The sequence below is a fragment of the Bartonella sp. WD16.2 genome, from assembly GCF_002022505.1.
Taxonomy (GTDB): Bacteria; Pseudomonadota; Alphaproteobacteria; order Rhizobiales; family Rhizobiaceae; genus Bartonella.
Genome location: NZ_CP019781.1, coordinates 1 through 57,671, shown reverse-complemented (window position 1 = coordinate 57,671; position 57,671 = coordinate 1). Strand labels below are relative to the sequence as shown.

Below are 57,671 nucleotides of genomic sequence, written 5' to 3'. Positions count from 1 at the left end.
TAAACCAGAACCAATAAATTGTAGTTTCTTAGAAGAAAAATACCATGATCGTGCTACCTTCAACGCATAACCTGGTGCCTCCATAAGCAAACCAAATTTTTTCGGCAATTGCTCCTGTATATCTGCGTAAGAAATTGTCATCAAATCCCCCTCAAAATGATGAATAATTTTAACCAAATCACGAATTATTTCTAAAATAATGTCATGATTTTCTATTCCTATCCCATGTATTATAGACATCTTAACTGCCTGCGAAGCGCTATATTCCAAATAAACTGCACTTCCAACATTCCAAAAAACTAAAAAAATAAAAGCTGGGATAACAGTCAGCAACAATGTCCACCAACCGTAATAATACGGGCGAGAGTGCATCTTGAATCTCATACATTCAAGAAAACGAGCTCGCACATAAGAAATACAAAAGCCGACAAAACCAAAAATCAATAAGAGAAAAATAACAAAAGAAATGAGCATCTTGTCTTTCAATTTTTATAAAAAAGCAGCACAGAAGAATCCTATATCATTATTTTAGAAAATTATTTTAAAGTTATCACTGTACCAGCATAAAAAGAAGCACGCTGCATTTGCCGTTCTTCTTCAGAAGCAGCAACTAAACCATAATCCGCTAATGGTCCATCTGGACCAATCATTTGATCGGAAAGAAAAAAGTCAACATATTCCCACAAACCTGAAACAATACTGAAATGTGCTTTTTTAACATAGAAGAAAAGTGGACGCGAAAGTGAATATTCACCATTAGAAATTGTTTTACTATTTGGAGAAACACCATTAATATGCGCAACCTTAAGTTTGTCAGCATTATTCTCATAAAAAGACAAACTCAAAACACCAACACCTGTTTTATTGGACATAAGGTGAGCAAATGTTTCAGAATAATCACCATCAATATCAATGGCCTTCCCATCCTTACGTACAGCAATACAAGCAGCATTAATCTCCTTCTCATTCATTCCCAAAGCTTCCATTGCTTCAACTGCCCCACTAGCCTTACAGCCTGCGGCTAATAATTTTTCTTCAAAAACTTCACGTGTTCCATGTTTTTCACCAGGAATATAAACTGTAATTGCCCAATCAGGAAGAGTGCTATTGACTGTATTCCACTTTGTAACTTTATTTAATTGTAATTTCCCATCAACCACAACTTGAGCAGCTAATGCCCTATATACATCTACAGAGTGTAATTCCCAGTCAGGTCCACTGATATTTGTTGCAAAAACAATGCCATCATACCCAATGCGCATTTCCTCAACATCTTTCACACCAGCATCAAAACAGGACTGTAATTCACTTGATTTCATTGGCCGTGAAGTATTAACAATATCGATCGCCTTATCTCCAATACCACGGCAAAACTCTTTAATACCAGCACCTGAACCACCAGACTCGATAACGGGAATTTTAAAATTAGGATAAATTTCTCCAAATACCTCAGAAACGATTTTTTCATAAGGTAAAACTGTTGATGAACCCGTAATCTTAATTTGATCACGAGCATTACCAATATCAACTAGCAATGCAGTAATGCACATCAGTCCCACTCCAACTGATAACAACTTACTCATTCATACACTCCCTACAATCCGAATTCTAGTTTACATTTGCAGAATCACAAAATAAATTTAGCAATCTTGTTAAATAAATTAACTTGAACGCTTACGTTCAATAATGTCCCAAAAAAGAGAAGCGATATCCGCACCACCAAAGCGTTTAATTTCCCGAATTCCAGTGGGAGATGTAACATTGATCTCTGTTATATAGTCTCCAATTATATCAATTCCCACAAAAAGAAAACCTCGTTTTTGCAAAGTAGAACCAATGCATGCGCAAATCTCATAATCACGTTCAGTCAAACCAATACTTTCTGCTCGACCTCCAACATGCATATTAGAACGAGCGTCCATTTCCGCGGGAATACGATTAATTGCCCCCACAGGTGTACCATCAAGCAAAATAACCCGCTTATCCCCTTTTCGAACGATATCCAAATAACGCTGAATAATAAAAGGTTCACGATAATTGTGTTTAAACATTTCCACAAGTGATGTTAGATTGCGATCATCCTGTTTCAAATGAAAAACACCCGCGCCCCCACTGCCATAGAGTGGTTTAATAATAACGTCACCAATCTTATTTCTAAATGTTTTTATCTCTTCAATGTCTTTTGTAATTAATGTTTCTGGCATCAAATCAGAAAATTCAGTGACAAAAATCTTTTCTGGACTATTACGTACCCATGTTGGATCATTTACGACAAGCGTTTTAGGGTGAATGCGCTCTAACAAATAAGTTGTGGTGATATAATGCATATCAAAAGGTGGATCTTGACGTAAAAGAACTACATCCATATCCATCAACGGCGTATACGCAGACTCTCCCAATTTATAATGACTCCCCTCTTCGTCATATACGATTAATGGCTCTAACCGTGCAATCACGCAATCACCACGCATAGATAAACAATCGGGTGTATAATGAAAAAGAGAGTGTCCACGTTCTTGCGCTGCTAAAGCAAGCGCAAATGTAGTATCTCCTTGAATTTGGAGCGTTGAAATATGATCCATCTGAATAGCAATTTTCATAAATAAAACCTCCTATCACTAAAAACAGACTGGTTAATGAGCCATAAATTTATTAAATCATAAAAAAACTATGACAAGAGAAAATCTATGAGACAAGAAGGTGATAAAAAGTTAAGCAAAGAAGAAATCGAACGTTACGCACGTCATATTGTTTTACCCGAAATTGGTGGTGCGGGACAGCAAAAGCTTAAAACTGCTCGTGTTCTTGTCATAGGTGCAGGTGGTCTTGGCTCCCCTGTTCTTACTTATCTTGCTGCAGCAGGTGTTGGAACGCTTGGAATTGTTGATGATGATATTGTTTCACTTTCCAATTTACAACGCCAAATCATTCATAACACAAATACAATTAATCAATGCAAAACCATTAGCGCTGAAGCCACTATAAAAGCGATAAACCCTCATGTTATAGTTGAAAAACATAGTCTACATTTAGATGAAAGTAATGTGGATAAACTACTCAATGCTTACCATATTATTATCGATGGAAGCGATAATTTTGCAACACGTTATTTACTTGCTGACCACGCTGCTCAATGTGCTAAACCTTTAATAAGTGGCGCTATAAACCGATTTAATGGCTCACTGACAGTATTGATGCCTTATAAAGACAACAATCCCCACTATCGCGATTTGTTTCCTAACCCACCTGCAACTGGCGTCATACCTACATGTTCTGAAGTCGGAATTATCAGTGCTTTACCTGGAGTTATCGGGACATTACAAGCAATGGAAGCTATTAAACTAATCACAAATATTGGTGAACCTTTAGTCGGAAAAATCCTTCTCTATAATGGATTGTCAGCACAATTTGATGTGATTATTTATAAACGGCCAGATTCTAATGCAAATGCTGCAGCCATTAAAGTTTGCGTATAAGAATTTTGGGGACAAGAAAAAATACGGTCAGCACAATCATATTCAACTACTTTCCCTTTATGCATTACGAGTACTTCATGAGCAAGCGCTTTAACGACTTTTAAATCATGACTAATGAATAAATAACCTAAATGATATTTTTTTGTAAACGATGTAAAAGATCAACAATTTGTGCTTGCATACTCATATCAAGAGCAGATGTTGGTTCATCAAGCATAATAAAGCGAGGCTTAAGAATAATTGCACGTGCAAAAGCAATTCGCTGTCTTTGTCCACCGGAAAACTCATGGGGATAACGATGACGCACAGAAGGATCAAGATCAACCTCATGCAATGCTTCAATTACGCGATCATTGCGTTCACAATCAGAAAGATATGGTTCATGAATCGATAACCCTTCAGTGATAATTTCACTCACAGACATACGTGGTGAAAGCGAACCAAAAGGATCTTGAAAAACAATTTGAATATGGCGGCGTAAAGAACGCATCTGATTGAAAGTAAAATTGCCAATATCAACACCATCAAAGTAAATCTGACCTTTGGAAGAAATCATTCGTGTCAGTGCAAGCCCCAATGTTGTTTTTCCTGAACCTGATTCACCAACCACACCAAGTGTCTGACCGGTACGAATTGTAATATCAACATCTTGAACAGCTTTTACATAATCAACTGTTCGCCGCAATAAACCTTTTTTAATTGGAAACCAAACATGTATTTTCTTACCTTGCATCAAAACGGGCGCATTATCATTAGCCTGTAGGGGATAACCTTGAAACTCTGCCGCTAATAATTTCTTTGTATAGGAATGTTGGGGATTGTTAAAAATTTCATTCGTGGCACCATTTTCAATAATTTTTCCCTCTTTCATAACATAAACGCGCTCTGCAACACGACGCACAATAGCCAAATCGTGGGTAATTAAAAGCATTGACATATTACAGCTTTTTTTAAACTGCACTAGGAGCTCAAGAATTTGCGCTTGAACTGTCACATCAAGTGCAGTTGTTGGTTCATCGGCAATCAATAATTGTGGCTTATTTGCAAGCGCCATTGCAATCATCACGCGCTGCCGTTGACCACCCGATAATTGATGTGGGAAAGAGCCCAAACGTTTTTCCGGTTCATCAATTCCCATTTGAGTCAACAAATCAATAATACGTGTGCGTAATAATTTACCAGATATGTTTGAATGTATTTTAAGAACTTCACCTATTTGCTGTTCCACAGTATGCAAAGGATTAAGAGAAATCATTGGTTCCTGAAAAATCATAGCAATATCTTTGCCACGAACTTTACGCAAATCTTCTTCTTTTTGCTTCATTAAATCTTGGTTATTAAAAAGAACTTCGCCTGATTGATAAAGTGTTTTTACAAAAGGTAAAAGTTGCAAAATAGACAGTGCTGTTACCGACTTTCCAGAACCAGACTCCCCTACTAGAGCAACTATCTCTCCCTTTCCAATATCGAAAGAAATTTGGTCAACAACACATTTTTTTCTTCCATTTGGCAAAATGCGACAGACAAATTACGTACTGAAAGCATCTTTGTCATTGTAGTGTCTTTCGTGGATCAAAAGCATCCCGCACTGCCTCACCAATAAAAGCCAACAAAGCCAACAAAGTAGCAATAACAACAAAACCTGTAATGCCAATCCAAGGAGCGTTTAAGTTAGAAGTAGCCTGCCGCATTACCTCACCCAAAGAAGGATAACCAGGCGGAAGACCAAACCCTAAATAGTCAAGTGATGTCAGTAAAGAAATACCTGATGTTAATAAAAATGGCATATAAGTTAAGGAAGCAACCATAGCATTTGGTAGTAAATGACGTATTATAATAATGCGATTAGGTACCCCTAAAGCGCGTGCAGCAGTAATGTAGGTAAAATTGCGCGCACGTAAAAATTCTGCACGCACAACACCGACCAACGCCACCCACTGAAAAAGAAGCATAACCCCTAATAATACCCAAAAACCCTGCGCCAAAACAGCAGCCATAATAATAATTAAATAAAGCGATGGTACAGAAGACCATATTTCAATCAAACGTTGAAAAATTAAATCAACCCAACCACCAAAATACCCCTGAACTGCCCCTGCTATAACACCAATAATAGTTGAAATAGCTGTCAAAAGAATACTAAAAATTATCGATAATCGAAAGCCATATAAAACCCGTGCAAAAACATCACGTGTCAGATCATCTGTCCCAAGCCAATTCCATCGACTTATCGTGCATTCTGGATCAGCGCTTCCTCGTGTATAATTGATACAACGCTCTTCTTTACTTTGAAGCCAAAAAGGAGGTGATAATGCTACAGTTTTATTACCCATTACTGTATTATAGGAATAACGAACTAGCGGCCACACTGCCCAACCATGTTTTGTGATTTCATTTTGAATTAAAGAATCTCGAAAGTCCGCTACAGCTAAGTTCCCACCAAACTTTTCATCGGAATAATCAAAAAAAATAGGAAAAAGTAACTCTCCCTTATAAGAAGCAATAATAGGGCGATCATTGGCAATAAATTCTGCTGAAAAAGAACAAAAACATAAAAATAAAAAGAGCCACAATGACCACCAACCACGACGATTTCGTTTAAAATTATGCCAACGACGCGCATTCAATGGAGAAAGAAAAGATCGTTTTTGTAACTTGGAGTCACAGAATTGATCATATTTTATTTTTTCCATTATAAATCTTTTCTATCAAAATCAATACGTGGATCAACCACCATATAAATGATATCAGAAATGAGACTCACAACAAGACCAATCAGCGAAAAAATATAAAGACAAGCAAATACAACAGCATAATCACGATTAACAATAGATGTATAACTTAAAAGCCCCATACCGTTTAATGAATACAGCATTTCAATCAATAAAGATCCACTAAAAAATGAACCCATAAAAACTGCAGGAAAACTAGCAATTATAATCAATATCGCATTGCGAAAAACATGACCGTAAAGAATTGAGCGTTCACTTAAACCTTTCGCACGAGCTGTAATGACGTATTGTTGGCGAATTTCTTCCAGAAAACAATTTTTCGTTAATAAGGTTGTTGTAGCAAAAGAAGAAATAACCATCGCTGTTAATGGTAAAATCAAATGGTATAGATAATCTAATATTTTGCCCCCAAGGGATAATTTATCAAAATTATCCGAAGTCAAATGACCTAATGGGAACCAGTCAAAAAAAGATCCCCCAGCAAAAAAAACCATTAAAAAAATTCCAAAGAGAAAATTAGGAATTGCATAGCCAATAACAATAATAGCACTCGTCCATACATCAAAAGCAGACCCCTCTTTAAGAGCTTTACGGATTCCTAACGGTATGGAAATAGCATAAGAAATCAGCAAGTTCCAAAAACCAAAAGAAAGAGAAACAGGTAGAGCACTCTTAATCAGCTCAATAACTGAACGCCCTTGTATATAAGACTCCCCAAAATCAAAACGTATATAATTGCCAAGCATCGTTAAATAACGTTCCAAAGGTGGCTTATCAAAACCAAATTGCCGTTCAAGTTTGGCTATAAATTCCGGATCCAACCCTTGTGCACCACGGTATTTAGAACTCCCATAAGAAGATAAGTCAGCACGCGCACCATCAAAAACACTATCAGAAGAAAGGCTAAGATCGCTACCACCAGCCACCCGTCCTACAGCATCACCACCCATTCCTTGTAATTGAGCAATAATATTCTCAATAGGTCCACCCGGCGTAAACTGTACAATGATAAATGTTACCGTCAAAATACCAATCAGTGTCGGTATAATTAGTAAGAGACGCCATAGAATATAGACCACCATTTTTTATTTTACCTTCTGACCAAATCACTTAAAATAATACATTGATCACAACTCTTCTGATAGCTCGATAAAACCCAAATCACAAATAAAACTCACTACACACAGTGCTAAAGTTAGAACTTCTGACACAAATTAATTTTGTTTAGTATCTTCATTATCCAGTGGTAAAGGAATGGGGTGATCAGATAGACTACGTAAATAGAGTAAAAGATCAGCACGATCTTGATCATTTTTTATCCCACGAAACGACATAGTTGTCCCTGGAAATGTTTTACGAGGTGATTGAAGATAGCGATCTAAAGTGAAAAAATCCCATTTTTTATTAGAATTTTCACGTAGCACTCTTGAATAAGTAAAATCTTTTGCATCCGCAAAAGGGCGATTTACTATCTCCCAAAGTGTCGGGCCAAGAACACGGTTAGAATTATCACGCCCAGAAGTGTGACATAGAGCACACTGACGAAAAATTTTACGCCCATTTTCAAGATTACCTTGTTGAAGACGCTCATTTAACGATAGATAATTGTGAGATAAATCCTGCTTTTCTTTAAACTCATCATTATCTGCAGTATAAGAATGTTGAACCGATGCAAAGTAATCATAAATTACACCACTAAAAATGAAAATCCCCCCTGCAATAATTAGCAAAAATAGAGAAGCACAAATAAAATAGGCAAATCTAAATCGTTTCATTAAAATTCAAACGTTCATATTTTCATTATTTTCAGTTTAAGATTTTTCCTTATAATATATCATTATAAATATATCAAATATACAACATTTGGAACTCTAGTGATGGCTTTTGAATCACTCATTCTTATTCCCGCTCGCATGGGTTCATCTCGTCTTCCAGGAAAACCTCTTGCTGAAATTGCTGGAAAGCCTATGATTATTCATGTAGCTGAACAGGCAAAAAAAGCTGCATTAGGACGTATCATTGTTGCAACGGATCATAATACCATCGCTCAAGCTGTTACAGCTTATGGACACGAATGCATCATAACACGTACCGATCATCAATCGGGATCTGATCGCATTTATGAAGCTTTAACCATTATTGATCCTGAGCGACACTACAATACCATTATAAATGTACAAGGTGACTTACCAACAATAACCGCCCACGAAATTATTAGTGCCTTACGGCCTTTAGAAAATGATTTAACTGATATTGCAACCTTGGGCGCTAAACTTGTTGAAGAAGATGAAAAAACAAATCCCAATGTAGTCAAAATTATTGGCACACCACTTTCTCAAAATCGTTTGCGTGCTCTTTATTTTACCCGTGCAACTGCACCTTACGGAAACGGCCCTTTTTACCATCATATTGGATTATATGCTTATCGACGTGAAGTACTTGAACGATTTGTAACTCTTGCACCATCTACACTCGAACAACGTGAAAAGCTTGAACAATTACGCGCATTAGAAAATAATATGCGTATCGATGTAGAAATAATTGATACGATTCCCTTAAGTGTTGACACACAGTATGACCTTGATAAAGTACGCAAAATTTTAATGTGAAAAAATCAACTCTTTGCAACCATATCAATACTCTTGTGTAATGCTGTAAAATTATCACCAATACTAGCCAGTAGGTTTATGATTTTTCACATTGCCGCATAAAAAAGATATTATTTTCAAAAACGTCCAATCCCTAAGTATAAGCTTCTTTTTATGGAAATAGTGTAGTTTTTAAATACCACAAGTAAAAGGAGTATAAAGATAGACTGCATTATAGAAGATCACGCTTGGTGGTACAGCATTTATAAGAGCTCCAAACATGTAGAACTTACCCAGAGTCATTTGGAAAAATGCTTCTTCAAAATTGGTTTTTAAAACATTCGCAACCCAGTTTGAGTAATTTTGTACCCATATATATCTAATGAAATTCGAATATTGTATTAGATTTTCCAACATTTTGGATAACCAAACTTTTTCAAAAGTAAAATCAATTTTCACATTAATTAGCGGTGTTCACTTTTATGGTCAAACCGCCCGGTGAATTATAAGCCATATTGCGAACAAATACAAAAATAAGAGAAAACTTTGATCAGGAATTACCTATAACAAAGCCAATATCTTATCTACTTCAAACAAAAATATAGACTGTCTCTGTCATAAAAGTTGACAAATTTCTTGCATATTCAGCAACCCGCCGTACAAAAAATAAAATAATTCAAAAACCGTAAATCACAAAGTGTTAAAGAAAAACCCAAAATATTTCTTATGCTAAACATTAATAAAATTCAAAAGGAAGCTTTTTAGTTATTCTTTCTATGTTTTTTGTTTCAAAGCTTGATTTTCCGTTTTAAATCGACAATATAAAATTGGGAGGTTGGTGATGGACGAACTACTCGCCAACCGGGTCAGGTCTGGAAAGAAGCAGCCCTAACGAGCTTTGGTACGGGTCATCGTACCGACCTTCCACTTTTATTAATGGAATCACGCCTTTGTTATTTTACAAGTTTTCGTGATAGGATAAGTACTCTACATCTAAAAAACAAAGAAATCTTGAGCATTTTAAACAAATGATTTTATTTCTTTAAAATAAATTGATTGAGAAAAAATCCTTTTATAGTAGAGTATATTTTTAATCTGTGTTTTCATGTCATTGTAATATATTTACAAGAGCTTTAAAATTGGAATCATTGATGGAAAATCTGCCTGCAGTAACGACTTATCGTGTTCTCGCTCGCAAATATCGACCTCAGAATTTCTCTGACCTTATTGGTCAAGAAGCAATGGTACGCACCCTTACTAACGCCTTTGAGACAGGGCGTATTGCACAAGCGTGGATGTTAACAGGAATTCGCGGAGTAGGAAAAACCACAACAGCACGTATTTTAGCGCGCGCGCTCAACTACAAAACAAAAGACATTGACCAACCCACTATCGCACTTAATACACTTGGTGAACACTGTACACAAATTATTGAAGGCCGCCATATCGACGTTATAGAAATGGATGCAGCTTCGCACACTGGTATTGACGATATTCGTGAAATTATTGAACAAATACGTTACCGCCCTGTTTCTGCGCGTTATAAAATTTACATTATTGACGAAATTCATATGCTTTCAACACAAGCATTTAATGGCCTATTAAAAACGCTTGAAGAACCACCCCCACATATAAAATTTATTTTTGCAACAACAGAAATTCGTAAAGTCCCTATTACAATTCTTTCACGCTGCCAGCGTTTTGATTTACGGCGTATTGAATCAGCAGTTTTAGTAGAACACTTACGTAAAATTGCTAAACATGAAAAATTAAAGTAGAAGATCAAGCTTTATCTCTAATCGTTCGTGCTGCAGAAGGGTCTGCACGCGATGCTTTGTCTATTTTTGATCAAGCTATTGCTTATAGCAATGGTAAAGTCAGTACTGTTTCAGTACGCACAATGTTAGGACTAGCTGATCAAGCGCGTATTATTGATCTGTTTGAATTTGTTATGAAAGGAAATATTGTCAGTGCATTGAGCGAATTACGTAGCCAGTATGACGCAGGTGCTGACCCTTTTATGATATTAACAGAATTATCTGACTTCAACCATTTGGTCACACGGTTGCGTTTGACACCAGAAATAGCTGGAGATCTCTTCTTAACAGAAGAGGAACGTTTACGAGGTTTAGACTTTTCACAAAAACTTTCTATTCCCGTTCTTTCCAGAAACTGGCAAATTCTGCTCAAAGGCTTACAAGAAGTCAATAAAGCTGCACGCCCTATTCAAGCTGCTGAAATGATATTGATTCGTCTTACCCATACTGCTGACCTGCCAACTCTTGATGAAGCTTTGAAAAAGCTCACACAAGAAAAAAATCTCTTACAATTACCGAAAATAATCCCCATCAAGAAACCAACAATGTAAATCATACCGTAAAAGCCGATGATGCGCATATTCATTCTTTCTCACAAATTTCCAACTCACAGCAAAACCAACATAATTTTAAAACAGCTTTAGCTAATCAACTCAACCTTTCTGTTCAACCAATAGAATCATTAAGAATTCAAACTCCTAAAAATACAAACTCTTTTGAAATACAAGAAAGTCTTGATAATATCCAAACTACCGAATCTTCTAACAATGTCGTTCACTTACCGTACGCTTCTTCTCCACCAGAAACGGAAACGACAGAACAAAAGTCCCTAAATATAAATTCTCTACATGATATCGTTAATTTAGCTGAACAACACTGCGAAACACATTTCAAATTACTTGTCAAAGAATTTATTCATCCTGTTTCTTTTGAACCAGAGCATATAACATTAAGACTTGCTGAAAATGCTCCTCGTTCATTAGCCCGTGATATAAAAAAATGTTATATCAATGGACTAAAAAACATTGGACAATAACTTTTGTCACTGAAGGGGGAGGACCAACTTTACAAGAAGAAAGTGTAGCCACTCAAAAGGCTCTTTTTTCTGATGTGGAAACAGATCCTGATATCGCAACAATTCTCAATCATTTCCCAGGAGCAAAAATTGTCGATATTCGTCTGAATAAACAAGAAAATGATCTTGATTTAACTCCTCATATCTTCGAAAATGAAAATAATGATCATACAAATGATGAATAAGGAAACTAATTGCTATGCGTGATATGATGGGCATGATGAAAAAAGCCAAAGAAATGCAAGAGAAAATGCAGCAAATGCAAGATGATTTGGCTAATTTGCATATAACAGGTACAGCCGGCGGCGGGCTCGTCAGCATCACCTTAAATGGTAAAAATACTATATCAGCAATCAAAATTGACCCGTCATTAATCAATCCTGAAGAGATTGAAATACTTGAAGATCTCATTATGGCAGCTCATAATGAAGCCAAAGCAAAAATTGAAACGGCTATAGCAGAAAAAACACAAAGTATAACAGCAGGTTTACCGATTCCACCAGGTTTCAAGCTTCCGTTTTAATAAAGTGGCTTTAATTTAATCTTTTGGAATAATAGTATGTCTCAACATATTGCAGGCCCTGAAATTGAGCGCCTCATTCAACTTTTAGCGCGAATACCAGGCCTTGGACCACGTTCAGCACGTCGTGCTGCCCTTCATCTTATTAAGAAAAAAGAAATACTATTGGAACCATTAGGAGCTGCAATACAAGAAGCTGTAAACAAAGTAAGCATTTGTTCTGTTTGTGGCAATGTAGATACAACTGATCCTTGTTTGATTTGTACAGATCCTCGTCGTGATAATACAACGATTATCGTTGTTGAAGATATTTCTGATCTTTGGGCTCTTGAACGAGCCGGAATTTTACCAGCGCACTACCATGTACTAGGTGGACGGCTATCCCCATTGGATGGAATAGGTCCAGATGAACTCAACATCACTTCTTTAATAAACCGCGTTATCAATGACTCAATTACAGAAGTTATTCTAGCTGTTAATGCAACTGTTGAAGGGCAAACAACAGCACATTATATCACCGATCAACTCTCTAATTTTTCAGTTAAAATTACCCGACTTGCCCATGGAGTACCTGTCGGTGGTGAACTAGATTATCTCGATGATGGAACTTTAGCTGCAGCTTTACGGGCGAGAACCAATCTTTAAAATATATCCTTTTTACTTTTATCTTTTTATTTCTACCATTACATTTTAAGGGAAAAATACCAAAATGTTAAATAAGAAATTACCTTTTTTCATCAATTTTGGTCCCGGCATTTTAATATGCATACTCGTATCAGCTTTAGCTTATAGTTTAGAAATCATAGAAAAACAGCTTTTTACAGAACCGTGGTTTGAAAGTCTTGTTTTGGCGATTTTATTAGGATCTATTATTCGTAGTTGTTTTATTCTCCCAAAATATTTGCAAAAAGGTATAACCTTTTGCTCAAAAACACTTCTCGAAATTGCTATTGTACTCCTAGGTGCAAACATTAGCATTCATACTGTTTTTTCAGCCGGTTGGAATTTACTTGTCGGCATCTTATTCGTCATATTCATAACCATTCTTATCAGTTTTGCCATTGGGCGTCTTTTGGGGCTTTCTTCACATTTAGCAATGCTCATTGCATGTGGTAATGCTATTTGTGGTAACTCAGCTATTGTAGCAACTGCCTCTACTATTAAAGCTAAAAACACAGATGTAGCCGCATCCATTGCTTTTACTGCTCTTTTAGGGGTTATTGTTATTTTTACCTTGCCCTTTCTGCAACCACTTTTGAATTTATCATTTAATCAATATGGTGTTCTTGCGGGCATGACTGTTTATGCTGTACCACAGGTTTTTGCAGCAACAGCACCCATATCCTTTGTAAGTGTTCAAATTGCAACAATTGTAAAATTAGTACGAGTTTTAATGCTAGGTCCTCTTATTTTTATCCTATCAATCATCTATCGCCAACCAGGACAAACACACTTACGCTTACATACTCTTATTCCATGGTTTATCATTGGTTTTATTATGATGATGCTTATACGCTCAGCTAAACTGATCCCTACAATAGCTTTCAACCTTATTAATTTTACTGCTCAAATATTCACTGTTATTTCAATGGCAGCAGTAGGATTGGATGTTGATATTCGTTCATTAAAAAAAGCAGGATGGAGTGTTATTTCTACTTCAACCTTCTCTATATTCATCCTCGCTATTCTTAGTTTTCTTATGATAAGACTCATTAATCTCAATCATATAATATTTTAAAAATTGACCAATATTTACAAATTATCGCACATTTCAAATTGATAGCCGCCTTCTATAAACCCTAAAATTGGAACAATCTTAGATCTTCTATACTGTCCATGTTTTTTCTGATGTCACATATAAACTTTAAGGTTTTCTTCCTATTACCTCTCTTTACAGAGCTGCAATATTTTTAGTGATACCCTTGCGTGCACTTCTGCCATGCTATATTAAAAAACATATTAAACACTAGTCTAGTCTGATAAAATATTCCCAAAAAGGTAATGTTTATTAATATTGCAATTGTTTTCAAACATTGCAAAATATACAAAATAAAAATACTCAAAAAGCTATAATTAACTCTTTATCTGTTGTTATATCCAGTTAAAATGCGTTCATGTTTATTCTTGCCATAGACACTGCCTCAATTTATTGCGCTGTTGCACTTACCCATCATCAAGCTGTTATTGCGCGTATCAGCGAACGCATTTTCAAAGGCCACGCTGAAAAGCTCATTGGTCAGATTGCACAAATAACTAATCAAACCGGCATCACACTTGATCAAATGAATCGGATTGCCATTAATATCGGGCCTGGATCGTTTACAGGTGTACGTACAGGTGTTTCGACTGCAAGAGCTTTAGCATTAGCACTAGAAATACCGGCCATTGGGGTGAACACACTTGAAGCATTAGCAAAACAAGCGTACAATAAAAATACTATGTCAACAATCACTGCTATCATTGAAGCTGGTAGAGGAATGTTCTATTATCAGAGTTTTAACAAAGACCTTACAGCTTTATATGCGCCTGGCTTACAAACACTTGAAAACATCGTCGCAGATTTACCACAACAAACAATATTAACTGGCCCAGCTGCCGATATTATTGCTGCGCACATCAAAAACAATAAGATAAACACCGCAACTATATCAGATCTTATCTCATGTGAAGCAGCTGACGTTTTAACTTATGCTCACCTTGCGGCAAACAAACAGCCACAAGCTGCACCTCCTCGTCCACTTTATTTACGCGATGCCGATGCAAAACAACACGCTAGTTTTGTCTTACCACGAAAAAATAATGGCTAAACTTTCATTGACAAAAAAGCATTTTGAAATTGCATTACTACAAACTGATGATAGCGCTCCTCTTCATCAAATTCACAAAAATTGTTTTATTCCGGCTTGGGAAGAACAAACATTTGATACCTTTTTAAAAGATCATTCTATTTTCGGTTACAAAGTCTACCTTATTAATCAGCCCAATCAAATTTTAGGGTTTTGTCTATGCCGTCTTATTCTTGATGAAGCAGAAATTATTACGATTGCTGTTCGACCTCATTACCAAAGGCAAGGAATTGGTTCTTTGCTCGTCGATAGTATACTTTGTTATCTTCAACATGCACATGCCACAAAACTATTTTTAGAAGTTGAAGAAACTAATCTTTCTGCCTTAGCCCTTTATCAGCATTTTGAATTCAAAAAGATTGCCAAACGTCTTGCTTACTATCAATCACCAAATGTCCACAAAAATGCAATCATCATGCAAAAAACTTTTAAGCAAACAGATTGAGATTTGTGCAAAAAGCGTTTAGGAATGCATCATGAAGCAGTCGCATCTTAAGAATACACTTTCTATTTCTCCCCAAAAGGTTTTTATCAAAACCTATGGATGTCAAATGAATACTTATGACAGCCAACGAATGAACGATAATCTTAGTGCCGAAGGTTATGTAACCACACAAACACCAAATGATGCCGACCTTATTCTTGTTAACACTTGCCATATTCGTGAAAAAGCAGCAGAAAAACTTTATTCTGATCTTGGTCGCTTGCGGATGATACGTCAAAAACGTGCACCTGATAAACCTTTAATAATCGGTGTAACGGGCTGTGTTGCACAAGCCGAAGGAGATGAAATCTTGCGTCGTGCACCAACAGTAGATCTCGTTGTTGGGCCGCAAATGTATCATCGCTTGCCAGAGTTGTTAAAACAGGCCAAACAAGGAAAAAAAGTCGTTGAAACGAACTATGCTGTTGAAGATAAATTTACTCATTTACCACCTCATAATAAACATGCTGTGCAAAAACGAGGTGTTAGTGCATTTTTAACAATACAGGAAGGATGTGACAAATTTTGCACCTTTTGTGTTGTTCCTTATACACGGGGTGCTGAAACATCACGACCTGTTGAACAAATTACTCATGAAGCCATCCAACTCATTGAAGCTGGTGTCAAAGAAATTACGCTTTTGGGACAAAATGTAAATGGCTGGCATGGACAAAGTGCTAATGGCAAAACTTGGCGCCTTGGTGACCTTCTCTATCATCTTGCTAAACTTGATGGTTTAAAGCGCTTGCGTTATACAACCAGCCATCCACGTGATATGGATGATAGCCTTATTGCTGCACATCGCGATCTTGATATGCTTATGCCTTATCTGCACCTTCCTGTCCAATCTGGTTCAGATCGTATCTTAAAAGCAATGAATCGCCAGCACAAAAGTATCCATTATCTTCGACTCATTGAAAAAATTCGTACCGCACGACCAGATATTGCTTTTTCAGGCGATTTTATTGTGGGATTTCCAGGTGAAACTGATGAAGATTTTGAAGAAACCATTAAACTCATTAAACAAGTAGGTTACAGTTCAGCTTATTCTTTTAAATATTCCCCTCGTCCTGGAACGCCTGGTGCAACAATGAAAAACCATGTCGATGAAACTGTGAAAAATTCTCGTCTTCAACGTTTACAAGCACTTCTTCTTGATCAGCAACATACATTTTTACGTTCTAAAATTGGTCAAACAACCAATATCCTTATCGAAAAATCCGGTCGCCATCTTGGGCAAATGGTAGGTCGCTCTCCTTGGCTGTTACCTGTTGTCGTAGATATACAAGTCTCTACAGGTACTATTATGGAGATTTATATTAAAAATGCGAGCTCAAATAGTTTCGTCGGAGAAAAAGTGAATATTTAAAAATACTCCTAAAGCTTTGTTCAAAGTATTAACTCAAAAAACTCTTTTATTTTTAAAGAAAAAAATTATATCTTGAATGTACCATACTTAAACAACACAGGAGAATAGGTTGAAAGTATCAACCGAAAAACCAAAACACATTAAAAAGGCAATAAATGCCTCCCCCAAAAACATTAATATCTTTGAAAAAACGAGCTTGTCGGAAACTGATCATATTGTTTTAACTTTTGAAAATAACAACTATGCAAAAATGGTTTTTGGAAAATTCGATGAAAATCTTTCTTATATTGAACAAAAACTCGGACTTAACATTTACCCGCGCGGTAACAAAGTTTCAATCCGTGGAAGTGCTGCTGCTACAAAACACGCGCAATATGCATTAGGCCAGCTCTATAAACTAGCAAAAACACGTCAAGAGCTTACTTTATCAGATACAGAAAGTGCACTCGCTATGGCAAATTTGCCAAATGAAAAGCAAAAGTCTCCAAAAACAATTCAATCTACGACAAAACATGTACCAATACAGTTGAGCACTCATAAAAAAACAATCTATCCCCGCACCCCAACACAAGAGGCTTATCTACGAGCAATGGAGTGTTCTGAACTTGTTTTTGGTATAGGTCCAGCAGGAACCGGCAAAACATATCTTGCTGTTGTTCACGCTGTAACGCTCTTAGAGCGCGGTATTATTGAACGAATTATCCTCTCACGTCCTGCAGTTGAAACTGGGGAACGTCTTGGTTTTCTTCCTGGTGACCTCAAAGAAAAAGTTGATCCCTATTTACGCCCGCTTTATGATGCCCTTTACGATATGATGTCTGCTGAAAAGGTAGAACGCATTTTAGCTTCTGGAGTCATAGAAATTGCTCCTCTCGCTTTTATGCGCGGACGAACACTTGTTCATTCAGCTATCATCCTTGATGAAGCACAAAATACTACGCCCATGCAGATGAAAATGTTCCTCACACGTCTTGGAGAAGGAGCACGTGTTGTTGTTACAGGTGATATAAGCCAAATTGATCTTCCTGCAGGACAAAAGTCAGGCTTAATGGAAGCAATTCGCATTCTCTCAGATATAGAAAATATTTCGATCATTCGTTTTGACGAAAAAGATATTGTACGCCATCCTCTTGTTGCTGCTATTGTGCGTGCTTATGATCGCGATTCTGGCAAACAAACAAAAAAGTATCATTCTAATGATCTTGATTAAAAAATGAATTAAATCCATCATGATTACTATTGATATAACCATTGAAGATGCTGAATGGGATAATGAGGATGTACTTTATAATATCACCACAAAAGCATTAACAACCACAATGCACCATTTATCATTAAACAAAGTAACAAGTGAACTCAGCTTGCTTTTTACAAATGACGATCACATAGCACAAATCAATGCACAATGGCGCTCTCAAAATAAACCTACAAATGTTTTATCCTTTCCTGCTTTTCCTCTTAAAGTTGGACAAAGCCCTAAACTTATGCTCGGTGATATTATCATTGCGAGAGAAACTATTATACGAGAAGCAAAAGAAGAAGGGAAATCATTTCAAGATCACCTGACACATATAATTGTTCATGGACTCCTCCATCTTCTTGGTTACAATCATGAAACAAATGATGAAGCTAATCAAATGGAAAAACTAGAAAGAGAAATCCTCCAAAAACTTTCCATAAAAAATCCCTATACTGAGTTGCTTTAAAATGATAAAAATCGAACTTTAGAAACCGATATTACACAATAAAACTTAAAGCATCTTATGCATTATTATAAAAAGTAAGGCCTAGAAAATCTTAGAACCATGGTGGATAAAATTAATACACACAATAATAACCAAATATCTTCTCATATTGAAGGAGCCTCTTCTCAACGAACAAATCATATAGAAAAACATTCATTTCTAAGCCATTTGTTTTCATTCTTACGTGGACGTAATTCCACATCACTGCGTGATGATTTAACTGATGCCCTTGCTGCCCACAATGAAGATGACGCTACACTCTTTTCGCCTGAAGAGCGTATTATGTTGTATAATATCTTACGTTTGCGTGAAACACGCATTGATGATGTGATGATTCCACGCTCTGAAATTGAAGCATTAGAAATAAATACCCCTCTTGGGGAAGCTCTCGAATATTTCGAAAAAATTGGCTATTCCCGTATGCCTGTTTATGCTGAAACTTTAGATGATCCACGAGGTATAATCCATATTCGCGATATCCTTAGTCACATAACCCGCTTTATTACCAGTTCAGCTTCTAACAAAAATGGACAAAAATCTGTTCCACTTCAATTAAGCTATACGGAGGATTTACGTACCCCAATTGGTAAACTAGATCTCATTCGAACAGTTCTATTTGTTCCAAGTTCCATGCTTGCTAGTAAATTATTAACGCGTATGCAAGCCACACGAACACAAATGGCTTTGGTTATTGATGAATATGGTGGCACAGATGGTTTAGTTTCTATGGAAGATATTGTTGAACTCATCGTTGGTGATATTGAAGATGAACACGACAATATTAATCATGTTATTGTACGTGAACCCGATAATAAATGGCTTATTGATGCAAGAACTGAATTAGAAGATGTGGAAAAGGCTCTCGGTCCTGATTTCATTGTAGGAGAATACGGTGATGAAGTCGATACTATTGGTGGTTTGATTGTTTCCATTCTTGATCGTATTCCTTCAAAAGGTGAAATCATTGAAGCTATACCTGGTTACAGATTCCGTATTTTAGAAGCTGATAAACGCCGGATTAAGCGATTACGCATTATTCGTACCCTAGAAAATGAGCATTTAGAAGAAGCTACTTCAAAAGGGTGATGGTCAAGTGCTTTTTAATAAGCTCACAGCTCTCTTACTTTCTATTACTGGTTGGAAACAACAAATATGTGTTTTTTTATGCGGTGCACTCACATCCTTTGCACTCCCACCTTTTTATCTAACACCTGTTAGTTTTTTAACTTTTCCTGTCTTCGTTATCTTACTTGATGCAATCAATGCTACTCAAAATCTCAAAAAACGCCTTTTGATAAGTGCACTAACTTGCGGAAATTTCGGTTTTGGTTATTTCGTTTGCAGCCTTTGGTGGACAAGCAATGCTTTATTGATAGATCCGATTGCTTATGCCTGGGGAGTACCATTTGTTATTTTGGGCCTTCCCGCTTATCTTGCTCTCTATTGGGTTTTTGCTGGTCTTATTGTTGGTTGGTTATGGACTAAAGGGATAGCGCGCTTCTTCGTTCTTGCTTTTGCATTGGGGCTAGCAGAATGGTTGCGCGCTATTTTGTTTACAGGATTTCCATGGAACGCTCTTGGTTATACGGCTATGCCAACCCCGATACTCATGCAATCAGATGTAATTGTAGGACTTTACGGAATGAATATTCTTGCTGTTTTAGTCTATAGTTTACCTACAGTTTTATTCACAAATGAAAAAAAGAAATTCGCGCTTGTTCTTTGTTTTTTACTTATATTAGCACATAGTGTCTTTGGATTTTATCGACTGAATACAGCACCTAATATCGTCGATTATCAAAAAAGCAATTATTGGGTACGCATTGTTCAACCTTCCATTCAACAAAACAAAAAATTAGACAATGTTACACCTGAAGATATATTCACAGCTCATCTAAACTTAAGTATAATGTCAGGAACTGATCAAACCTTAAAGCCTGACTTTATTGTATGGCCTGAAACATCCGTTCCTTACATTCTCACAGGCACTTCTGCTATCATAATGCGCATCGCCTCACTTCTTAAGCCACAACAATGGGCTATCATTGGTGCTGTACGAGCCAATACTGATTTCCATAATACCCAAACACAATATTTTAACACAATTGAAGTCATTGACGCCAAAGGCAAGATTCTTAATGCTTCCGATAAACTTCATCTGGTCCCCTTTGGTGAATATCTTCCCTATCAAAATTTATTAAATAAAATTGGATTAAACGCCATTGCTGATAAAATTGGTGGATATAGTTCTGCTAGAGTGCGTCAAACTGTCATGATGCCAAATGGATTTTCTTATCTTCCTCTTATTTGCTATGAAGCCATATTTCCTCATGAAATGACTTTTAAAGGCCCTCCTCCTCAGGCAATTATCAATGTTACAAATGATGCGTGGTTTGGTATAACGCCTGGCCCATATCAACATTTTCAGCAAGCACGGCTGCGTGCAGTTGAACTAGGAATACCTCTTATACGAGCAGCCAACAATGGAATATCAGCTGTGATCGACCCTTATGGACGAATCGTTGATGCTCTTGAACAAAATGCTATTGGTTTTCTTGATTCTCCGGTTCCATCGCCAATTATTCCAATATGGAACAATGAATACAGAATATTCTCTACTTTCATCTTATTTATTCTTATGCTATTGTGCCGTATTAGTTTTGGCTTTACAAGACGACCTTAATGATTGAGTGCTTATGTACAATATCATGTTATACGTACCAGTAACGTTGGGGAAAAGTATTACATATTATCCTAATTTATGATAAACTAACTTTACGTGCATCTAATATTGATTTGGAAACAAAGCGCTGGAAATAAAGAGTTGTAGTATGACCGAAACTAGAAAAAAGCCCGATCCAATAGATGTTTATGTTGGCACTCGTATTCGTTTACGTCGTAATATGTTAGGTCTTACCCAAGAAAAACTAGGTGAGCAATTAGGTATTACTTTTCAGCAAATCCAGAAATATGAAAAAGGTACAAACCGTGTTGGTGCAAGTCGCCTTCAAGCAATTGCAGAAATTATGGATGTTCCTGTTTCTTATTTTTTTGATAAAGGCATTACTCAATCCGTAGAAGGCTTTGCTGAAAGCGAAAGTAATTTTATGGATTTTTGCTCTAGCAGCGAAGGAATCCAATTAATGCGTGCTTTTACTAATATACTTGATGCTAAAGTACGTCGAAAAATCATTGATTTAGCAAAAGCTCTTTCTGAAGAAGATCAAAAAAATAAATTATAAGAATAAAAATTATATTTTTCCTTTAATATCGCCTCATAAATTAGCATTGAGGATTTGCCGTAGAATTGGCAAATAGAGAAAACTTTAAATAAATAATAAGAAAATGCCGGTTTTCTTTTTTTGAGAGAGTTTCTATGCTGCATCAAAATTATTTTTTCACTAGTGAATCAGTATCCGAAGGACATCCTGACAAAATCTGTGATCGTATTTCGGATGAAATCGTGGATATGATTTATAAAGAAGCGGAGAAAACTGGAACTGATCCATGGTTAATGCGAATCGCTTGTGAAACTTTAGTAAGCATAAATCGCGTGGTTATTGCTGGTGAGGTACGTGTTCCTGATACACTCTTAAAAAGAGATAAAAATGGGGAATTTATTTACGATAAAATCGGTTCTCCTATCATCAACCCTACTCATTTTCGTGCAGTTGCGCGTCAAGCTATTCGTGCAATTGGTTATGAACAGACAGGTTTTCATTGGAAAACGGTTAAAATTGATGTTCTTTTGCGTCAACAATCAGCTGATATTGCACAAGCAGTTGATAATGCAACTGATTGTCAAGGCCAAGAGGGAGCAGGCGATCAAGGTATTATGTTTGGATATGCTTGCCGTGAAACACCAGCCCTTATGCCTGCACCAATTTATTATGCGCACAAAATCTTAGAGCTTCTTGCTATAGCGCGCCATAAAAAAGAGGGAGAAGCAGGAAAGCTAGGGCCTGACGCTAAAAGCCAAATAACAATACGATATAAAAATGGAAAACCTATAGAGGTAACATCTATCGTTCTTTCAACACAACATTTAGATGAAAACTGGAATTCAAATAAAGTACAAGCAGTGGTTGAGCCTTATATTCGTCAAGCTTTACGTGATATTCCTATTTCTGATGAATGCAGTTGGTATATTAACCCAACAGGCAAATTTGTTATTGGTGGCCCTCAAAGTGATGCAGGGCTAACAGGACGCAAAATCATTGTTGATACGTATGGTGGCGCAGCACCCCATGGTGGAGGGGCGTTTTCAGGTAAAGACACAACAAAAGTTGATCGTTCTGCAGCATATGCTGCACGCTATTTAGCTAAGAATATTGTTGCAGCTGATTTAGCAGAACGGTGCACTATTCAACTTTCTTATGCAATTGGTGTTGCACAACCCTTATCTATTTACCTTAACCTTCACGGAACAGGAAAAGTAGACGAAAATACTATTGAAACCACAATCCGCAAAATAATGGATCTTTCACCAACAGGCATCCGAAAACACCTTGGTCTTAATAAACCTATTTATGCTAAAACAGCTGCTTATGGCCATTTTGGACGCAAACCAGAACATGATGGTTCATTTTCATGGGAAAAAACTGATCTGATTGCAACACTTAAATCAATGATTAAAGTACCATGATTGCAGATAAAACACGTATAAGCGAAGCTTTTTTTGGTCGCCGACAAGGAAAGCGACTACGAAACAATCAACTTGCGTGTATAAAAACGCTACTCCCTACTCTTAACATTGATTTAAATAAACCCGCACCCTTAGAGTTAACATCTTTATTTGTTAATCAAGTAAAGGAAGTCCGACTTGAAATTGGTTTTGGTGGAGGTGAAAATTTGATTTATGAAATGGAACGTTTTCCACAAACTGGTTTTATTGGCGTAGAACCCTTTATTAATGGTATGGCAAAAATATTGGTCCATATTGAAAAACACACACATTATCAAAATCATCTTCGCCTTTATGATAATGATGCCATACAACTTCTTGATTGGCTGCCAATAGCATCGCTTGATGGAATAGACCTTTTTTATCCTGATCCATGGCCTAAAAAAAAGCATTGGAAACGACGATTTATCAATGTAAAAAACCTTAATCGTTTTGCTCGAGTGCTTAAAACAGGTAAAAAATTTCGTTTTGCCAGCGATATAGATACTTACGTCAATTGGACCCTATATCACTGCACACATCATAATAGTTTTGAATGGCAAGTAGAAAGTCCTCAAGATTGGAAAGCCCCCTACCCATCATGGCAAAGCACCCGTTATGAAGCAAAAGCTTTGCGCGAAGGTAGAACTCCTGCTTATCTTACTTTTATTAGAAAATAGGTAATGAAACACTTTACATGGATAACTTGAAAAACTTTAAATTTAAGAATATAATAAGGTAGATTCTTAATCTTAGGATAAGGAGTGGGTTATTTGGACCCACTCTTTTTTAATATCAGTGGGGTAGAACAACTTGAATGATATAAACGAAACTGAAAGAATGAATAACATCGATGAGCCTCGTTTGTTTGAAGAAGATGGCATCGAAGGGCGTGTGGCTACTCTTGTCTCACCATTACTCCAACCTTTAAGTTATCGTTTAATTCGCGTAAAACTCTCTGGTTTAAATGGTCTAACTCTTCAGATTATGGCTGAGCGCACTGATGGTACCATGACAATAGAAGATTGCGAAATTATTAGCCGCACTATTTCGCCTTTTCTTGATGTGCAAAATGTTATTGAACGAAAATATCATTTGGAAATTTCATCTCCTGGTATTGATCGCCCATTGGTAAGAAAATCTGATTTTTTCAAGTGGCAAGGACATATTGTGAAAATTGAAACTAGTGTTGTTATTAATGGACGCCAGAAATTTCGTGGCATACTAACCAACATTACACAAAATAGCTTTACCTTAAATATCGATAAAGCTTCTCACGGAGAAATAACGGATGTTTTGATTCCCTTCGCTGATGTTACGAATGCACGTCTAGTACTCACTGATGAACTTATTCGTGATGCACTGAAAAAAGATAAAAATTTACGTCAACAGCTAGTCCCTGAAGACAATCTCAGCACTTTAATCGAAAAAACAAACTGTTAAAATTAATATTAATTAGGATCATTCCGCTTGGATGGTATAAAAAGGAGAAAATCTATGGCTATAAGCGCTAACAGGCTTGAACTTCTGCAAATCGCAGATGCTGTTGCACGCGAAAAGTCAATTGACCGTGAAATTGTCATTTCTGCAATGGCCGATGCTATACAGAAAGCAGCGCGTTCACGCTATGGTCAAGAAACCAATATCCGTGCTGAGATTAATTCTAAAACAGGTGAAATCAAATTACAGCGTTTGCTTCAAGTTGTTGACATCGTCGAAGATTATACAACTGAAATTGCTTTATCCGACGCCCTAAAACACCAAGACGATATAAAAGTGGGTGATTTTTTTTGTGACCCTTTACCTCCTATGGATTTCGGACGCATTGCAGCACAATCTGCTAAACAGGTTATTGTACAAAAAATACGTGATGCAGAACGTGATCAACAATTTGAAGAATTCAAAAATAAAGTTGGTGAAATAATCTCTGGTACAGTTAAACGTGTAGAATATGGTAATGTCATTGTCGATCTAGGACGTGGAGAAGCTATAATACGACGTGATGAACTAATTCCTCGTGAGTCCTTTCACTATGGAGATCGGATTCGTGCTTTTGTCAATGACGTACATCGTGAACCGCGAGGACCGCAAATTTTCCTTTCGCGTACACACCCTCAATTTATGGCAAAACTTTTTACCATGGAAGTACCAGAAATTTACGATGGTATTATAGAAATTAAATCTGTTGCACGTGATCCAGGTTCGCGTGCTAAAATTGCTGTCGTTTCACGTGATGGCTCAATTGATCCTGTTGGAGCATGCGTTGGCATGCGGGGAAGTCGGGTTCAAGCTGTTGTTGCAGAATTGCAAGGAGAAAAAATTGATATTATTCCTTGGTCACCTGATGCTGCAACATTTATTGTCAATGCACTACAGCCTGCTGAAGTTTCAAAAGTCGTCCTCGATGAAGAGGCAGAACGTATTGAGGTTGTTGTCCCTGATGACCAACTCAGTCTCGCTATTGGGCGACGTGGGCAAAATGTTCGTTTAGCTTCGCAATTAACAGGGTGGAGCATTGATATCTTAACAGAACAAGAAGAATCCGAAAATCGCCAAAAAGAATTTAATGAACGCAGTAAGCTTTTCATGGAATCCTTAGATGTTGATGAAATGGTCGGACAAGTTATGGCATCAGAAGGCTTTGCTTCAATTGAAGAAATTGCCTATGTTGATCTTGAAGAAATTGCTTCTATTGATGGTTTTGATCGTGAAACTGCTTCAGAAATTCAAAGCCGTGCACGTGAATACCTAGAACACAAAGAAAAAGAATTAGATGAAAAACGTAAAAAACTCGGTGTTGCTGATGAATTGCGAGAACTTCCTGGTATGACAAGTGCGATGTTGGTCGCTATTGGTGAAGATGGTATTAAAACAATAGACGATTTTGCAGGTTATGCAGTTGACGATTTAATTGGTTGGCGAGAACGCAAAGGAGGTCAAGTTCAGAACTTCTCTGGTATCTTAACCCCATTTGATATTACACGTACTGATGCAGAAGCTATGATTTTAGCTGCACGTGTGCAAGCAGGTTGGATATGTCAAACTGATTGTGTCGCAGAAAATTCTACAGAAAATGAGAAAATAAATACCGTGGATGAAGACACACTTTAAATGATGGGAAACACACTTTAAATGAATGAGCGAACCTGCATTGTGACAAAGAAGAGTGCTTCAGCGACAGCGTTGATCCGCTTTGTCGTTGGTCCAAACAATCAAATTATCCCCGATCTTAAAGCTAATTTGCCTGGGCGTGGTATTTGGGTCTCTGCTCATTATAATATTATTGAAGAAGCAATTAAACGTAAAGCTTTTAGCAAAAATCTTAAAACAGATGTGGAGGTTGCTTCAAATCTTGCTAATATTGTGGATAAACTTCTCCTAAAATCTGCCCTTGGAAGCCTTTCTATGGCGCGAAAAGCAGGTGCTGTTGTTACAGGTTTAACCAAAGTTGATTCCGCTATCCGCTCTGGTCAGGTTGCTCTCATACTTCATGCAAAAGAAGCTACGGAAGATAGTAAACGGAAAATTTTACAAGCAATCTATGCAATACAACAGAAAACGAATCAGGATATAAAAGTTTTATCTTTATTTACAAGCAATGAAATGAGTGTGGCTTTTGGAACTAATCTTGTGATACATGCAGCCTTATTGAATACAAAATCTGCAGAGGGTTTTAGCAAAACGATAAATAAATTGATTGCCTATCGTGATGAGAAACACAATAAGCCTTGTGAGATGACGGCAAAAGCCGTGAAGGAAATACAATGAGTGAAAACAATAATGACAAGATAACAGCTAAAAAGACGCTGACTCTCAAACGAACAGGGCTGGAAACTAGTATGGTCAAACAAAATTTTAGTCATGGCCGTACAAAAGCTGTAGTTGTCGAAACTAAACGACGTAAAATTACACGCCCTGATGAAAAAGCTGAAACACCATTGTCAATTACTAAACCGCATGTGGCTCAACAACGCTCCAAGCCGCGGTTTGAAGAAAAAGTAACTAGTAAACCTACAACCCAAAAATCTGTGGCTCAAAGTAATCTTTCATCAACTGAAATAGAAGCAAGGTTTCGTGCTTTAGAAGAAGCAAAAATCCAAGAACAGATAACACGTCAACAAGCTGAAGAAAAAGAAAAGCACACCAAAGAACGTGAAAATTTACGTTTACAAGCTGCTCAAGAAACAACAAGACAACAAGACAATCAACGCACTGTAGTACAGCCTCAACCTTTCTCTCCTGCTGTCTCTTTAATAGAACCAACAGAATCAACAAAGGTAGCTGCCCCATTTAAAAATACAGCTTCAATCGAAAAACGCACCATAGACGACAATGAAGATGAAGAAAAACGTAACCGTCGCACTAATCTTTCCAAATCAGAAATACGTGCACCTAAAGCTATGAAAGGTGCCGATGAGCGTCGCCGTGGAAAACTCACCCTTAATAGTGCATTAGATGAAGAAGGCAGTGCACGTGGTCGTTCAATGGCCGCAATGCGCCGTAGACAAGAAAAATTTAAACGCGCACAAAATCAAGAACCACGGGAAAAAATTTCTCGTGAAGTTATTCTTCCTGAAACTATTACCATCCAAGAACTTGCGCAACGTATGGCTGAACGCTCTGTTGATGTTATTAAATTTCTGATGAAACAGGGTCAAATGATGAAGCCCGGTGATGTTATTGATGTAGATACTGCCGAGCTTATCGCAATTGAATTTGGTCATACAGTTAAATGTGTCTCGGAATCGGATGTAGAAGAAGGTATCTTTAATATAGCTGATGATCCTCAAAAAATGCGGCAACGTCCACCAGTGGTAACAATTATGGGCCATGTCGATCACGGAAAAACGTCTTTGCTCGATGCTATTCGCAAAGCTAATGTTGTATCTAATGAAGCAGGTAGTATTACACAACATATTGGTGCTTATCAAATTGAACAGAATGGTCAGAAGATTACCTTTATCGATACACCCGGACACTCTGCCTTTACAGCCATGCGTGCTCGAGGTGCTCAAATCACTGATATTGCCATTCTGGTAATAGCTGCAGATGATAGTATTATGCCGCAAACAATTGAATCAATCAATCATGCAAAAGCTGCTGGTGTGCCTATTATTGTTGCCATAAATAAAACTGATAAACCAACTGCTGATGCACAAAAAGTACGCACAGAACTTATGCAACACGAAGTTTTCGTGGAATCCATGGGCGGGGAAACCTTAGAAGTTGAGGTTTCTGCTAAAACTGGTCAAAATCTTGATAAACTTCTAGAAGCTATTCTCCTTCAAGCTGAAATTCTTGACCTGAAAGCAGATCCAGAACGAACTGCAGAGGGTATTGTTATTGAAGCAAAACTTGATCGAGGACGTGGATCCATTGCAACTGTTCTTATTCAAAAAGGTACATTGCATCTTTCCAATATTATCGTAGCAGGTAATGAATGGGGTCGTGTTCGTGCCTTGATTGACGATCATGGTAACCATATTAAAGAAGCAAGCCCTTCTACACCGGTCGAAATTTTAGGTATGCAAGGTACACCGCAAGCTGGTGATCGTTTTGCTGTTGTAGTGAATGAAGAAAAAGCGCGTGAAATTTCTGAATATCGTCAACGATTAGCACGTGACAAAGCTGTAGCACGAAAAGCTGGTTCTCGGGGTTCTCTTGAACAAATGATGACAAAACTGCAAACTGCTGGTATAAAAGAATTTCCGCTTATTATTAAAGGAGATGTGCGGGGATCTATTGAAGCGATTGCATCAGTATTAGAAAAGCTAGGAAATGAGGAAGTACGTGCGTGTATTGTTCATTCTGGTACTGGGGGAATTACTGAAAGTGATATTTCTCTTGCTGTAGCATCTAATTCTGCTGTTATTGGCTTTAATATTCGAGCTAATAAACAAGTGCGTGATCTTGCTGTAGCTCAAGGAATCGAAATTCGTTATTATAACATCATTTACGATCTTGTTGACGATGTCAAAGCGGCCATGTCAGGATTACTTTCACCAGAAAAACGTGAAACGTTTCTTGGTAATGCTGAAATTTTGGAAGTCTTTAACATTACAAAAATTGGAAAAGTTGCTGGTTGTCGAGTTACAGAAGGTAAAATAGAACGAGGAGCAAATGTTCGTCTCATTCGAGATAATATTGTTATTCATGAAGGAAAACTTAAAACGCTTAAACGTTTCAAAGATGAAGTCAATGAAGTACAAGTTAGCCAAGAATGTGGGATAGCATTTGAAAATTATGAAGATACGCGTATAGGCGATATTATTGAAATTTTCCGAGTAGAACACATTAATCGCACATTATAAAATTACTTGATAACTTTTCTTTTTATCAAATGAGAGAAGTTATTGAATTTACAGATGGTATCTCTTTTCTTTTTAATTTTTTAAAAAGTAAAGAGAAGAGAAATTATAATAAAGGTTATGAGTTCAATGAAAAACACAGGCCCATCACAACGGCAATTAAGAGTGGGAGAACAAGTTCGCCACGTGTTAGCTCATATACTGCAACGAGATATTCTACTTGATGATGTCTTAAAAGGTGTTGTTATTTCTATCTCTGAAGTACGTATGTCAGCAGATCTGAAAATTGCCATATGCTTTATTTCTCTGCTCAGTACTGTTCACAATATTTCTCATACTGCTATTATAGAAGTCCTGAATAAACATAGTCGTTTTATCCGTAAAGAAATTAGCCATCAATTGCGACAAATGAAATACATGCCTGAATTACATTTTCGGTTTGATAGCAGTTTTGATAATTTTTCAAAAATTGATGCTCTACTCCATTCACCTGAAGTAGCACGCGATCTTCTTCATAATAACGAGCCTGAAAATTAAAAACATGGCACAACAACGTAAAAAAAAAGGTCGTTCTATCTCTGGTTGGATAATTCTTGATAAACCAAAAGGAATGAAATCAACAGAAGCTGTTTCACAAATCAAATGGCTCTTTAATGCACAAAAAGCAGGTCATGCAGGTACGCTTGATCCTCTTGCTTCTGGTATGTTACCTATTGCATTAGGAGAAGCAACCAAAACTATTCCTTATGTTATGGAAGGTGTAAAAACCTATCACTTTCACGTAGCTTGGGGAGAAGAACGCTCAACAGATGATCTTGAAGGTGAAGTAATTAAAACAGCGGCTCAACGTCCAACACAAGAAGATATCCTCGCCCTTTTACCCAAATATACAGGTGTTATTTTACAAACACCTCCAAAATTTTCTGCAATTAAAATTGCTGGTAATCGTGCTTATGATCTGGCCCGTGCAGGGGAAATTGTTGAAATTCCACCTCGCGAAGTGAAAATTGAATCCCTCAAATTTACTGGAACGACCACACAAGGACATTCCATTTTTGAAATAACATGCGGAAAAGGAACATATGTACGCTCCTTAGCACGCGATATGGGATGTGATCTTGGTTGTTATGGATATATTGCTGACTTACGCCGTATCGCAGTAGCTCCTTTTAATGAAAATGATCTCATTCCGTGGAATAAATTAGAAGTAGCCGTAACACATAAAGACGAAAAAGATGAAAATTATACATTTTCCAAACGGAATTTCTCTATACTTGATGAACTACTAACTGAAACAAAGGCCGCATTAGTTCATCTCCCTCATTACACCATAAACGAAAATCAAGTACAGCATTTAAGAACGGGCAATCCAGTATTCTTATGTAATCAAAATGCATCCGTTGATAAAAATGATGTTTGTATAGTCCATAAAGACAAACTTCTCGCTATAGGTACTATTGAAAAAAACCAATTCACACCAAAACGTATTTTCACAAATAAATGAACTTTTTTCTACCTGCGATAACCTCTTGTGGAACAAAGTATTCTCCCACACTTATTACGAATAATTGATCCACTTTACCACTTCATAATCTAAACCGTTCTACTAAGATCATTGCTCTGTAGAAAGCTTCAAATATACCTCATCAGCCTGTGGTATTGTTTGCCACTCAATCATACGGTGTACTCTTATACCATCGGGTGCACAATTTAATCGACTAAGATGTTTATTCACTTCTGCATCTGCTTTTATAGCCCGATAATTATGGCGTAAATAATCTACCCATGTTGGCATATGATAAACTTCTGTCCAATAGCCAGGTTTTTCAAGGTTACGTACAAGAGCCCACTGGCGAGCGCCATCACGCCGGCGAATATGGCGACGACGTGCCATAACTTCAAGAAACTCTTTGAGATCATTTTCATTAATTTGATAATCAATCATAATCATGATAGGACCACTGCGTGCTTCCAAGTCAAGCAAAAGTTGTGGTTCTTTAAATTGATCAAGTGGATCAAAATCTATCTGAGGAATTTCTTGAATTTTAAACTTTATGCCTGCAAGAGCCCCTAAAATTAAGAAGAGAGCACAAACACTCAAAGCCACTGTTGGAGAATAAGCATCAGCAAATACACCCCAGATCACACTACCAACTGCCATACCGCCATAAGATGCAGTTTGATAAAGTGCTAAAGCACGCGCAACAACCCAGCGTGGTGTGGAAAGCTGTACAGATGTATTAAACAGTGATAACGCTAAAACCCAGAACAAACCGGCAGGAAATAAAACAAGATGACTTACAACAATTGAACGACTCCCTGCTAAAACAAAGCAAACAAAAGAAAAGCCAATAAATGAAGTTGCAACAATCATCTCTGAACTAAAATAATGCCGTATATACGAATTAACAACGCCAGCTGTAATCGCACCTATACCAAAACAACCAAGTAACGTACCGTAGAGAAGGGCGCTTCCCCCAAGAATTTCACATGCAATAATTGGTAACAGAGCAGAAACCGAAATTGTCCCGATACCAAAAAGAAATGCTCTGGCCATAACGTTTAAAAGATTAGGCGACATCACAACATAACGCAAACCATCTGCTATAGCCCCTAAAAATTTCTCTCGCGGCAGTGGTAATGTATTGGTCTTATAGTTGGGTTTCCATAAAAATAAAGCACTCGTTAAAGGAATATAACTCATAGCATTCAATAAAAAAGCAACCGTTCCACCTAAAGTAGCAATGACAGCTCCTCCGATAGCAGGACCTATACTGCGCATTAAATTAAAGCCAATACTATTTAGAGTAACAGCAGTAGGGATATTTTCTCTACTGACAATATCCCCCATTGTTGCTTGCCAAGCAGGATTATGAAAAGCAAGCCCACACCCAATCAAAAATGTAAAGCACAGTAAAAGCCAAGGCGTTATCAATCCTAAATAGGATAAAACAGTCAAATTAATTGATACAATTATCATAACTATTTGTGCAAATAACATAATCTGACGCCGATTAAAATTATCGGCTAATGCTCCTGCCATCAGAGAAAAAACAACAAGTGGTAATACTGTAGCACCTTGAACAAGCCCAACCATGAAATGCGATGAACTAATCAAAGTCATCAACCAGCTTGCCCCTACAGCTTGTATAACAACCCCCAAATTAAAAATGAGAGTCGCTGACCATAAATTTCGAAACATTGGATTTTGAAAAAGCTCTAACATTGAAATTTTCTGCATCTTTTGTCTCCAAATCGGCAGTCTAATCTTCTTTTTACCATAAATACATTGCGCAAAGCTGTAATCTTTTTCTCAAATAGATATGCCATATTTCATAAAATAGCCTTAAACTAAAAAACTTTATTTCTAAAGAAGATTTTCAAGATACTTTCAAGGACTAGTATTTTATTCTTCTTTCTTATATAAATACCAAAGCAGGTAAGAATTTTTGTTCTTCTTGTTTTTTCATAGACCCTTGCTGGACGACATCTCGGCTATGGGTGACTGTTGTTTCCTCATTTTTTGAAAGGATGATATGATGTCGATTACAGCTGAACGTAAACACGCTCTCATTACAGAATATGCAACTAAAACCGGTGATACAGGCTCGCCAGAAGTGCAAGTTGCTGTTCTTTCTGAACGTATTTCTAATTTAACTAATCATTTTAAATCTCACAAAAAGGACAATCATTCTCGTCGTGGCCTTTTAAAGATGGTTTCTAAACGCCGTCGTCTTCTTGATTATCTTAAAGAAATTGACCAAGATCGCTATCAGATATTGATCGGAAAGTTAGGCTTGCGTCGCTAAAATAAAGTAAATGGATGTTTTTATAAAAAACATCCATTTATGTCAGCTTACTGCTTTCATCTTCAAAATTGATAAAAATTTTCATAAGGCAGATTGCCAGTTGCTTCGTATCTCAATTGTGATTTATTCTTATTTTTGCGAAAAAAACAGAAGCATCTTGTTGTCTTGTCCGCATTTAAAAGTAAACATACAAAACTAGAACGTGAACACTGGCCATTAAGGATAAAAAATGTTTAAAACCCATAAGGTAGAAATTGAATGGGCCGGTCGGCCACTCATCCTCGAAACAGGAAAAATTGCACGTCAAGCTGATGGTGCAGTTATTGCAACCTACGGTGAAACCATCGTATTAGCAACTGTCGTTTCAGCAAAAAATCCAAAACCAGATCAAGATTTTTTTCCATTAACCGTCAATTATCAAGAAAAAACCTATGCTGTCGGTAAAATACCAGGTGGCTACTTTAAACGCGAAAGCCGACCGAGTGAAAATGAGACATTGATCTCACGTTTGATTGATCGTCCGATTCGTCCTCTTTTTGTCGACGGTTATAAGAATGACACTCAAGTCATTGTCTCTGTTATACAGCATGATTTAGAAAACAACCCTGATATTCTTGCTATGATCGCATCTTCTGCTGCATTAACTTTATCAGGTATTCCTTTTGTAGGTCCTATTGCTGGTGCTCGCGTTGGTTATTGTAATGGGCAATATGTTCTCAATCCTCACATTGATGAAATGCCCGAATCAAAACTCGATCTTGTCGTCGCTGGAACAGAAAATGCCGTGTTAATGGTTGAATCAGAAGCACAAGAATTACCTGAAGATGTCATGCTTGGCGCTGTTATATTTGGTCAAAAAGGTTTTCAACCCGTTATTGACGCTATCATTAAACTTGCCGAAGTCGCTGCAAAAGAACCACGCGATTTTATTCCAGAAGATTTGTCTGACCTTGAAACAACTATGCTTGAAATGGTCGAAAAAGACCTCCAAAAAGCTTATACAATCACCGATAAACAAGAACGTCACACTGCAATTGATGTTATTAAAACAGAAGTTGTCGACAAATTTATGTCGAAAATAGAGGAAAATTGTGAATTTAATGCTGATCAAATTGCCACTGTTTTCAAGCATTTACAGGCTAAAATTGTTCGCCAAAATATTCTTGATACTGGAAAACGTATTGATGGACGTACCCTTTCAACTGTACGTTCAATTCAATCAGAAGTTGGTATTTTACCTCGTGCACACGGATCAGCGCTGTTTACCCGCGGCGAAACACAAGCACTTGTTATCGTAACCTTGGGAACAAGTGAAGATGAACAATATATTGACTCATTAACAGGAACGTACAGAGAAACATTCTTACTCCATTACAATTTCCCGCCTTTTTCAGTAGGTGAAACAGGGCGTATTAGTTCTCCTGGTCGTCGAGAAATTGGCCACGGTAAATTGGCATGGCGTGCTATTCACCCAACATTGCCGACAAAAGATTCTTTCCCTTACACTATTCGTGCTGTGTCAGAAATTACTGAATCTAATGGATCATCTTCAATGGCAACTGTCTGCGGAACTTCACTTGCTCTCATGGATGCGGGTGTTCCTTTGGCTCGCCCTGTTGCGGGTATTGCAATGGGTCTGATTAAAGAAGGCGAACGTTTTGCTATTTTGTCTGATATTTTAGGTGATGAAGATCACCTTGGTGATATGGACTTCAAAGTAGCAGGTACAAAAAATGGTATCACGTCTTTGCAAATGGACATTAAAATTGATGGTATTACTGAAGAAATTATGAAAATAGCACTTGAACAAGCTAAAGATGGTCGAATCCATATTCTCAATGAAATGTCAAAAGCTCTAACTAGTGCACGTGATGAATTAAGCGAATTCTCTCCGCGTATAGAAATGATGAACATTCCTGTAGATAAAATTCGCGATGTTATTGGTACTGGCGGAAAAGTAATTCGAGAAATCGTTGAACAAACCGGAGCTAAAATTAATATTGAAGATAATGGAGCAATTAAAATCGCTTCTACCGACGCTAAAGCCATTGAGGCAGCAAAACGTTGGATTCATTCGATTGTTGATGAACCTGAAATTGGTGCTATCTATCAAGGAACAGTTGTAAAAACTGCAGAATTTGGTGCATTTGTAAACTTTTTTGGCTCACGTGATGGACTCGTTCATATTTCCCAACTAGCATCAGAACGCGTAGAAAAAACAACTGATATCGTTAAAGAAGGTGATAAAGTTTGGGTTAAATTAGTGGGCTTTGATGAACGCGGTAAAATCCGACTATCGATGAAAGTTGTTGACCAACAAACCGGAAAAGAAATTGCTTTCGATGATTCAATAAAGGTAGAAAAAGAAAATAGTTCTGATAAAAAAAGTAATACTGAACGCAAACGCCGCAGTAAGAAAAAAGAAAATTGAGCTTTTTTTATTATCATGAAAAAAATGCTATCTTCATATTAGGATAACATTTTTTTTGAAAGAACCCAATGTGCCACTGTTGTTACCTTTAAAAATATAATTTTTTCAACTTAACCCAAATTAATATTGGTTATTTTTCGATTTAATTAAGGTACTCAATGAATATAAGTACAAACTTTCAAATTATAATTGTCTTAATGACTAAATTTCTTAAAATCTATCAATGTCAAATTTCGCCGCTTTTGTAAGCGAGCTAAACTTTTGCTTATAATGGTGTATTTTTACAATTTGATAAATACCGTGATTTTCACTAAAAATTACTTCTTGGATTTGTCTAAATGAGTCAAACCAAATAGATAAATTGTCATCAACAAAGATAAAAAGCCGCAAAGAACATCACTTCAATAATGAAATAGGTAAATTATATTAGTGATAAATTACCCAAAATCACAGCTTTGTATTTTAATTTCAAGTATTACAATCTAAAAATAGATAGGTATAATATTTTATCGTTTTGTTCATTAGCACTCAGTCTTGAAAATAAACTTCATAACGTTTCTGGCATGTTTTTACAGTCGTTACTGTTCCAGAAGCTGTCATATTTTCTGTTTTGTATATTTCTGGAAAAACTTTTAATTTAGTAGCCAGTTAAAGTTTCTTTTCCGGTACAAGCATTTAAAAAATAACTAAAACTAGTTGCACTTAATCTTTATAAAATCAATTATAATGTTCTAAAAGTAATCAAAAACACGTGTAATAATTAATAGCCATTACTTTTATGGTTTTTTGTTATGATGATCTTGTTTACGGGCTTATCATAGATTTTCATAATACAATTATTTCAAACCCACTGCCTCACACAACAAAATATAAATATTCTCATCTTAAGAAAGAAAATATTACAATTATCAATACTTGAAAAATCCTTCAAATAAGGAAGCAGTTTATTTTATTGTTATCAACCACTAGGCTACTTTGTGAAAGAGTGTAGACAACTCTTTCACAAAGTTTCAATATATAAAAAGCACGCAGTTTTAAAAGTTATCCGAAGTACATCTACAAAAAGATGATAAACAAGCAATAACCCTTAAAGAATAAAACGTGAAAGATCGACATCAGCAGCTAAATCACCTATAGATTGTTTGACATAAGCAGCATCAACTTTAAATGAAGTACCAGCTTTATCAGGTGCTGTAAAAGAAATTTCATCTAGAACACGTTCCATTACTGTTTGCAAGCGACGTGCCCCAATATTTTCAATCCTTGCGTTTAAATCAACAGCAATATCAGCTAAAGCATCAATTGCATCATCTGTAATTTCTAAATGAACCTCTTCTGTTGCCATTAAAGCAATATATTGCTTTATCAAACTTGCTTCAGGTTCAGTAAGAATACGCCGTAAATCTTCCCTTGTTAAAGCATTTAACTCTACGCGTATAGGCAAACGACCTTGAAGCTCTGGCAACAAATCAGATGGCTTGGATACATGAAATGCACCAGAAGCAATAAAAAGGATATGATCTGTTTTTATTTGCCCATATTTAGTAGAAACTGTTGTTCCTTCAACTAAAGGCAAAAGATCCCGCTGGACCCCTTCACGTGAAACAGTAGCGCCTGCTCCACCATCTCTGGTCGCAATTTTATCAATCTCATCAATGAAAACAATTCCATCATTTTCAGTAACACGCAATGCTTCTTGAATAATTTGATCCTGATCAAGAAGTTTTTCAGATTCATCATCAATTAATGGTTTAAAAGCATCTTTCACGGTTGTTTTGCGGATTTTTGTACGAGTCCCCATTTTGCCAAAAATATCTGATAAATTCATAATGCCCATTTGTGCACCAGGCATACCAGGAATATCAAAGGTGGGAGTACCATTACTACTATTGTCAGCTACTTCAATCTCAATTTCTTTGTCATCCAATTCACCTTCGCGTAATTTTTTACGAAAACTATCACGTGTAGCAGGACTTGCCGTTTTGCCAACAAGAGCGTTTAAAACCCGCTCTTCAGCGTTCATATGGGCTTTAGCTTTCACCTCATCCCGCTTTTTCTCTCGTACAAGAGAAATTGCTATTTCAACAAGATCACGAATAATTTGTTCAACATCACGCCCAACATAACCAACTTCGGTAAATTTAGTAGCTTCTACTTTAACAAAAGGTGCTCCAGCAAGTTTTGCCAATCGACGTGCTATTCCTGTCTTACCAACACCTGTTGGCCCTATCATTAAAATATTTTTCGGCATAACTTCTTCACGCATTTGTCCTTCAAGTTGTTGCCGACGCCACCGATTACGCAAGGCAATAGCAACAGAACGTTTAGCGTCTTTCTGACCAATAATAAAACGATCAAGTTCAGAAACAGTTTCGCGAGGAGAAAATACAACACACATTCAAATAGCTTTCTCTAAAGAATTATAACTCTGTATCCAATGTTTCAATTGTGAAATTGCCATTGGTATAAACACAAATTTCAGCAGCAATGTTCATCGCTTTACACGCAATAGCTTTTGCGTCCAAATCTGTATCTATGAGTGCCCGTGCAGCCGATAAAGCAAAATTGCCCCCAGAACCAATTGCCATGATTCCATCTTCTGGTTCTAATACATCTCCAAGGCCTGTTAAAGCCAAAGTTACCTTTTTATCAGCTACAAGCATCATTGCTTCAAGACGACGCAAATAGCGATCAGTTCGCCAATCTTTTGCAAGCTCTACGCACGCACGCATGAGCTGATCAGGATACTGTTCAAGCTTAATTTCCAATCTTTCCAACAATGTGAAAGCATCTGCTGTCGCACCTGCAAAACCAGCAATAACCGTTCCACCCTTCCCAAGACGACGCACTTTACGTGCATTGCCTTTCATAATCGTTTGCCCAAGTGAAACTTGACCATCACCAGCCATAACGACTTTGTCGCCCTTTCGTACAGTAACGATAGTCGTACCATACATTCTATCAGACTTATGTTCTGCCATTAAGAAAACTCCTTAATATTGCTTCCCTTTATCAGACATAAAATTTAACTATCTATCTCTTTATTTAAGAACATATATTGCAAAACGCAACGATTGAGCTTAACTCAATTATTTAAATTAAGAAAATGATACCATTTCTGCTAACTTAAATTGTTGTTAAATAACTTTTATATGTAATCTGCGTTTTCTAAAGGGCAAACTATGAAAAAAATAGCCATAGGAACATTGGGTGGCACCATCGCAATGGCGCCTGATAGTTTTGGAAAAATGCAACCAACTTTAACCTCAGATATCCTCATAAAAAGTGTTCCTGATTTAAAAAATATTGCCAATATTTATGCTCAAACATTAACACAATTACCAAGTGGATCTTTATCTTTTAAAATTCTTTTTGAAACAATAGAATGGGCAACACAACAAATCGCAGCTGGTGCCGATGGTATTGTTTTAACACAAGGTACTGATACTCTAGAAGAAACAGCTTTTTTTCTTTCCCTTTACTGGAATAAAGTTGAACCACTTGTTATAACTGGTGCTATGCGTCTACCCTGTAATGCAGGTGCTGATGGGCCTGCTAATCTTTTAGCTGCAACTCGTGTTGCTGCTGATCAACAGAGTCGTAACAGAGGTGTCTTGGTTGTGATCAATGACACTATTCATTCACCCTACTGGGTGCAGAAAAGCCATACTGTCAAAGTTGAAACATTTCAGTCAGATTTAGCAGGCGCTTTAGGAACCATTTTGGAAGGAAAACTTATTTATTTCAATGATCGAAATTTCTTTCCTACAACTTTTACGTTTCCTAAAAATAATAATCACCAAGTTGCACTCCTGTACTCTTCTTTCTCATCTGATACAAATTTAATGAAATTTTGTGTTGAAAGTGGACATTATGCAGGCCTTGTCATAGCTGGTTTTGGTGCGGGGCATTGTTCTTCTCAAGAAGCAGATATTGTACGACAACACGCCAAAAAGATTCCAATTATCATCGCAAGCCGTTCTTATAATGGCTCAACAGCTAAAACAACCTATGGTTATAAAGGCTCAGAAACCGATATGATTGCTTCTGGTGCCTTGATGTCAGGTTATTTATCCGCAGTGAAAGCACGTTTACTTTTATGGGCTTTTTTGGCACAAGGTCTATCACGAGAACAAATTAGTATGTATTGGAATGATTGGACTATAAGCTGAGCAAAATCATTGATTATTTTAAATGAAGAAAATATGCAAAATAAAATATTTCTGACAATAAAGCACCTTATCTTTTTATATTCAAGTATTGCTATTGCAAAAAAACAACCCAGTAAAAAATTCTTGGCTGGTAAAAATGATTGATATCAATCTATCAAAAACCAATCAAGAAGATGATCTGATTAATTACATTTCTGGCCCCTATTCTCCTTATAGTGTTTTTACTGCACAAGAATGGTCCCAGTTTCGTGCAGATACACCACTTACTTTAACCTTTGATGAAATTAAACGTTTACGATCAATTGGCGATCCTATTGATCTTGAAGAAGTACAACGCATTTATCTCTCCTTGTCGCGTTTGTTATCATGCCACGTTGAAGCAGTGCAAAAACTCTTCCAAAAACGACAACAATTTTTGTACCAAGAAGATACAATAAAAACTCCTTTTATTATTGGAATTTCCGGTTCTGTTGCAGTAGGAAAATCAACCACTGCACGCATTCTTCAAGAACTTTTGAAACGCTGGACATCCAGCTTTAAAGTCGACCTAGTAACAACTGACGGCTTTCTTTATCCTAATGCTGTATTACAGAAAAAAAATCGTATGAATCGTAAAGGTTTTCCTGATTCCTATGATATTAAAAAATTGCTACGCTTTCTTTCTGCCATAAAAGCTGGTATTGGTAATGTCAGCGTACCGCTTTATTCACATATGACCTACGATGTTTTAGAAAATAAAGAAGCTATTATTGACCGTCCTGATATTTTAATTGTTGAAGGTATTAATGTGCTTCAGATCAGTGATTTTCCTAATGATAAAGAAATTATGCCTTTTGTTTCAGATTTTTTCGATTTTTCAATCTATGTAGATGCTGCAACAGAAATGATTCGCCATTGGTATCTAGATCGTTTCAAACGTTTACGTAAAACAGCGTTTCAAAATCCTGAATCTTATTTTCATCGTTATGCGCTTTTAAGTGAAGAAGAAGCCTTTAAAATTGCTGAAAATCTTTGGTGTACGATTAACTTAAAAAATTTACAAGAAAATATATTGCCAACACGATCACGAGCTAACCTTATTCTACGGAAAGGAAGAAACCATTTGGTCGAATATGTCGCACTTCGGAAACTATAAGGATCAAATAGATATGCTTCAACACCAAATTAATTTTACTTCAACACGTGCCGACAATAGTTGCCCTATTATTTTAGTGTGCAAAAAAAATTGTGCTGACTCATCTTTTGATGCATCAACAACCAAATGGATGAAAGTCAATAATTTTACTGGAAAAGCAGGACAAATATTATTTGTTCCTCATGAAACAGGACAATTAAAAAAAGTTTTATTTGGAATCGGCAATGGTGAAGAACCTTTTATCACAGGACTTCTTGCCAAACATCTTCCCACCGGCGATTGGCATTTACAAGGATCAACAGTAAACGAAATAAATACGTATTTGGGATTAGCATTAGGAAGCTATCAATTTAGCCGCTATCTCCAAAACCCTTCCTTCAAATCATTATCGATTCATGTTCATGACACAATTGATCTCGATGAACTCAAACGAATTTATGAAACAGTCTTTTTTGTCCGTGATCTCATTAATACTCCAGCCAATGATATGAGCCCTGATACTCTGGAAACCACAACGTACCAACTAGGACAAACTTATAATGCTCACGTTAAAAGCATTTGTGGAGATGAACTCCTTACACAAAACTTTCCAATGATTCACGCTGTAGGGCGGGCAAGCAATATTGCACCACGACTTATTGAACTACAATGGGGGCAGGAAAATCATCCTAAAATAACATTAGTTGGTAAAGGCGTAACCTTTGATACTGGAGGATTAAACATTAAATCAGCCAACAACATGCTGTTAATGAAAAAAGATATGAGTGGTAGTGCACATGTCTTAGGTTTAGCCAAGCTTATTATGGATGCGCAATTGCCCTTCCGTTTACAGGTTCTAATTCCAGCTGTTGAAAACGCAGTTTCGGGTAACGCCTTTCGGCCAGGTGACATTTTAAAAAGTCGAAAAGGACTAAGTGTTGAAATTGGCAATACAGATGCTGAAGGCCGACTTATTCTTGCCGATGCGTTAACCTATGGTGATGAAAACAACCCTCAATTCATGTTTTGCATGGCTAGTTTAACAGGAGCTGCTCGCATAGCATTAGGTCCAGATCTTCCTGCATTTTATTGTAATGACCCATTATGGGCACAAAAAATTTCTCAAGCTTCCAACTGTGTTGCTGATCCTCTTTGGCAAATGCCACTCTGGCAACCTTATAAAGAAAAATTATCATCACCGATTGCTGATCTCAATAATGCGACTCGGGATAACTTCGCTGGCTCTATAACTGCTGCTTTATTTTTGAATTCTTTTGTTGAAAAAGCCCAACATTTTGCCCATTTTGATCTGTATGGTTGGATACCAAAAGAAAAACCAGGCTATCCTACTGGGGGTAATGCGCAAGTTATTCGTGCCCTTTATCATCTTTTCAAAGACCAAAGTTAACATAGATGATACACAAAGATCCACGATTATATCCCTTCAGAAATGATCTTGCAGATCAGCACCTTACAAAAGAAATGACAACTCAACGCCTTATTCAAGGAGAAAAAAAACGTGTTAACACAGCGGTTGCCGGTTTGTTTAAAGATAAAAGCAAAAAAAGTGAAAGGCAAACTGAATGCCTTTTTGGAGAAGAACTTTTAATCTTTGAACAAAGAGAAAACATGTCATGGGGGCAATCACTCAAAGACAACTATGTGGGTTATATTGATACAAAAGCTCTTTGTACACCAACTATAGAACAAACTCATATCGTTTCAGTGCCACGTACCTTTCAATATTTACAAGCTGACTTACGTGGACCAGTAGAAAGTGCCTTATCTATGGGAAGTAAAGTAAGTGTAGTTGATGAAATTGAGACACGAAATACACTGTATTCCATCCTTGAAAATGGGAAAGCTATTGTTTCTTGTCATCTTAGTCCTATTGAACATATCTATGAGGATTATGTTACAGTTGCACAAACTCTTGTCGGCACACCTTATCTTTGGGGTGGTATTAGTGGTTTTGGTATTGATTGCTCAGGACTAGTCCAGCTTTCCATGATGATGGCCGGTCAAATGGTTTTACGAGATACCGATATGCAACAGAAAACCATAGGAAAACAATTGACAGACGATGAAATTCTTCAACGAGGTGATCTGATTTTTTGGAAAGGCCATGTCGCTATTATGGTCGATCATCAAAATATCATTCACGCAAATGGCAAATCTATGGATGTTATGATCGAACCATTAGAAGAAGCTATCGCGTATTTTGCTAAGAAAAATCAGCATCTCATAGTAAAACGTCGACCAATCCAGAAAATATAATATGTATTCTCTCATATGAGAAAGAGTTTAAAAAATACAACAACGCAATTATTATTATCACCATATGTGGAAAATAATAATTTGTTTTTTATATACTCCACTAATGTGGAGCTGAATTCTACTCTTACTTTTTTAAACATATAAAGTCCATCACCTGTTACAAGGTTCTTCATTAATGTACTTCAATTAAAACATTTCCGTTTATAATTTTGCACGCACTTCCCTCTAAAGTAGCTTACGTATAAGCATTAAAACGTTAAAAAATAACTTTTTATTAATTGTATATTATAAATTGTCTCAGTTAATCAAATGAATGCCAAAAAGTTCGTCTATACATTGCTTTATTAAGAGAAAAATTTAACATTATGGCGAATCTTTACTTACTGTATATCTATATTTTCAAATGTTTTTAATAGTTTCATAAATTTTATCATAATTGCTTAATTAGTTTTAACCTCTTTAACTAAACATATGCCATAGCCTGAATAAAGCTCGGATCTATTTTCAAATGTTAGATTACAAATATACAAAAAGCGTAGTAGAAAAAAAGGTTGAAAAGTGAAAAATTCTATCGGGTTTCGATTTTCAACATTCCTATCATGTGTATTAATAACAGGAAAATTCTTGTTTGGTTCTCTTATTCTTTCGTACGCACAAGTACCTAATCAAAATTTGGGCCCAAGTGGTTTACCGCTTCCACGATTTGCTTCAATTAAGCCTGCACGTGTTAATGTACGTGTGGGACCGGGAAGTAATTATCCTATTATTTACACTTATCAAAAGCAGGGCTTGCCGATTGAAATTATTCAAGAATATGATCAATGGCGTAAAATTCGTGATGCTGAAGGAGATGAAGGATGGGTTTATCAATCGCTTTTATCGGGAAAACGGACTGCTATAACTATTCCGTGGCAAAAAGATAAAACAAAAAGACTTATGGTACGTCAAACCCCAACAGATAATGCGAAACTTTTAGCAGAAGTAGAACCTAATATTATCGGGAATATTCGTCAATGTAACGGGCACTGGTGCGAATTGGATATCCGTAACATTCGTGGTTGGCTTCATCAAACCCAATTATGGGGAATTTATCCTGGTGAAAAAATTAAAAATTAATGATTTTTGAGCTTTTGCGTTTAATTTTTCACGTATCAAACTGTTTAATTCCTAATACCTACTAAGTTTTATATTTTAATCGAATGATTAAATCAACATGAGAAATTTCCATCCCATCCGGTGGTTGAGGCAAATTTTCAATGATAGGAGACCCTTTTAAATTACAAGGAATATCAAGAATACGATTTTCACCTTCAATATAGAAATGGTAATGATCAGATGTATTTGTGTCAAACCAAGTTTTTGAACCTTCTACAGCAATAATTCGTAATAAACCAGCTTCCGTAAATTGATGAAGTGTATTATAAACTGTCGCTAAAGATACAGGAGCATTTGATTGAATCGCCTCTTCATAAAGTTCTTCAGCTGCAATGTGGCGATTACCTCGAGAAAAAATCATTTTGGCGAGTTCTAATCGCTGACGTGTTGGCCGCAAACCATTTTGACGTAAATGTCTTTCTAATTCAGGTAAGGAATAATAATTCACAACTCTCTCACAGACCACTCTTCTCCATAAATCTTAAATTGTTTGTGCTTATTGATGCAATATAAACTGCATTACATTTATATTCAAGTGAGGTTGACATTCAGCAAAATGAGGAAGATAAAATATAAATTATTGATTTTACAAAATAGCTTTTCATAAAAAAAGTCTTTAATCATATAAAATCATTTCCTTCTCCCTCAAATTTGCTTTAAGAATAAGTTGAAAAGCACAATAAATATACGGAGATAAATGGAGTAACAATGACTAAACAAAAGTCTCGCTACACTTATGAAGAGCTCCTAAGCTGTGCTCGCGGTGAAATGTTTGGTAAAGGTAATGCACAATTACCTGCACCACCAATGTTGATGATTCACCGAATCATCCAAATTAGTGAAACTGGTGGTGAATATAATAAAGGGATAGTTCGTGCGGAATTTGACATCACTCCAGATCTATGGTTTTTCGATTGTCATTTTATCGGTGACCCTGTCATGCCAGGATGTCTTGGTTTAGACGGACTATGGCAATTAACAGGTTTTTTTCTTGGTTGGTTAGGTGAACCAGGAAAAGGGCGTGCTATATCGACAGGCGAAACAAAATTATCCGGCATGGTTACTCCGCAAACTCAACTGCTTGAATATGAAATAAATTTTAAACGTATCCGACGTGGGAATTTGGTCTTAGGCATAGCAGATGGGTGGGTGAAGGCAGATGGAAAAGCCATTTACAAAGCCAATGATTTACGCGTTGCTTTATTTAAAGAAGACTAACATTATTTCATTAGAAAAAACATTTTGTTGTGCTCTATATGAACCAAGGAGGTGTGAATGCGTCGAGTTGTTGTAACCGGAATGGGAATTATCTCCTCGATTGGAAACGGACTTCAAGCTGTCTTAACGAGTTTGCGTGAAGCAAAATCAGGAATTTCTTATGCACCCGAATATGCTGAATTAGGCTTTCGTAGCAGAGTTTACGCCAAACCAAATGTAAATATAGAAGAATTGGTTGATCGACGAGCCATGCGTTTTCATGGTCATGGAACAGCGTGGAATCATATTGCCATGGACCAAGCAATTGCCGATGCAGGTTTAGAACCTAGTGAAGTATCAAATGAACACACTGGTATTATTATGGGGTCTGGAGGGCCTTCTACTCGGTCAATCGTTGAAGCTGCCGATATTACACGTCAGAAAGGCCCAAAACGCATTGGACCTTTTGTGGTACCCAAAGCGATGAGTTCCACGGCAGCAGCAACTCTTGCAACTTTCTTTAAAATTAAAGGAGTGAACTACTCAATTTCTTCAGCTTGTGCCACATCCAATCATTGCATCGGCAATGCTTATGAGATGATACAATACGGTAAACAGAATCGCATCTTTGCAGGAGGTTGTGAAGATTTAGATTGGACGTTATCTGTTTTATTTGATGCCATGGGCGCTATGTCTAGTAAATATAATGATACACCAGAAAAAGCTTCACGTGCTTATGATATTAATCGCGATGGATTTGTTATCGCTGGTGGAGCTGGTGTTTTGGTTCTTGAAGAGTTAGAAGTAGCCAAAGCACGTGGCGCAAAAATCTATGGTGAAATTGTTGGTTATGGTGCTACATCTGATGGACATGATATGGTTTCTCCATCCGGTGAAGGAGCAGAAAGATGCATGCGCATGGCACTTACAACTGTAAAAAATAAAATTGATTATATCAATCCCCATGCAACAGCAACACCCATTGGTGACCCCCCTGAAATAGAAGCAATCCGCCGAATCTTTGGAGCAGGTGATCAATGTCCACCAATTTCTGCTACAAAATCTCTAACAGGTCATTCTTTAGGTGCAGCAGGTGTTCAAGAAGCAATCTATACATTGCTAATGATGAATCATAATTTTATTTGTGAAAGTGCTCATATTGAAGAACTTGATCCTGCTTTTGACGATATGCCAATTGTTCGTACACGCCGTGATCATCAAGAATTAAATACTGTATTATCAAATACATTTGGTTTTGGAGGCACCAATGCAACGCTTGTTTTCCAACGTTATACATAAATGATGATTCTTAACTGATTGACAATGGCACGATCTTACGGAGAAATACTATGAAAGGTTTGATGGAGGGCAAGCGCGGCCTCATTATGGGGATTGCAAATGATCACTCAATTGCTTGGGGCATTGCATGTCAATTAGCAGAAGAAGGAGCTGAACTAGCATTGACTTATCAAGGAGATGCTTTTGGAAAACGCGTTCAACCGCTTGCAAAAAACTTGGCTGCAAATTATTATTTGAGTGTGACGTTGAAAAAACTGAAAATGTCGACCAAGTTTTTGAATATTTAAAAAAAGAGTGGGGATCGATTGATTTCGTTGTCCATGCCATTGGCTATTCAGATAAAACACAACTAAAAGGACGTTATGTCGATGTTACAACCCGCGAGAATTTTACTCGCACAATGGTAATTTCAGCTTATTCTTTTACGGAAATCGCTCAACGTGCGGGTAAGCTCATGTCTAATGGTGGGACACTTTTAACACTCACTTATGGAGCTTCACAGCAAGTTGTTCCTAATTACAATATCATGGGCGTTGCTAAAGCAGCTTTAGAAGCTATGGTGCGTTATTTAGCTGCAGATTTTGGTCCCCAAAATATCCGCGTCAATGCAATCTCAGCTGGTCCTGTTAGAACCTTAGCTGGCAATGGCATCGCAGCTGCAAGAGCAATCTTTTCATATCAACGTCGTAACGCACCACTCCGCCGTACTGTAAACATTAATGAAATTGGAAAATCTGCTCTTTATTTGCTTTCTGATTTATCGTCAGGTGTTACTGGAGAAATTCACTATGTTGATTCAGGATACAACATCATGTCCATGCCAACACTTGAAGAACTAAAACAAAGTGAAGAAACTCAAGGAGAATAATGGTTTAAAATACTACAAAACAACAGAAACACTTATTTAATAATTTCTACAAATTCCTGCAAAAATATTTAAGCCTATAAGTTATTTAAGAGAATGATTCCTTTTACTACAGAATCACTCTCTTTCTCTCTTAAAATAAAAGCATTCTAGTCATTAAAAAATGACGAATCTCTCGAATCTGGTTCTTCATGTTCTTGTACATCTGGCACCGATTCTTCCTGCTCTTGTGCATCTAACACTGGTTCTTGTACACCTAGTACTGGTTCTTCTTGCTCTTGTACACTTGATGTTGATTCTTCCGGCTCAGTTACATTCATTTCTAATACTTCTGGCACAATAACACGTCCTGAACCACCCATCATATTATAATTCAAATGAGAAATAGCCCACCATGTTCCCCCAATAATAATGAAAACGCACATAGCCGCAAACCACAGGGTTATCCAATTCCACTTAGCATCTGGACCAGAATTCAAGTGTAAAAAGAAAATAATCTGTACAACAATCTGGATCAGCGCCATACCAATGAGATAAATCACTTTTGTACTAACCGCAAAACTGTCCAACATCCCATACATTACAGGAATAAAAGAACCTAAAGTAAAAAAAACAGCCAGAATAAAACCAACCAAATAAGAGCCAGTACTTGGATTATGTGCTTTGTCATGCATGTTCATTACAGTGCTCCTAACAAGTAAACCATAGTAAAAACACCAACCCAAACAATATCAAGCAAATGCCAGAAAATTGAAAGGCATGTTAAACGTGTTCTGTTATTCTGATCCAAACCACTACGACATAGGTGAAAAAACATCACAATCATCCAAAGCAGACCAACACTTACATGGAGACCGTGAGTACCAACCAAAGCAAAAAATGCTGACCAATAAGCAGATAGAACCTCTCGTCCAAAAAGCTGGGTACCTGTTGTTAAATCAACACCAGCATAAGCACCAGCATCATAATAATACACCTCATTTAAAAGTTCACGAAATTCATAAATTTCCATCCCAATAAAACAAGATCCGAGCACAAAGGTTATAGCCATCCACAAACGTACGCCAGCCAAATTACCTTTATGGGTTTGTACCATTACAAAACCGTAAGTAATTGATGACAACAACAAAATAGCTGTTTCAACCAACACAAAATTTAAATTAATAAACTCACTACCCGCTCTACCTCCACCATAAGAAGCAGAAAATACAGCAAAACTTGAAAAAAGCGTTGCAAATACGATCAAGTCCGAAAGGATATAAATCCAAAATCCAAATATCATTACCGAACTATTGTCGTGGTGATGCTCATCCGCGCAAACGTTATTCATTGTTACCGCACTCATGCTTTTACTCCTTGTTCTTTAAGAACAGCTGTGAAGGCATCTTCTGTTTTCTGAACTTCTTCAGCTGGAATATAATAACCATGGTGATCGCCCATTAATGAGTGGTAAACGATTGTTACAATAAAACCAACTACCCCAATCGCAACAAGCCACCAAATATGCCAGACAAGCGCAAAACCCACAATTAATGAGAATAAACCTGCAATAACTCCAGCTGATGTATTTGACGGCATATGGATTTTTGTAAACCCACTCGTTGGACGCTGATAACCGTTTTTCTTCATATTCCAATAAGCATCCTCAGTCTGTACTTCTGGAATAATTGCAAAATTATAAGAAGGAGGAGGAGAAGAAGCCAACCATTCAAGCGTACGCGCATCACCCCAAGGATCATTTGATGTTACTGGCAAGCGCCCTTTATGCTTGATACCATACCAAATTGCCAAAACAACTTGCAGTACAAAACAAAGGATACCAAGAAGAATAATAAAGGCTCCCACTGCAGCAATAACAAACATTGGTTGCCAACTAGGCTCAATATAGTGTTGGAGACGACGCGTAACGCCCATCAAACCAAGTATATAAACCGGGAAGAAAGCAATGTAAAAACCAATAAACCAACACCAGAAAGATGCAATACCTAACATGCGGTTTGGTTTAACACCAAAAACTTTTGGAAACCAAAAAGCCAACCCACCCAAATAAGCAAAGACAACACCCCCAATAATTGTATGGTGAAAATGAGCCACCAAAAATAGAGAATTATGAAACTGCCAATCAGCAGGCACAATGGACATCAAAACACCTGTCAACCCACCACCAACAAATGTAAACATCATCCCCATACACCAAAGCATAGGAGGCTCAAAGCGAATCCGACCCTTATACATGGTGAGCAACCAATTAAAGACCTTAACACCCGTTGGAACTGCAATAATCATCGTTGCAACTCCGAAGAAAGTATTAACAGCTTCACCACCACCCATTGTAAAGAAATGGTGCCCCCAAACAAGAAGTGAAAGAATCAAAATAACCAAAATCGCCCAAACCATTGAGCTATACCCAAAAAGGCGTTTTGAAGAAAAAGTGGGCACGATTTCAGAAATAATCCCAAAAGCAGGGATGACTAAAACATAAACTTCAGGGTGCCCAAAAATCCAAACATAATTAATCCAAACCATTGGATTGCCACCAGCTGCATTGGTAAAAAAATTCATACCTAAATAACGGTCACCCGCCAACAATGCAAACGCTACAGCTAGGACAGGATAAATAACTAAAATAAGGATATTGCTAACAAAAGCCCCCCAACAAAACACGGGCATCTTCATTAACGTCATCCCGGGAGCACGCATTTTAATAATAGTTGCAACAAAATTGATTGCCCCCATCGTCGTCGCGATACCAGAAAGCTGAAGTGACCACAAATAATAATCGACACCTGTATCTGGACTACTTTGTAACTCTGAGAAAGGTGGATACATCAACCAGCCACCACGACCAAAATTACCAACACCAAGAGATATATTGAGCAGTATTGCTGCTGCAACCGTAATCCAAAATCCTAGATTATTTGCAAATGGAAACGCGACATCACGAGCGCCGATTTGAAGAGGTATAAGGTAATTAAAAATACCAAATAAAATTGGTGTTGCCATGAAGAAAATCATAATAACACCATGAGCCGAGAAAATCTGATCAAAATGCTCAGGTGGCAAATAACCCGCTGTTTCATTACCAAGCGCTACAGCCTGATGTGTTCGCATCATAATCGCGTCAGCAAAACCACGAACAAGCATGATAATTCCGAGAATGATATACATAATACCAATGCGCTTATGATCAACTGTCGTAATCCAATTGCGCCAAAGAATTCCCCACCAGCCAAGCGCCGTTAAAGTAATAACAGCAACTAAGCCAACCACAACAATTGCAATACATGTATAAAGAACAATTGGCTCATGTGTAAGCGCATGAAAAGCACCAGCCGTAGGATCCGTAAGTCTTCCAAACATTTCTCACCCCATATCCAATGATATTTTAGTTTTAAAAAACCTTTTTAAAAAAGAGTTTTTTCTCGATTGATGCCTTCTTAAAGAACACCCGGATCAAAAACAGAACAAAGTGTACCCCAAAGTGTCTGAGCGGCAGCACGCTTCATTAAGTCTTCATTACATATCGTATTCTCATCAACACACCTATTAACAATTCGGTAATAAAGCCGTTCTTCAACAGGTGCAAAATAACGCACTTCAGCATCTTTTTCTTTTGCAACGACATCACCCATACGAGGTACATTTGAAAGTTGACGATAAGATGAACGATCAAGCTTTTGGCCACTCACCCGAGCCTTAGCAATCCAATCATCGAAATCCTTTAAAGACACAGAATGCCATTGAAAACGCATACCTGAAAAACCATCACCACTATAATTAGCAGAGCTCCCGTTAAATACCCCTTGCTTATCAGCCACTAAATGTAATTTAGAATTCATCTGTGGCATAGCATAAAGAACTGTACCAAGTTTTGGCACCCAGAATGCATTAACAGAGTTTTCTGATGTTAACTGTAACAATACTTGGCGACCTTCCGGCGCATAAATTTCATTGATCGATGCAACACTATATTCAGGATAAATAAATAACCATTTCCAATCTAGAGCCACAACATCAACCTGCAATGGCTTCTTCTCACCGGCAATATCTACTGGAAGTGGATTTGAAGGTTCAAGCCTATAAGTGTAATAGGCCGTCAATAAACCTAAAATCGCAACAATAACAATTGGAATACCCCACATAAAAGCTTCAATTTTATTTGAGTGCCCCCAATCAGGCAAATAATCTGCCGCTGTGTTCGATGCACGATATTTAACAGCCAAAAGAACGACCGCAATCATCACTGGAATCACAACACAAAGCATAACAAGAACACATATAACAATTAAAGTAAGCTGTTGACGTGCAATATATCCTTCAGGTTGAAGGACATCCATTTTACAGCCAGATAAAAGCAACGCTCCCCCTAAAATGGCAAGCACCTTAATTTGTTCAAAACAGTTTCTCATTTTGACCTGCCTGTTATATGTATTAATAAATTATCATAAAAACCAGTAATAGTATTTTATAAGTTGTCTTACTCATTTGAAACAAATTATTAAAAAAATGTTAAACACACCTTATCAATATTGTCCAATTTATGCCTTTTTTATACCACATTTTAGCTGCTTGGCAATATAATTAAGCGCAAATAAATACCCATCACTCCCACACCCGGCAATAATTGCATCTGCATCCATAGAAATATAAGAATGGTGACGAAAGGATTCACGCTGATAAATATTTGACAAATGAACTTCTACTATTAGCCCTGAAAACATTTTTAATGCATCAAGAATTGCAAGAGATGTATGACTATAAGCAGCTGGATTAATAATCAATCCAGCACTTACTTCAATTGCTTCTTGTATCCACTCAATCAATTGTCCTTCATAATTACTCTGATGAAATTGTACCGTTATTCCAAGATTCATTGCACAATTCTTACAAGACTTTTCAATATCTTCTAAGGTTTCACTGCCATAAATTTCTGGCTCACGTCTTCCAAGAAAGTTTAAATTAGGACCATTTAAAACCGTTATAATTGCAGACACAATAAGCCTCTTTCTCTCAATTATCACCCCATCAAAAACTTTGGATAGGGTTCTTGCTGCAATAAAACTCCATCTTCAATTTCAAAAAACTCTGCTCGTCCTTTTAAGGAATCAAATAAAATACGATCTGTTCCCGTCATAAATGCCTGACTACCTAAATCATCAAGAATATCAAATAAAGCAGTACGCCGACGAGAATCAAGATGAGCAGCCATTTCATCAAGAAGAAGGATAGGTGTCATATTTGACATCATACTCGTTAAACGAGCATGACATAACACTAAACCTGTCAATAAAGCTTTCTGTTCACCTGTTGAACAAGACGTTGCAGCTATATTTTTATCCGCATAAAAAACCTGTAAATCTGTGCGATGCGGTCCTTCTAATGTCCGCCTAGCAGCACAATCTACCGGGCGATTGTGACGCAATCGTTCCAAAAATTGCTCTTCAACTTCAATTGCTGATATCGTTTTAAGAGCTTTTTCCAAAAAACCATCAATTTGCAAAAAAGCCCGTGGAAAAGGTACATAAGACGATGTTTGCTCAGACATATCATTCAAAAGCCGAATAACATCAACCCGTGCAGCTGCAATAGCCGTTGCAAGTCCAGCCATCTGCATTTCTAAAGCATCAAACCAAGCACAGTCTTCATTTCCATCTAAAAACAAACGATTACGCGCGCGCATAGCCTTATCATAATCTGCAATACGCCGACCATGTAAAGAATCAATAGCCAAAACCATACGGTCTAAAAAACGACGCCGATCAAGTGAAGGTCCCGTAAAAAGCCCATCCATAGAAGGAGTCAACACACTCACATGACAATAATCTGTCAAACAATCACATGACTCATGCACACCATTGATATGTACTTTTCGGCTATTACCACCAGTCTCTAAAGTCGTACCAATATGCACTTCACCATAAAGAGCACATTGGAGACGAGCAAATACAACAAATGCAGCCCCTCCACCCTTAGAAAAACTAATATCGGAATAAGCCGCACGCCGTAACCCACGACCAGGAGAAAGAAAAGACAAAGCCTCTAAAAGATTAGTTTTACCAGCACCATTATGACCAGTAAAAACTACATGCTGGCCTGACAAATGAATATTGAAAGAGCAATAATTGCGATAATGCGTTAATTTCAGCTGCCTCACTATTACCTTATGTACACAGCTAGCACTGCACTGCAAGACGCATTATCCTTAAACACGAATAGGCATCAGCACATAAAGTGCATCTGCATCATTGCTTTCACGAATCAGTGCCGGTGCCCCAGCATCAGCTAGCATAAAAACCATTTCATCGCTTGAAAGTTGCGCAGCAATATCTAAAAGGTAACGTGAATTAAAGCCTATCTCAAGCGGATCAGATGTGTAATCTGCAACCAATTGATCTTCTGCACTTCCAGAATCAGGATTATTAACCACAAGCTTTAACTGCCCATTTTCGATTGTTAATTTTACCGCACGACCACGATCACTTGAAATTGTTGAAACACGATCAACTGCAGCAGAAAAATCCTGTCGGTTGACAGCTAGTTTTTTATCATTGTTCAGAGGAATAACACGTTGATATTCTGGAAATGTTCCATCAATTAATTTCGATGTCAAAACCACAGATCCAACAGAGAAACGAATCTTTGTTTCTGAGAGTTCTATAGAAACATCACCCTCAGCTTCTTCAGCCAGCAGTTTCTGCAATTCTCCCACAGCTTTACGAGGAATAATAACACCCGGCATATCCTTAATTTCTGAAGGCGCCTCCATATCAACCTGCGCTAAACGATGACCATCAGTCGCAACCAAACGCAACTTCAAAACACCATCATTAACAACATGAAAATAAATACCATTAAGATAATAACGCGTTTCTTCAGTCGAAATAGCAAATTGCGTACAATCAAATAAGCGCTTCAAATCTGATGCTGACAAAGAAAAACGACAACTAAACTGACCTGGAAGTGACTCTGGAAAATCTACTTTAGGAAGACATTGAAGTTGAAAATTAGCACAACCAGAAACAACAGACATTGTATTTGCTTGATCGTTATCAACCTTTAACACAATCTCACTTCCACTGGAAAGCTTACGAACAATGTCATAAAGCAAATGCGCTGGAACAGTTATTGCTCCTTCTTGTTCAACTTTAGCTAAAGAAGACTCTATAACTTCAAGATCAAGATCTGTCGCCTTGAATTGCACACCATCACCACTTACGGTAATCAATACATTTGACAAAATAGGAATCGTATTACGACGCTCAACTACACGATGAACACGATTAAGAGACTTTAAAAATTGATTACGATCAATTGTAATGTGCATAAAAATCCCCGTTGATAATTTATTTCATAACTATAGGAATTCGCTCAATCAAAGCACTCGATTCACTTAAAGAATCATAGTCAAAGTTTATTCAACCTCTATTAAAATGGCAATAGGGCATCACACAAACAAAAACGATTATTCTTATCGGGTCTTTCCAATATGTTGACAAATAGAATGAAAAATTATCAATATTATACAGCCTGTTCTCCAATTAACCGCTTAAGCAACTCAAGTTCTTTAGCTAAAGTTTGATCATCATAAATCAAATCTTCAATTTTGCGTACAGCATGTAAAACTGTTGTATGATCGCGCCCTCCAAAACGACGCCCAATTTCAGGTAACGAGCGAGGCGTCAACACCTTTGCCAAATACATTGCAACTTGCCGTGGCTTAACAACCGTACGCGTTCGACGATTGGACAATAAATCCTGCTTAGAAACGTTATAATGGCGTGCAACCGTACGCTGAATTTCCTCAATTCGAATACGCTTTGGCTCACCTGAACGTGTCAAATGACCTAATAATTCATCAACACGCTCTAAAGACAAATCAGATTCAAAAGATTGACGAAACAAAAGCTGATTAAATGCCCCTTCAATATCGCGCCCTGATCCTAAAATTGTTTTAGCAATATACTCTAAAATATCATTAGAAATTTCAATTGCACTATCATCTTGTCGAGCTACCCTCAATCGTTGCTGCAACATTTTTAAGCGCATCTCATAATCTGGCGCCTCAATTTCAAGAGCAACCCCCCCTTGAAGACGAGATCGAACCCGAAGATCAAGTGATTCCAATTCCGCTGGTGGACGATCTGCAGCTACAATAACCTGTTTTGCACTATCAAGTAACATGTTGAGCAAATGGCAAAATTCGTGTTGAATCGATTTACCTTGTAAAAATTGCATATCATCAATAATTAAAAGATCAATATCGCGAAGCTGTTCTTTAAAAGAAAGAGCATTATTATCACGAATAGCTGTCGCAAAACGCCACATAAAATATTCAGCAGTCAAATAAATAACCCGCGCAGGCGTTAAACGCTTCAAAGCAGCCGCCGCAATAGCTTGAAGCAAATGCGTTTTTCCCAAACCAACTGATGCATGAATAAAAAGAGGGTTAAACCGCAACGCACTTTTATGCCCCTCTGCAATTGAACGCGCTGCAGCCAAAGCAACACGATTTGAAGCCCCCTCAACAAAATTCTCAAAAGTATAACGCGAATCAAGTGGCGAACCAAAGATCCCTGCTTGAGAATTCTTGACTGAATGCTCCACATAACTCTCAGCTAAAGATGAAGTATTCTGCTCCTCAGGAACTGCAATAACAGAGCCTCCATTTGTTTTGCATACTCCACTTTTTGAAACGCGCTTTAAATCACGAACAATAACTTCAACTCGAAGAATCGCCGAATTTTCTTGTTGCCATAAACTGGTTAAAAGAGAACCGTAATGATTATTAATCCATGAACGCAAAAATGCTGTAGGAACAGAAAGCTTCACAAGATTACGATTATACTCGGAAAGCTTCAAACGACCAAACCAACTGGTATAAGCCTCAACACCAACCCGCACTTTTAATTGCGCCATCACACGTGCAAAAGCAGCTGCACCTTCCTCTTCTGAAATAACTGGACGCTCTCCAAGAGTATTTGTACCACCCATTTCATTTATATTCGTCATTTGATTTATTACTCTTTCTGTCGACAGGACATCCACCGAAACCCTTTTCAAGGAATTAGCTCTAGAACTCAATTTATCCACCATCTTTTATTCCGATAAAAACTACAATCTTGTCCTGCCAAACAGCTAAATATCTACTTAGCCAAGGCAAGTGCTCCTTTCCCCAAATGAGATAATTCACCCTCCCCTAAGATAGCCTTATTACAACCCGACTAACAAAGATGACCAATAAGATTTATCCTTTACTGATTGTACGATATGCTCTTCAAAATGACAAAACATATCAATAAAGAAACCAAAAAGCTCACCCGAAAACTCGCTTAAGCTAAAGCATTCTTCATTTAACACACTATAGCATCTAGCTGATGTAAACCTTGCGCATTTTCAGTTTCTATTAAAGACCATACAAAACAGAAGAGGTAAAATGCAAGAGGCCAAAATAAAATCAAAAGACCATTAAAATCCGCAATAATTTTGCAACCGTAAAAAACAAATAAGAAAGTTCATTGATTCAACTCACTTTTTCTTTACGAAAAATTTACTACTAATATAAAAATTTCACTCATTAAAAAAAAATAAAAAAAGCTTGACAAGAAAAGACTCTATCACAATCCACAAGGCTTGTGGATAACTATCTTAATATTATAATTTATTCTATTTTTAAATAATAATAACCACTGTATAGCTTTTTTTAAAAAAGCATCTGCCTAAAAAAAATAA

The 57,671-nt window shown here is 37.1% G+C and carries 47 protein-coding genes, 1 other RNA gene and 4 pseudogenes (1 of these 52 running past the window's edge); 33 read left to right on the top strand and 19 right to left on the bottom strand.

What is annotated here, in order from left to right; translation table 11 throughout:
* The 3 genes from pstC to gshB form a co-directional block, all read right to left on the bottom strand.
* On the bottom strand, positions 1 to 474 hold the 5' portion of the coding sequence (gene pstC / locus BWD162_RS00265; RefSeq protein ID WP_078704936.1) for a phosphate ABC transporter permease subunit PstC. 984 nt of this gene lie to the left of the window's left edge; 474 of the gene's 1,458 nt are visible here — the first part of the coding sequence; the start codon lies at positions 472 to 474; the stop codon falls past the left edge of the window.
* Positions 475 to 536: 62 nt separating this feature from the next.
* Positions 537 to 1,583, bottom strand: a complete 1,047-nt coding sequence (locus BWD162_RS00260) for a PstS family phosphate ABC transporter substrate-binding protein (RefSeq protein WP_078704935.1) — start codon at positions 1,581 to 1,583, stop codon at positions 537 to 539.
* A 78-nt stretch (positions 1,584 to 1,661) separates the two neighbouring features.
* Positions 1,662 to 2,600 carry a glutathione synthase gene (gshB, locus tag BWD162_RS00255; protein ID WP_078704934.1) on the bottom strand — a complete coding sequence of 313 codons (939 nt, stop codon included), beginning with the start codon at positions 2,598 to 2,600 and terminating at the stop codon, positions 1,662 to 1,664.
* Between the two features lie 87 nt (positions 2,601 to 2,687).
* On the opposite strand from gshB, the gene BWD162_RS00250 reads away from it, so the two are divergent.
* The gene (locus tag BWD162_RS00250; RefSeq protein WP_078704933.1) at positions 2,688 to 3,476 is read left to right on the top strand and encodes a molybdopterin-synthase adenylyltransferase MoeB; all 789 of its coding nucleotides are present in this window, start codon (positions 2,688 to 2,690) and stop codon (positions 3,474 to 3,476) included.
* Here the strand turns inward: BWD162_RS00250 and BWD162_RS00245 are convergent.
* From BWD162_RS00245 to BWD162_RS00230, 4 genes and pseudogenes are all read right to left on the bottom strand, one after another.
* Positions 3,422 to 5,030 (bottom strand): annotated as a pseudogene (locus BWD162_RS00245) (ABC transporter ATP-binding protein). The gene BWD162_RS00250 and the pseudogene BWD162_RS00245 sit on opposite strands and share 55 nt — an antisense overlap.
* Positions 5,027 to 6,169 (bottom strand): ABC transporter permease, encoded by a 1,143-nt coding sequence (locus tag BWD162_RS00240; protein WP_078704932.1) that lies wholly within the window; start codon positions 6,167 to 6,169, stop codon positions 5,027 to 5,029. The pseudogene BWD162_RS00245 and the gene BWD162_RS00240 overlap by 4 nt, the downstream one beginning before the upstream one ends.
* Positions 6,169 to 7,290, bottom strand: a complete 1,122-nt coding sequence (locus BWD162_RS00235) for a microcin C ABC transporter permease YejB (RefSeq protein WP_078704931.1) — start codon at positions 7,288 to 7,290, stop codon at positions 6,169 to 6,171. Before BWD162_RS00235 ends, BWD162_RS00240 begins: the two co-directional genes overlap by 1 nt.
* A gap of 132 nt (positions 7,291 to 7,422) precedes the next feature.
* The gene (locus tag BWD162_RS00230) at positions 7,423 to 7,983 is read right to left on the bottom strand and encodes a c-type cytochrome (protein ID WP_078704930.1); all 561 of its coding nucleotides are present in this window, start codon (positions 7,981 to 7,983) and stop codon (positions 7,423 to 7,425) included.
* A 102-nt stretch (positions 7,984 to 8,085) separates the two neighbouring features.
* Between BWD162_RS00230 and BWD162_RS00225 the strand changes: the two genes are divergently transcribed.
* The 22 genes and pseudogenes from BWD162_RS00225 (at position 8,086) to truB (ending at position 31,127) form a co-directional block, all read left to right on the top strand.
* Positions 8,086 to 8,817, top strand: a complete 732-nt coding sequence (locus BWD162_RS00225; protein WP_078704929.1) for a 3-deoxy-manno-octulosonate cytidylyltransferase — start codon at positions 8,086 to 8,088, stop codon at positions 8,815 to 8,817.
* 809 nt (positions 8,818 to 9,626) lie between these two features.
* Positions 9,627 to 9,724, top strand: an RNA gene (gene ffs, locus BWD162_RS00215) — signal recognition particle sRNA small type.
* Between the two features lie 223 nt (positions 9,725 to 9,947).
* Positions 9,948 to 11,873, top strand: a pseudogene (locus tag BWD162_RS00210) (DNA polymerase III subunit gamma/tau).
* Between the two features lie 14 nt (positions 11,874 to 11,887).
* On the top strand, positions 11,888 to 12,211 hold the full coding sequence (locus BWD162_RS00205) for a YbaB/EbfC family nucleoid-associated protein (protein WP_078704927.1): 324 nt from the start codon (positions 11,888 to 11,890) through the stop codon (positions 12,209 to 12,211).
* 36 nt (positions 12,212 to 12,247) lie between these two features.
* On the top strand, positions 12,248 to 12,853 hold the full coding sequence (gene recR, locus BWD162_RS00200) for a recombination mediator RecR (protein ID WP_078704926.1): 606 nt from the start codon (positions 12,248 to 12,250) through the stop codon (positions 12,851 to 12,853).
* Positions 12,854 to 12,917: 64 nt separating this feature from the next.
* Complete coding sequence (locus BWD162_RS00195; RefSeq protein WP_078704925.1) at positions 12,918 to 13,946, top strand: YeiH family protein; 1,029 nt, start codon at positions 12,918 to 12,920, stop codon at positions 13,944 to 13,946.
* A gap of 376 nt (positions 13,947 to 14,322) precedes the next feature.
* Positions 14,323 to 15,015, top strand: a complete 693-nt coding sequence (tsaB, locus tag BWD162_RS00190) for a tRNA (adenosine(37)-N6)-threonylcarbamoyltransferase complex dimerization subunit type 1 TsaB (protein WP_078704924.1) — start codon at positions 14,323 to 14,325, stop codon at positions 15,013 to 15,015.
* Positions 15,008 to 15,499: a ribosomal protein S18-alanine N-acetyltransferase gene (rimI, locus tag BWD162_RS00185; RefSeq protein ID WP_078704923.1), complete on the top strand. Its 492-nt coding sequence runs from the start codon at positions 15,008 to 15,010 to the stop codon at positions 15,497 to 15,499. The genes tsaB and rimI overlap by 8 nt, the downstream gene beginning before the upstream one ends.
* 31 nt (positions 15,500 to 15,530) lie before the next feature.
* Positions 15,531 to 16,907, top strand: a complete 1,377-nt coding sequence (miaB, locus tag BWD162_RS00180; RefSeq protein ID WP_078704922.1) for a tRNA (N6-isopentenyl adenosine(37)-C2)-methylthiotransferase MiaB — start codon at positions 15,531 to 15,533, stop codon at positions 16,905 to 16,907.
* Positions 16,908 to 17,016: 109 nt separating this feature from the next.
* Positions 17,017 to 18,117 carry a PhoH family protein gene (locus BWD162_RS00175; RefSeq protein WP_078704921.1) on the top strand — a complete coding sequence of 367 codons (1,101 nt, stop codon included), beginning with the start codon at positions 17,017 to 17,019 and terminating at the stop codon, positions 18,115 to 18,117.
* A 19-nt stretch (positions 18,118 to 18,136) separates the two neighbouring features.
* Positions 18,137 to 18,613, top strand: a complete 477-nt coding sequence (gene ybeY, locus BWD162_RS00170) for an rRNA maturation RNase YbeY (RefSeq protein WP_078704920.1) — start codon at positions 18,137 to 18,139, stop codon at positions 18,611 to 18,613.
* Positions 18,614 to 18,712: 99 nt separating this feature from the next.
* The gene (locus BWD162_RS00165; RefSeq protein ID WP_078704919.1) at positions 18,713 to 19,738 is read left to right on the top strand and encodes a hemolysin family protein; all 1,026 of its coding nucleotides are present in this window, start codon (positions 18,713 to 18,715) and stop codon (positions 19,736 to 19,738) included.
* 7 nt (positions 19,739 to 19,745) lie between these two features.
* Complete coding sequence (lnt, locus tag BWD162_RS00160) at positions 19,746 to 21,335, top strand: apolipoprotein N-acyltransferase (protein ID WP_078704918.1); 1,590 nt, start codon at positions 19,746 to 19,748, stop codon at positions 21,333 to 21,335.
* Positions 21,336 to 21,483: 148 nt separating this feature from the next.
* Complete coding sequence (locus BWD162_RS00155; RefSeq protein WP_078704917.1) at positions 21,484 to 21,894, top strand: helix-turn-helix domain-containing protein; 411 nt, start codon at positions 21,484 to 21,486, stop codon at positions 21,892 to 21,894.
* A 134-nt stretch (positions 21,895 to 22,028) separates the two neighbouring features.
* On the top strand, positions 22,029 to 23,297 hold the full coding sequence (gene metK / locus BWD162_RS00150) for a methionine adenosyltransferase (protein ID WP_078704916.1): 1,269 nt from the start codon (positions 22,029 to 22,031) through the stop codon (positions 23,295 to 23,297).
* Positions 23,294 to 23,995, top strand: coding sequence for a tRNA (guanine(46)-N(7))-methyltransferase TrmB (gene trmB, locus BWD162_RS00145; protein WP_078704915.1), 702 nt, complete (start codon positions 23,294 to 23,296; stop codon positions 23,993 to 23,995). Before metK ends, trmB begins: the two co-directional genes overlap by 4 nt.
* Positions 23,996 to 24,137: 142 nt before the next feature.
* A complete protein-coding gene (gene rimP / locus BWD162_RS00140) occupies positions 24,138 to 24,758 on the top strand; it encodes a ribosome maturation factor RimP (protein ID WP_078706096.1) in 621 nt (206 codons plus the stop codon).
* 54 nt (positions 24,759 to 24,812) lie between these two features.
* On the top strand, positions 24,813 to 26,426 hold the full coding sequence (nusA, locus tag BWD162_RS00135; protein ID WP_078704914.1) for a transcription termination factor NusA: 1,614 nt from the start codon (positions 24,813 to 24,815) through the stop codon (positions 26,424 to 26,426).
* A 21-nt stretch (positions 26,427 to 26,447) separates the two neighbouring features.
* Positions 26,448 to 27,083: an RNA-binding protein gene (locus BWD162_RS00130; protein ID WP_078704913.1), complete on the top strand. Its 636-nt coding sequence runs from the start codon at positions 26,448 to 26,450 to the stop codon at positions 27,081 to 27,083.
* Complete coding sequence (infB, locus tag BWD162_RS00125) at positions 27,080 to 29,626, top strand: translation initiation factor IF-2 (RefSeq protein ID WP_078704912.1); 2,547 nt, start codon at positions 27,080 to 27,082, stop codon at positions 29,624 to 29,626. The genes BWD162_RS00130 and infB overlap by 4 nt, the downstream gene beginning before the upstream one ends.
* Before the next feature lie 126 nt (positions 29,627 to 29,752).
* Entirely contained in the window at positions 29,753 to 30,160 is a 408-nt protein-coding gene (gene rbfA, locus BWD162_RS00120) for a 30S ribosome-binding factor RbfA (RefSeq protein WP_078704911.1), read from the top strand.
* 4 nt (positions 30,161 to 30,164) lie between these two features.
* Positions 30,165 to 31,127 carry a tRNA pseudouridine(55) synthase TruB gene (gene truB / locus BWD162_RS00115; RefSeq protein ID WP_078704910.1) on the top strand — a complete coding sequence of 321 codons (963 nt, stop codon included), beginning with the start codon at positions 30,165 to 30,167 and terminating at the stop codon, positions 31,125 to 31,127.
* Between the two features lie 108 nt (positions 31,128 to 31,235).
* Here truB and BWD162_RS00110 read toward each other — a convergent pair whose 3' ends face one another.
* Positions 31,236 to 32,864 carry an MFS transporter gene (locus BWD162_RS00110; RefSeq protein WP_078704909.1) on the bottom strand — a complete coding sequence of 543 codons (1,629 nt, stop codon included), beginning with the start codon at positions 32,862 to 32,864 and terminating at the stop codon, positions 31,236 to 31,238.
* 298 nt (positions 32,865 to 33,162) lie between these two features.
* Here BWD162_RS00110 and rpsO point away from each other — a divergent pair, with 298 nt between their 5' ends.
* Both rpsO and pnp read left to right on the top strand, forming a co-directional pair.
* A complete protein-coding gene (gene rpsO / locus BWD162_RS00105) occupies positions 33,163 to 33,432 on the top strand; it encodes a 30S ribosomal protein S15 (protein ID WP_078704908.1) in 270 nt (89 codons plus the stop codon).
* A 229-nt stretch (positions 33,433 to 33,661) separates the two neighbouring features.
* Positions 33,662 to 35,863 (top strand): polyribonucleotide nucleotidyltransferase, encoded by a 2,202-nt coding sequence (gene pnp, locus BWD162_RS00100; RefSeq protein WP_078704907.1) that lies wholly within the window; start codon positions 33,662 to 33,664, stop codon positions 35,861 to 35,863.
* A 1,087-nt stretch (positions 35,864 to 36,950) separates the two neighbouring features.
* On the opposite strand, the gene hslU is transcribed toward pnp, so the two are convergent.
* Together hslU and hslV are read right to left on the bottom strand one after the other, a co-directional pair.
* The gene (gene hslU, locus BWD162_RS00095) at positions 36,951 to 38,261 is read right to left on the bottom strand and encodes an ATP-dependent protease ATPase subunit HslU (RefSeq protein WP_078704906.1); all 1,311 of its coding nucleotides are present in this window, start codon (positions 38,259 to 38,261) and stop codon (positions 36,951 to 36,953) included.
* Positions 38,262 to 38,844: pseudogene (gene hslV / locus BWD162_RS00090) on the bottom strand (ATP-dependent protease subunit HslV).
* A 201-nt stretch (positions 38,845 to 39,045) separates the two neighbouring features.
* Between hslV and BWD162_RS00085 the strand changes: the two are divergent.
* The 5 genes from BWD162_RS00085 (at position 39,046) to BWD162_RS00065 (ending at position 44,542) form a co-directional block, all read left to right on the top strand.
* Positions 39,046 to 40,035: an asparaginase gene (locus tag BWD162_RS00085; protein WP_078704904.1), complete on the top strand. Its 990-nt coding sequence runs from the start codon at positions 39,046 to 39,048 to the stop codon at positions 40,033 to 40,035.
* A 136-nt stretch (positions 40,036 to 40,171) separates the two neighbouring features.
* Positions 40,172 to 41,170 carry a type I pantothenate kinase gene (gene coaA / locus BWD162_RS00080; protein WP_078704903.1) on the top strand — a complete coding sequence of 333 codons (999 nt, stop codon included), beginning with the start codon at positions 40,172 to 40,174 and terminating at the stop codon, positions 41,168 to 41,170.
* A gap of 13 nt (positions 41,171 to 41,183) precedes the next feature.
* Positions 41,184 to 42,557 (top strand): leucyl aminopeptidase family protein, encoded by a 1,374-nt coding sequence (locus BWD162_RS00075; protein WP_078704902.1) that lies wholly within the window; start codon positions 41,184 to 41,186, stop codon positions 42,555 to 42,557.
* Between the two features lie 5 nt (positions 42,558 to 42,562).
* Positions 42,563 to 43,426 carry a C40 family peptidase gene (locus BWD162_RS00070; RefSeq protein WP_078704901.1) on the top strand — a complete coding sequence of 288 codons (864 nt, stop codon included), beginning with the start codon at positions 42,563 to 42,565 and terminating at the stop codon, positions 43,424 to 43,426.
* Positions 43,427 to 43,984: 558 nt separating this feature from the next.
* On the top strand, positions 43,985 to 44,542 hold the full coding sequence (locus tag BWD162_RS00065) for an SH3 domain-containing protein (protein WP_078704900.1): 558 nt from the start codon (positions 43,985 to 43,987) through the stop codon (positions 44,540 to 44,542).
* Between the two features lie 61 nt (positions 44,543 to 44,603).
* On the opposite strand, the gene irrA is transcribed toward BWD162_RS00065, so the two are convergent.
* Entirely contained in the window at positions 44,604 to 45,029 is a 426-nt protein-coding gene (irrA, locus tag BWD162_RS00060) for an iron response transcriptional regulator IrrA (RefSeq protein WP_153300970.1), read from the bottom strand.
* A gap of 260 nt (positions 45,030 to 45,289) precedes the next feature.
* Here irrA and fabA point away from each other — a divergent pair, with 260 nt between their 5' ends.
* From fabA to fabI, 3 genes and pseudogenes are all read left to right on the top strand, one after another.
* A complete protein-coding gene (gene fabA, locus BWD162_RS00055) occupies positions 45,290 to 45,799 on the top strand; it encodes a 3-hydroxyacyl-[acyl-carrier-protein] dehydratase FabA (RefSeq protein WP_078704898.1) in 510 nt (169 codons plus the stop codon).
* A gap of 57 nt (positions 45,800 to 45,856) precedes the next feature.
* Positions 45,857 to 47,077: a beta-ketoacyl-ACP synthase I gene (gene fabB / locus BWD162_RS00050; protein ID WP_078704897.1), complete on the top strand. Its 1,221-nt coding sequence runs from the start codon at positions 45,857 to 45,859 to the stop codon at positions 47,075 to 47,077.
* Between the two features lie 50 nt (positions 47,078 to 47,127).
* A pseudogene (fabI, locus tag BWD162_RS00045) lies at positions 47,128 to 47,945 on the top strand (enoyl-ACP reductase FabI).
* A 146-nt stretch (positions 47,946 to 48,091) separates the two neighbouring features.
* Here fabI and cyoD read toward each other — a convergent pair.
* The 8 genes from cyoD to dnaA form a co-directional block, all read right to left on the bottom strand.
* Positions 48,092 to 48,622 carry a cytochrome o ubiquinol oxidase subunit IV gene (cyoD, locus tag BWD162_RS00040; protein ID WP_078704896.1) on the bottom strand — a complete coding sequence of 177 codons (531 nt, stop codon included), beginning with the start codon at positions 48,620 to 48,622 and terminating at the stop codon, positions 48,092 to 48,094.
* On the bottom strand, positions 48,622 to 49,287 hold the full coding sequence (locus BWD162_RS00035) for a cytochrome (ubi)quinol oxidase subunit III (protein ID WP_078704895.1): 666 nt from the start codon (positions 49,285 to 49,287) through the stop codon (positions 48,622 to 48,624). The genes cyoD and BWD162_RS00035 overlap by 1 nt, the downstream gene beginning before the upstream one ends.
* Complete coding sequence (gene cyoB, locus BWD162_RS00030; protein ID WP_078704894.1) at positions 49,284 to 51,302, bottom strand: cytochrome o ubiquinol oxidase subunit I; 2,019 nt, start codon at positions 51,300 to 51,302, stop codon at positions 49,284 to 49,286. Before cyoB ends, BWD162_RS00035 begins: the two co-directional genes overlap by 4 nt.
* 77 nt (positions 51,303 to 51,379) lie before the next feature.
* The gene (gene cyoA / locus BWD162_RS00025) at positions 51,380 to 52,351 is read right to left on the bottom strand and encodes a ubiquinol oxidase subunit II (RefSeq protein WP_078704893.1); all 972 of its coding nucleotides are present in this window, start codon (positions 52,349 to 52,351) and stop codon (positions 51,380 to 51,382) included.
* Positions 52,352 to 52,480: 129 nt separating this feature from the next.
* Positions 52,481 to 52,936, bottom strand: a complete 456-nt coding sequence (aroQ, locus tag BWD162_RS00020; RefSeq protein ID WP_078704892.1) for a type II 3-dehydroquinate dehydratase — start codon at positions 52,934 to 52,936, stop codon at positions 52,481 to 52,483.
* A gap of 23 nt (positions 52,937 to 52,959) precedes the next feature.
* Positions 52,960 to 54,132 (bottom strand): DNA replication/repair protein RecF, encoded by a 1,173-nt coding sequence (gene recF, locus BWD162_RS00015; protein ID WP_078704891.1) that lies wholly within the window; start codon positions 54,130 to 54,132, stop codon positions 52,960 to 52,962.
* Positions 54,133 to 54,144: 12 nt separating this feature from the next.
* Entirely contained in the window at positions 54,145 to 55,266 is a 1,122-nt protein-coding gene (gene dnaN, locus BWD162_RS00010) for a DNA polymerase III subunit beta (RefSeq protein WP_078704890.1), read from the bottom strand.
* Between the two features lie 194 nt (positions 55,267 to 55,460).
* Positions 55,461 to 57,035 (bottom strand): chromosomal replication initiator protein DnaA, encoded by a 1,575-nt coding sequence (dnaA, locus tag BWD162_RS00005; protein WP_078704889.1) that lies wholly within the window; start codon positions 57,033 to 57,035, stop codon positions 55,461 to 55,463.
* Positions 57,036 to 57,671 lie beyond the last annotated feature (636 nt).

Bases quoted from the DNA above. Each gene is read 5' to 3' on its own strand.
- BWD162_RS00260 (WP_078704935.1), bottom strand. From the start codon at position 1,583: ATGAGTAAGTTGTTATCAGTTGGAGTGGGACTGATGTGCATTACTGCA.
- gshB (WP_078704934.1), bottom strand. From the start codon at position 2,600: ATGAAAATTGCTATTCAGATGGATCATATTTCAACGCTCCAAATTCAA.
- BWD162_RS00250 (WP_078704933.1), top strand. From the start codon at position 2,688: ATGAGACAAGAAGGTGATAAAAAGTTAAGCAAAGAAGAAATCGAACGT.
- BWD162_RS00240 (WP_078704932.1), bottom strand. From the start codon at position 6,169: ATGGAAAAAATAAAATATGATCAATTCTGTGACTCCAAGTTACAAAAA.
- BWD162_RS00235 (WP_078704931.1), bottom strand. From the start codon at position 7,290: ATGGTGGTCTATATTCTATGGCGTCTCTTACTAATTATACCGACACTG.
- BWD162_RS00230 (WP_078704930.1), bottom strand. From the start codon at position 7,983: ATGAAACGATTTAGATTTGCCTATTTTATTTGTGCTTCTCTATTTTTG.
- BWD162_RS00225 (WP_078704929.1), top strand. From the start codon at position 8,086: ATGGCTTTTGAATCACTCATTCTTATTCCCGCTCGCATGGGTTCATCT.
- BWD162_RS00205 (WP_078704927.1), top strand. From the start codon at position 11,888: ATGCGTGATATGATGGGCATGATGAAAAAAGCCAAAGAAATGCAAGAG.
- recR (WP_078704926.1), top strand. From the start codon at position 12,248: ATGTCTCAACATATTGCAGGCCCTGAAATTGAGCGCCTCATTCAACTT.
- BWD162_RS00195 (WP_078704925.1), top strand. From the start codon at position 12,918: ATGTTAAATAAGAAATTACCTTTTTTCATCAATTTTGGTCCCGGCATT.
- tsaB (WP_078704924.1), top strand. From the start codon at position 14,323: ATGTTTATTCTTGCCATAGACACTGCCTCAATTTATTGCGCTGTTGCA.
- rimI (WP_078704923.1), top strand. From the start codon at position 15,008: ATGGCTAAACTTTCATTGACAAAAAAGCATTTTGAAATTGCATTACTA.
- miaB (WP_078704922.1), top strand. From the start codon at position 15,531: ATGAAGCAGTCGCATCTTAAGAATACACTTTCTATTTCTCCCCAAAAG.
- ybeY (WP_078704920.1), top strand. From the start codon at position 18,137: ATGATTACTATTGATATAACCATTGAAGATGCTGAATGGGATAATGAG.
- BWD162_RS00165 (WP_078704919.1), top strand. From the start codon at position 18,713: ATGGTGGATAAAATTAATACACACAATAATAACCAAATATCTTCTCAT.
- BWD162_RS00155 (WP_078704917.1), top strand. From the start codon at position 21,484: ATGACCGAAACTAGAAAAAAGCCCGATCCAATAGATGTTTATGTTGGC.
- metK (WP_078704916.1), top strand. From the start codon at position 22,029: ATGCTGCATCAAAATTATTTTTTCACTAGTGAATCAGTATCCGAAGGA.
- trmB (WP_078704915.1), top strand. From the start codon at position 23,294: ATGATTGCAGATAAAACACGTATAAGCGAAGCTTTTTTTGGTCGCCGA.
- nusA (WP_078704914.1), top strand. From the start codon at position 24,813: ATGGCTATAAGCGCTAACAGGCTTGAACTTCTGCAAATCGCAGATGCT.
- BWD162_RS00130 (WP_078704913.1), top strand. From the start codon at position 26,448: ATGAATGAGCGAACCTGCATTGTGACAAAGAAGAGTGCTTCAGCGACA.
- infB (WP_078704912.1), top strand. From the start codon at position 27,080: ATGAGTGAAAACAATAATGACAAGATAACAGCTAAAAAGACGCTGACT.
- rbfA (WP_078704911.1), top strand. From the start codon at position 29,753: ATGAAAAACACAGGCCCATCACAACGGCAATTAAGAGTGGGAGAACAA.
- truB (WP_078704910.1), top strand. From the start codon at position 30,165: ATGGCACAACAACGTAAAAAAAAAGGTCGTTCTATCTCTGGTTGGATA.
- BWD162_RS00110 (WP_078704909.1), bottom strand. From the start codon at position 32,864: ATGCAGAAAATTTCAATGTTAGAGCTTTTTCAAAATCCAATGTTTCGA.
- rpsO (WP_078704908.1), top strand. From the start codon at position 33,163: ATGTCGATTACAGCTGAACGTAAACACGCTCTCATTACAGAATATGCA.
- pnp (WP_078704907.1), top strand. From the start codon at position 33,662: ATGTTTAAAACCCATAAGGTAGAAATTGAATGGGCCGGTCGGCCACTC.
- hslU (WP_078704906.1), bottom strand. From the start codon at position 38,261: ATGTGTGTTGTATTTTCTCCTCGCGAAACTGTTTCTGAACTTGATCGT.
- BWD162_RS00085 (WP_078704904.1), top strand. From the start codon at position 39,046: ATGAAAAAAATAGCCATAGGAACATTGGGTGGCACCATCGCAATGGCG.
- coaA (WP_078704903.1), top strand. From the start codon at position 40,172: ATGATTGATATCAATCTATCAAAAACCAATCAAGAAGATGATCTGATT.
- BWD162_RS00075 (WP_078704902.1), top strand. From the start codon at position 41,184: ATGCTTCAACACCAAATTAATTTTACTTCAACACGTGCCGACAATAGT.
- BWD162_RS00070 (WP_078704901.1), top strand. From the start codon at position 42,563: ATGATACACAAAGATCCACGATTATATCCCTTCAGAAATGATCTTGCA.
- fabA (WP_078704898.1), top strand. From the start codon at position 45,290: ATGACTAAACAAAAGTCTCGCTACACTTATGAAGAGCTCCTAAGCTGT.
- fabB (WP_078704897.1), top strand. From the start codon at position 45,857: ATGCGTCGAGTTGTTGTAACCGGAATGGGAATTATCTCCTCGATTGGA.
- cyoD (WP_078704896.1), bottom strand. From the start codon at position 48,622: ATGAACATGCATGACAAAGCACATAATCCAAGTACTGGCTCTTATTTG.
- BWD162_RS00035 (WP_078704895.1), bottom strand. From the start codon at position 49,287: ATGAGTGCGGTAACAATGAATAACGTTTGCGCGGATGAGCATCACCAC.
- cyoB (WP_078704894.1), bottom strand. From the start codon at position 51,302: ATGTTTGGAAGACTTACGGATCCTACGGCTGGTGCTTTTCATGCGCTT.
- cyoA (WP_078704893.1), bottom strand. From the start codon at position 52,351: ATGAGAAACTGTTTTGAACAAATTAAGGTGCTTGCCATTTTAGGGGGA.
- dnaN (WP_078704890.1), bottom strand. From the start codon at position 55,266: ATGCACATTACAATTGATCGTAATCAATTTTTAAAGTCTCTTAATCGT.
- dnaA (WP_078704889.1), bottom strand. From the start codon at position 57,035: ATGGTGGATAAATTGAGTTCTAGAGCTAATTCCTTGAAAAGGGTTTCG.